General features: G+C 35.9%; 59 protein-coding genes, 4 pseudogenes and 1 riboswitch (1 of these 64 running past the window's edge). Of the genes and pseudogenes, 11 read left to right on the top strand and 52 right to left on the bottom strand.

What is annotated here, in order from left to right:
- Positions 1-212 carry the 5' portion of a DUF3980 domain-containing protein gene (locus BAU28_RS16345; protein WP_071719162.1) on the bottom strand. Its footprint begins 190 nt before the window's first position, so only the first 212 of its 402 coding nucleotides appear in the window; it begins with the start codon at positions 210-212; its stop codon lies beyond the left edge, outside the window.
- Between the two features lie 96 nt (positions 213-308).
- On the opposite strand from BAU28_RS16345, the gene BAU28_RS16340 reads away from it, so the two are divergent.
- Positions 309-758 carry an NUDIX hydrolase gene (locus tag BAU28_RS16340; protein WP_071719161.1) on the top strand — a complete coding sequence of 150 codons (450 nt, stop codon included), beginning with the start codon at positions 309-311 and terminating at the stop codon, positions 756-758.
- Positions 759-791: 33 nt separating this feature from the next.
- Here the strand turns inward: BAU28_RS16340 and BAU28_RS16335 are convergent, their stop codons facing one another.
- Positions 792-1,703 carry a DMT family transporter gene (locus tag BAU28_RS16335; protein WP_071719160.1) on the bottom strand — a complete coding sequence of 304 codons (912 nt, stop codon included), beginning with the start codon at positions 1,701-1,703 and terminating at the stop codon, positions 792-794.
- Between the two features lie 124 nt (positions 1,704-1,827).
- On the opposite strand from BAU28_RS16335, the gene pdxR reads away from it, so the two are divergent.
- The gene (gene pdxR / locus BAU28_RS16330; protein WP_071719159.1) at positions 1,828-3,270 is read left to right on the top strand and encodes a MocR-like pyridoxine biosynthesis transcription factor PdxR; all 1,443 of its coding nucleotides are present in this window, start codon (positions 1,828-1,830) and stop codon (positions 3,268-3,270) included.
- 101 nt (positions 3,271-3,371) lie between these two features.
- On the opposite strand, the gene BAU28_RS16325 is transcribed toward pdxR, so the two are convergent.
- A complete protein-coding gene (locus tag BAU28_RS16325) occupies positions 3,372-4,145 on the bottom strand; it encodes a GNAT family N-acetyltransferase (RefSeq protein WP_071719158.1) in 774 nt (257 codons plus the stop codon).
- 316 nt (positions 4,146-4,461) lie between these two features.
- On the opposite strand from BAU28_RS16325, the gene BAU28_RS16320 reads away from it, so the two are divergent.
- Positions 4,462-4,902 (top strand): YaiI/YqxD family protein, encoded by a 441-nt coding sequence (locus BAU28_RS16320; RefSeq protein WP_071719157.1) that lies wholly within the window; start codon positions 4,462-4,464, stop codon positions 4,900-4,902.
- 86 nt (positions 4,903-4,988) lie between these two features.
- On the opposite strand, the gene BAU28_RS16315 is transcribed toward BAU28_RS16320, so the two are convergent.
- The 7 genes and pseudogenes from BAU28_RS16315 to BAU28_RS16285 all read right to left on the bottom strand — a co-directional run bounded on the left by BAU28_RS16315 (position 4,989) and on the right by BAU28_RS16285 (position 9,641).
- Positions 4,989-5,303, bottom strand: a complete 315-nt coding sequence (locus BAU28_RS16315) for a DUF3892 domain-containing protein (protein WP_071719156.1) — start codon at positions 5,301-5,303, stop codon at positions 4,989-4,991.
- Positions 5,304-5,453: 150 nt separating this feature from the next.
- Positions 5,454-5,873 carry a GNAT family N-acetyltransferase gene (locus BAU28_RS16310; protein WP_071719155.1) on the bottom strand — a complete coding sequence of 140 codons (420 nt, stop codon included), beginning with the start codon at positions 5,871-5,873 and terminating at the stop codon, positions 5,454-5,456.
- A gap of 51 nt (positions 5,874-5,924) precedes the next feature.
- Positions 5,925-6,749 carry a DUF2785 domain-containing protein gene (locus tag BAU28_RS16305; protein WP_071719154.1) on the bottom strand — a complete coding sequence of 275 codons (825 nt, stop codon included), beginning with the start codon at positions 6,747-6,749 and terminating at the stop codon, positions 5,925-5,927.
- A 125-nt stretch (positions 6,750-6,874) separates the two neighbouring features.
- A complete protein-coding gene (locus tag BAU28_RS16300; RefSeq protein ID WP_071719153.1) occupies positions 6,875-7,546 on the bottom strand; it encodes a nucleoside/nucleotide kinase family protein in 672 nt (223 codons plus the stop codon).
- 121 nt (positions 7,547-7,667) lie between these two features.
- Positions 7,668-8,411 carry a metallophosphoesterase family protein gene (locus BAU28_RS16295; RefSeq protein ID WP_071719152.1) on the bottom strand — a complete coding sequence of 248 codons (744 nt, stop codon included), beginning with the start codon at positions 8,409-8,411 and terminating at the stop codon, positions 7,668-7,670.
- Positions 8,412-8,496: 85 nt separating this feature from the next.
- Positions 8,497-8,829 (bottom strand): annotated as a pseudogene (locus BAU28_RS16290) (phosphotransferase); the annotation flags it as partial.
- 14 nt (positions 8,830-8,843) lie between these two features.
- A complete protein-coding gene (locus BAU28_RS16285) occupies positions 8,844-9,641 on the bottom strand; it encodes a VOC family protein (RefSeq protein ID WP_071719151.1) in 798 nt (265 codons plus the stop codon).
- Positions 9,642-9,848: 207 nt separating this feature from the next.
- Here BAU28_RS16285 and BAU28_RS16280 point away from each other — a divergent pair, with 207 nt between their 5' ends.
- Positions 9,849-10,751 (top strand): sulfite exporter TauE/SafE family protein, encoded by a 903-nt coding sequence (locus tag BAU28_RS16280; protein WP_025147842.1) that lies wholly within the window; start codon positions 9,849-9,851, stop codon positions 10,749-10,751.
- Between the two features lie 40 nt (positions 10,752-10,791).
- On the opposite strand, the gene BAU28_RS16275 is transcribed toward BAU28_RS16280, so the two are convergent.
- On the bottom strand, positions 10,792-11,241 hold the full coding sequence (locus tag BAU28_RS16275; protein WP_071719150.1) for a GNAT family N-acetyltransferase: 450 nt from the start codon (positions 11,239-11,241) through the stop codon (positions 10,792-10,794).
- Positions 11,242-11,607: 366 nt separating this feature from the next.
- A riboswitch (Lysine riboswitch) is annotated at positions 11,608-11,800 on the top strand.
- 112 nt (positions 11,801-11,912) lie between these two features.
- Between BAU28_RS16275 and BAU28_RS16270 the strand changes: the two genes are divergently transcribed.
- Entirely contained in the window at positions 11,913-13,379 is a 1,467-nt protein-coding gene (locus tag BAU28_RS16270; RefSeq protein WP_025147840.1) for an amino acid permease, read from the top strand.
- A 113-nt stretch (positions 13,380-13,492) separates the two neighbouring features.
- Positions 13,493-13,798 (top strand): iron-sulfur cluster biosynthesis family protein, encoded by a 306-nt coding sequence (locus BAU28_RS16265; protein ID WP_071719149.1) that lies wholly within the window; start codon positions 13,493-13,495, stop codon positions 13,796-13,798.
- 62 nt (positions 13,799-13,860) lie between these two features.
- On the opposite strand, the gene BAU28_RS16260 is transcribed toward BAU28_RS16265, so the two are convergent.
- Complete coding sequence (locus BAU28_RS16260) at positions 13,861-14,352, bottom strand: DUF2716 domain-containing protein (protein ID WP_071719560.1); 492 nt, start codon at positions 14,350-14,352, stop codon at positions 13,861-13,863.
- A 198-nt stretch (positions 14,353-14,550) separates the two neighbouring features.
- Between BAU28_RS16260 and BAU28_RS16255 the strand changes: the two genes are divergently transcribed.
- Positions 14,551-15,315: a class I SAM-dependent methyltransferase gene (locus BAU28_RS16255; RefSeq protein WP_071719148.1), complete on the top strand. Its 765-nt coding sequence runs from the start codon at positions 14,551-14,553 to the stop codon at positions 15,313-15,315.
- 81 nt (positions 15,316-15,396) lie between these two features.
- On the opposite strand, the gene BAU28_RS16250 is transcribed toward BAU28_RS16255, so the two are convergent.
- The 16 genes from BAU28_RS16250 to dapA form a co-directional block, all read right to left on the bottom strand.
- A complete protein-coding gene (locus BAU28_RS16250; RefSeq protein WP_071719147.1) occupies positions 15,397-15,924 on the bottom strand; it encodes an NUDIX hydrolase in 528 nt (175 codons plus the stop codon).
- Between the two features lie 143 nt (positions 15,925-16,067).
- Positions 16,068-16,589 (bottom strand): signal peptidase I, encoded by a 522-nt coding sequence (lepB, locus tag BAU28_RS16245; RefSeq protein WP_071719146.1) that lies wholly within the window; start codon positions 16,587-16,589, stop codon positions 16,068-16,070.
- A gap of 102 nt (positions 16,590-16,691) precedes the next feature.
- Positions 16,692-18,866 carry a peptidoglycan D,D-transpeptidase FtsI family protein gene (locus tag BAU28_RS16240; RefSeq protein WP_208610973.1) on the bottom strand — a complete coding sequence of 725 codons (2,175 nt, stop codon included), beginning with the start codon at positions 18,864-18,866 and terminating at the stop codon, positions 16,692-16,694.
- 254 nt (positions 18,867-19,120) lie between these two features.
- Complete coding sequence (locus tag BAU28_RS16235; protein ID WP_082148017.1) at positions 19,121-19,861, bottom strand: NAD-dependent protein deacylase; 741 nt, start codon at positions 19,859-19,861, stop codon at positions 19,121-19,123.
- Between the two features lie 67 nt (positions 19,862-19,928).
- On the bottom strand, positions 19,929-20,576 hold the full coding sequence (gene pcp / locus BAU28_RS16230; RefSeq protein ID WP_071719144.1) for a pyroglutamyl-peptidase I: 648 nt from the start codon (positions 20,574-20,576) through the stop codon (positions 19,929-19,931).
- A gap of 16 nt (positions 20,577-20,592) precedes the next feature.
- Positions 20,593-21,555 (bottom strand): DUF979 domain-containing protein, encoded by a 963-nt coding sequence (locus BAU28_RS16225; protein WP_048375237.1) that lies wholly within the window; start codon positions 21,553-21,555, stop codon positions 20,593-20,595.
- A 1-nt stretch (position 21,556) separates the two neighbouring features.
- Complete coding sequence (locus BAU28_RS16220) at positions 21,557-22,252, bottom strand: DUF969 domain-containing protein (protein WP_048375235.1); 696 nt, start codon at positions 22,250-22,252, stop codon at positions 21,557-21,559.
- A 22-nt stretch (positions 22,253-22,274) separates the two neighbouring features.
- Positions 22,275-23,036, bottom strand: a complete 762-nt coding sequence (pxpA, locus tag BAU28_RS16215) for a 5-oxoprolinase subunit PxpA (protein WP_071719143.1) — start codon at positions 23,034-23,036, stop codon at positions 22,275-22,277.
- An 18-nt stretch (positions 23,037-23,054) separates the two neighbouring features.
- On the bottom strand, positions 23,055-24,044 hold the full coding sequence (locus BAU28_RS16210) for a 5-oxoprolinase subunit C family protein (protein WP_071719142.1): 990 nt from the start codon (positions 24,042-24,044) through the stop codon (positions 23,055-23,057).
- Complete coding sequence (gene pxpB, locus BAU28_RS16205) at positions 24,035-24,748, bottom strand: 5-oxoprolinase subunit PxpB (protein ID WP_071719141.1); 714 nt, start codon at positions 24,746-24,748, stop codon at positions 24,035-24,037. The genes BAU28_RS16210 and pxpB overlap by 10 nt, the downstream gene beginning before the upstream one ends.
- Positions 24,749-24,762: 14 nt before the next feature.
- The gene (locus BAU28_RS16200; protein WP_071719140.1) at positions 24,763-25,515 is read right to left on the bottom strand and encodes an IclR family transcriptional regulator; all 753 of its coding nucleotides are present in this window, start codon (positions 25,513-25,515) and stop codon (positions 24,763-24,765) included.
- Between the two features lie 157 nt (positions 25,516-25,672).
- Positions 25,673-26,224 carry a signal peptidase I gene (lepB, locus tag BAU28_RS16195; RefSeq protein WP_002172560.1) on the bottom strand — a complete coding sequence of 184 codons (552 nt, stop codon included), beginning with the start codon at positions 26,222-26,224 and terminating at the stop codon, positions 25,673-25,675.
- 27 nt (positions 26,225-26,251) lie between these two features.
- Positions 26,252-26,929, bottom strand: a complete 678-nt coding sequence (locus BAU28_RS16190) for a copper homeostasis protein CutC (RefSeq protein WP_071719139.1) — start codon at positions 26,927-26,929, stop codon at positions 26,252-26,254.
- Positions 26,930-27,171: 242 nt separating this feature from the next.
- Positions 27,172-28,479, bottom strand: a complete 1,308-nt coding sequence (gene abaF, locus BAU28_RS16185; RefSeq protein ID WP_029952877.1) for a fosfomycin efflux MFS transporter AbaF — start codon at positions 28,477-28,479, stop codon at positions 27,172-27,174.
- Positions 28,480-28,512: 33 nt separating this feature from the next.
- Positions 28,513-29,997: an aldehyde dehydrogenase gene (locus BAU28_RS16180; RefSeq protein ID WP_071719138.1), complete on the bottom strand. Its 1,485-nt coding sequence runs from the start codon at positions 29,995-29,997 to the stop codon at positions 28,513-28,515.
- A 16-nt stretch (positions 29,998-30,013) separates the two neighbouring features.
- On the bottom strand, positions 30,014-30,880 hold the full coding sequence (gene dapA, locus BAU28_RS16175) for a 4-hydroxy-tetrahydrodipicolinate synthase (RefSeq protein ID WP_071719137.1): 867 nt from the start codon (positions 30,878-30,880) through the stop codon (positions 30,014-30,016).
- Positions 30,881-31,180: 300 nt separating this feature from the next.
- Between dapA and BAU28_RS16170 the strand changes: the two genes are divergently transcribed.
- Complete coding sequence (locus tag BAU28_RS16170; protein ID WP_071719136.1) at positions 31,181-31,726, top strand: helix-turn-helix domain-containing protein; 546 nt, start codon at positions 31,181-31,183, stop codon at positions 31,724-31,726.
- Positions 31,727-31,983: 257 nt separating this feature from the next.
- Here BAU28_RS16170 and BAU28_RS16165 read toward each other — a convergent pair whose 3' ends face one another.
- The 8 genes from BAU28_RS16165 to BAU28_RS16130 all read right to left on the bottom strand — a co-directional run bounded on the left by BAU28_RS16165 (position 31,984) and on the right by BAU28_RS16130 (position 38,806).
- Complete coding sequence (locus BAU28_RS16165) at positions 31,984-33,132, bottom strand: acyl-CoA dehydrogenase family protein (protein ID WP_071719135.1); 1,149 nt, start codon at positions 33,130-33,132, stop codon at positions 31,984-31,986.
- Between the two features lie 154 nt (positions 33,133-33,286).
- Entirely contained in the window at positions 33,287-33,955 is a 669-nt protein-coding gene (locus BAU28_RS16160; protein ID WP_374202580.1) for a YdcF family protein, read from the bottom strand.
- 303 nt (positions 33,956-34,258) lie between these two features.
- Entirely contained in the window at positions 34,259-34,846 is a 588-nt protein-coding gene (locus BAU28_RS16155; protein WP_071719134.1) for a GNAT family N-acetyltransferase, read from the bottom strand.
- Between the two features lie 197 nt (positions 34,847-35,043).
- Positions 35,044-35,424: a VOC family protein gene (locus tag BAU28_RS16150; RefSeq protein WP_002172570.1), complete on the bottom strand. Its 381-nt coding sequence runs from the start codon at positions 35,422-35,424 to the stop codon at positions 35,044-35,046.
- A gap of 88 nt (positions 35,425-35,512) precedes the next feature.
- Positions 35,513-36,028, bottom strand: coding sequence for an SRPBCC domain-containing protein (locus BAU28_RS16145; RefSeq protein WP_071719133.1), 516 nt, complete (start codon positions 36,026-36,028; stop codon positions 35,513-35,515).
- Positions 36,029-36,057: 29 nt separating this feature from the next.
- Positions 36,058-36,402 (bottom strand): ArsR/SmtB family transcription factor, encoded by a 345-nt coding sequence (locus BAU28_RS16140; RefSeq protein ID WP_002137101.1) that lies wholly within the window; start codon positions 36,400-36,402, stop codon positions 36,058-36,060.
- A 405-nt stretch (positions 36,403-36,807) separates the two neighbouring features.
- Positions 36,808-36,981 (bottom strand): hypothetical protein, encoded by a 174-nt coding sequence (locus tag BAU28_RS30445; protein WP_165615169.1) that lies wholly within the window; start codon positions 36,979-36,981, stop codon positions 36,808-36,810.
- A 496-nt stretch (positions 36,982-37,477) separates the two neighbouring features.
- On the bottom strand, positions 37,478-38,806 hold the full coding sequence (locus tag BAU28_RS16130) for a YjiH family protein (RefSeq protein ID WP_071719131.1): 1,329 nt from the start codon (positions 38,804-38,806) through the stop codon (positions 37,478-37,480).
- Positions 38,807-39,047: 241 nt separating this feature from the next.
- Here BAU28_RS16130 and BAU28_RS16125 point away from each other — a divergent pair, with 241 nt between their 5' ends.
- Positions 39,048-40,862, top strand: a complete 1,815-nt coding sequence (locus tag BAU28_RS16125) for an S-layer homology domain-containing protein (protein ID WP_071719130.1) — start codon at positions 39,048-39,050, stop codon at positions 40,860-40,862.
- 50 nt (positions 40,863-40,912) lie between these two features.
- On the opposite strand, the gene BAU28_RS16120 is transcribed toward BAU28_RS16125, so the two are convergent.
- From BAU28_RS16120 to BAU28_RS16100, 5 genes are all read right to left on the bottom strand, one after another.
- Positions 40,913-41,791, bottom strand: a complete 879-nt coding sequence (locus tag BAU28_RS16120) for an aminoglycoside phosphotransferase family protein (protein WP_071719129.1) — start codon at positions 41,789-41,791, stop codon at positions 40,913-40,915.
- The gene (locus BAU28_RS16115) at positions 41,792-42,307 is read right to left on the bottom strand and encodes a GNAT family N-acetyltransferase (RefSeq protein WP_071719128.1); all 516 of its coding nucleotides are present in this window, start codon (positions 42,305-42,307) and stop codon (positions 41,792-41,794) included. It lies immediately after the preceding gene.
- A gap of 23 nt (positions 42,308-42,330) precedes the next feature.
- On the bottom strand, positions 42,331-42,795 hold the full coding sequence (locus BAU28_RS16110) for a DUF2691 family protein (RefSeq protein ID WP_071719127.1): 465 nt from the start codon (positions 42,793-42,795) through the stop codon (positions 42,331-42,333).
- A gap of 204 nt (positions 42,796-42,999) precedes the next feature.
- Complete coding sequence (locus BAU28_RS16105) at positions 43,000-43,434, bottom strand: ferritin-like domain-containing protein (protein ID WP_048375205.1); 435 nt, start codon at positions 43,432-43,434, stop codon at positions 43,000-43,002.
- 227 nt (positions 43,435-43,661) lie between these two features.
- A complete protein-coding gene (locus BAU28_RS16100) occupies positions 43,662-44,843 on the bottom strand; it encodes a YhgE/Pip domain-containing protein (protein ID WP_071719126.1) in 1,182 nt (393 codons plus the stop codon).
- A 172-nt stretch (positions 44,844-45,015) separates the two neighbouring features.
- On the opposite strand from BAU28_RS16100, the gene BAU28_RS16095 reads away from it, so the two are divergent.
- The gene (locus BAU28_RS16095; protein ID WP_071719125.1) at positions 45,016-45,633 is read left to right on the top strand and encodes a TetR/AcrR family transcriptional regulator; all 618 of its coding nucleotides are present in this window, start codon (positions 45,016-45,018) and stop codon (positions 45,631-45,633) included.
- A 21-nt stretch (positions 45,634-45,654) separates the two neighbouring features.
- Here BAU28_RS16095 and BAU28_RS30950 read toward each other — a convergent pair.
- The 5 genes and pseudogenes from BAU28_RS30950 to BAU28_RS16070 form a co-directional block, all read right to left on the bottom strand.
- Positions 45,655-45,778, bottom strand: a pseudogene (locus tag BAU28_RS30950) (YolD-like family protein); the annotation flags it as partial.
- Positions 45,779-45,917: 139 nt separating this feature from the next.
- On the bottom strand, positions 45,918-48,305 hold the full coding sequence (locus BAU28_RS16085) for an immune inhibitor A domain-containing protein (protein ID WP_071719124.1): 2,388 nt from the start codon (positions 48,303-48,305) through the stop codon (positions 45,918-45,920).
- A 335-nt stretch (positions 48,306-48,640) separates the two neighbouring features.
- Positions 48,641-51,247 carry a phosphoenolpyruvate synthase gene (ppsA, locus tag BAU28_RS16080; RefSeq protein WP_071719123.1) on the bottom strand — a complete coding sequence of 869 codons (2,607 nt, stop codon included), beginning with the start codon at positions 51,245-51,247 and terminating at the stop codon, positions 48,641-48,643.
- Positions 51,248-51,380: 133 nt separating this feature from the next.
- Positions 51,381-51,722 (bottom strand): YolD-like family protein, encoded by a 342-nt coding sequence (locus tag BAU28_RS16075; RefSeq protein WP_071719122.1) that lies wholly within the window; start codon positions 51,720-51,722, stop codon positions 51,381-51,383.
- The gene (locus BAU28_RS16070) at positions 51,719-52,984 is read right to left on the bottom strand and encodes a Y-family DNA polymerase (RefSeq protein WP_071719121.1); all 1,266 of its coding nucleotides are present in this window, start codon (positions 52,982-52,984) and stop codon (positions 51,719-51,721) included. Before BAU28_RS16070 ends, BAU28_RS16075 begins: the two co-directional genes overlap by 4 nt.
- Before the next feature lie 202 nt (positions 52,985-53,186).
- Between BAU28_RS16070 and BAU28_RS16065 the strand changes: the two genes are divergently transcribed.
- On the top strand, positions 53,187-53,537 hold the full coding sequence (locus BAU28_RS16065) for a YxeA family protein (RefSeq protein WP_071719120.1): 351 nt from the start codon (positions 53,187-53,189) through the stop codon (positions 53,535-53,537).
- A gap of 191 nt (positions 53,538-53,728) precedes the next feature.
- Here BAU28_RS16065 and BAU28_RS16060 read toward each other — a convergent pair.
- From BAU28_RS16060 to BAU28_RS16030, 6 genes and pseudogenes are all read right to left on the bottom strand, one after another.
- Positions 53,729-53,989 (bottom strand): annotated as a pseudogene (locus tag BAU28_RS16060) (polysaccharide deacetylase family protein); the annotation flags it as partial.
- 201 nt (positions 53,990-54,190) lie between these two features.
- Positions 54,191-54,997, bottom strand: a complete 807-nt coding sequence (locus BAU28_RS16055) for a Cof-type HAD-IIB family hydrolase (RefSeq protein WP_071719119.1) — start codon at positions 54,995-54,997, stop codon at positions 54,191-54,193.
- A gap of 72 nt (positions 54,998-55,069) precedes the next feature.
- Positions 55,070-55,267 (bottom strand): annotated as a pseudogene (locus tag BAU28_RS16050) (IS4 family transposase); the annotation flags it as partial.
- Positions 55,268-55,395: 128 nt separating this feature from the next.
- Positions 55,396-56,034: a class I SAM-dependent methyltransferase gene (locus BAU28_RS16045; protein WP_071719118.1), complete on the bottom strand. Its 639-nt coding sequence runs from the start codon at positions 56,032-56,034 to the stop codon at positions 55,396-55,398.
- Positions 56,035-56,545: 511 nt separating this feature from the next.
- Positions 56,546-56,710 (bottom strand): chorismate mutase, encoded by a 165-nt coding sequence (locus BAU28_RS31580; protein WP_420271377.1) that lies wholly within the window; start codon positions 56,708-56,710, stop codon positions 56,546-56,548.
- Positions 56,711-57,139: 429 nt separating this feature from the next.
- The coding region (locus tag BAU28_RS16030) for a pyridoxal-dependent decarboxylase (RefSeq protein ID WP_244158127.1) at positions 57,140-57,671 on the bottom strand (532 nt) is incomplete at its 5' end.

The raw sequence follows: 57,671 nt of genomic DNA, 5'->3' as shown, positions 1-57,671 counted from the left end.
ATAGACACTATTAAATAAATCACACTCATTATTTTTAATATTTTTATAGAAAGATACGAAGTTTGTTCTTTCTCCACTTGTGATAATTCGATTTCTCCACTCGCAATTCCTTTTTGCAAACAGTCCTCACATAAAAATTCTTCCTTAATTTTTTTACCACCATGCAATGTACCTGTTATTTCTTTACATCGTGAACACTTTCGATTTATCATTTTGGTATCACTCCAATCAACTATGATTATCCTAATACAATTCAACTTTTACCTTATTATTCCTTTTATGTATTTTATAGAGAAAGGTAGTGTTTTATTATTTCGAAACTCACATTTGGTTATAAAAAACCTACTGTTCAGTATGTATTAAGACCGAGCTGTTATGCGGTTATTTTTAAGGAAGTTTGTTCAAAAGTAGCTATTATCAAAAATAGAAACCGTTTCTTTTTACCAGGTGGTGGTATGGAAGGTACGGAAACGAAAGAAGCATGTTTACATCGTGAATTACTAGAGGAATTAGGCTGGGGAATTGAAATTGATCACTATATCGGTAATGCAGCACGATATTTTTATGCGGAAAAAGAAGATACATATTATTTAAATGATGGTTATTTTTACATCGGTCAAAAAATATATGAAGTTGAAACACATGAAGAGGACCATATTTTACAATGGATGTCTCCACTACTTGCTATAGAGCATTTAATTCATGATCATCAAAAATGGGCTGTTGAACAAGCACTTTTATTACGAAACAAAAAATGATCTCCTTCTATATGAAAGAGATCATTTTTACTGTTAACTTACTTTTTTCAAATTGAGAGCTGGCTTTTTGATTCCGCCTTTTTTCACAACATATAAACCGATGAAGATAATAAGACCGCCAACTAGTTGCATCATATTGATTTGCTCCCCGATTGTTATAGCCGCAAAGATAACTGCGAACAATGGTACAAGATACATATAAACCATTACTTTCGTTGAGCCGATTTTACTAATACCGACATACCACATTGCAAGTCCGAAGATTGTCGCAAAGACGATTGAATATGCTAGAGATCCCCAGCTTAGCATGTCTACTGGCCATGTTAATGTATTTACATTGAATAAACAATATACAACAAGAGGTACAATTCCAATTAATGTTGACCATGATGTGACTCTCATTGCGGAGTATTTTGTAATGAGAGGTTGTGCCAAAATTGGATACCATCCCCACGCAATTGCTGCGACTAATCCAATTAAATTTCCGAGCCACGCATACTCGTAAGTTGCTCCTCCTGTATGCCCTGTTAATAAAACGAGTGCTGCACCAATAAAGGATAATATAGAACCAATTTGTACTTTCATCGAAAAACGTTCTTGTTTGTGCAATACTGCTAATATCCCTGTAAAAATAGGTGACATCGCAATTAATAATGAAGCGTTCGTTGCTGAAGTATATTTTACAGATAACATAAACATCGTTTGATACATTGTCGTTCCAACGATACCGACTGCTAATAATCGTAACCAATCTTTTCTTTCAATACGAAGTGAGCGTTCCATAATAAATGTAATAAGTAATAATACCGGTGATGCTACTAAAAATCGTAAACTATTAAATTGAATGGATGACATAAATGCTACGCCATACTTTCCAATTGTATAATTTGCTCCCCATACTAAAGCGACTGCTACTAGGAGCCACTCCATTTGCCATCGTTTCATCCGAATCTCCCCTTCCATATTTAGCATAGTAAAATTGGCTGGATATAACACCGTCCAATTGGCTGTTTTTTTACCCAGCCAATTTGTTATACTTGATGTATATAAGAGATGCGGAGGCGTTTGTATGGAATGGAAGCTAGATAGTGACAGTAAAATCCCAATTTATCAGCAAGTTGTTGACTTTATTGAAAGACGTATTACGTACGGAGAGCTTCCCCCAGGTAGCTTCCTCCCTTCAGAACGGAAATTAGCTACACAGTTAAATGTAAATCGAAGTACGGTAACGACTGCTTATAATGAGCTTCGTGCTATGGGAATTGTAGAAAGCACGACCGGTAAAGGAACACGTGTGAGTACACATATGTGGGGCGTTTCTCCAACATTAACGCCGAACTGGAGAGGTTTCGTAGAGGGCGGTACTTTTTTACCAAACTTACCATTACTTCGTCACATTCGGGCGCAAATACAGCAAAATGAAAACATCATTGACTTCGCAAACGGAGAACTTGGTTGTAATCTCTATCCTCATGATCAGCTACAAACGATTTTACGAGAACAACCGTTAACACAGTCATTAAGTTACGATCACCCGCAAGGCTATCTCCCGCTAAGACAAGCGGTAGTAAAATATATGAAGGAATATTTAAAAGTTGAAGCGACCGAACAGTCGATTATGATTACATCTGGTGCACAGCAAGCACTTCACCTTATCGTACAATGTTTATTAAATCCAGGTGATGCCGTCGCTTTCGAAAGTCCTTCACACTGTTATTCATTACCGTTATTCCAATCAGCAGGTATTCGTATTTTCCCATTACCTGTCGATGAGCACGGTATTAATCCAGACGATGTGCAAGAGTTATATAGAAAACATCGTATTAAAATGATCTTTTTAAATCCAAATTTTCAAAACCCTACTGGAACGATGCTGCATCCAAATCGTAGAAAAAAACTGTTGTCACTTTGTGCGGACTTACGAATTGCGATCGTTGAAGATGATCCGTCAAGTTTGCTTACTTTAGAAAACAAACAACCTTGCCCTACTTTAAAATCAATTGATGAAAACGGAACAGTCATTTATGTACATTCCTTATCAAAAATGATTGCACCAGGTTTACGAGTTGGCTGGCTTGTCGCCCCGCAGTCAGTAGTAGAGCGATTATCAGATGCACGGCACCAAATGGAATTAGGAATGAGCATTTTCCCTCAGTGGCTTATGCAACAATTTTTCGAAACCGTTCCATTCCAGTCACATATAGCGCCCTTACGAAAGCAACTAGCAGAAAAAAGAGACATTATCGTCCGCGCTCTAAACGAGCAACTTCATGATAAAATCTCTTTCTCTAATCCAACCGGCGGTATATACATATGGGGAAAATTAAACGAACCAATAAACGAAAAACAACTCATTATGCAAAGCTTAAAACAAGAAATTGCCTTTATGCCGGGTAGCATTTTCGGCGCTAAAGATGGTTACATTCGTTTATCTTATGGGAAAGTAAATGTTTATCAAATTGAGGAAGGGATTTCTCGTTTACGTGAGGCTATTTTAGTTTGTGAAAAATGAGTAGCACCCTTAAATATTGTACTTTTCGTCAACATAATTTAATTAATTTTTAACTAAGTACATAAACTAAAAAACACTTTAGTTTATGTACTTGAACTTGTTCATTTTTTTATTTCAATAAAATATGTATCATAAGATTCCTTAAAAGTGTAACCCAGCTTTTTTGCTAGTTCAACAGATTCAGAATTTGCTCCATCCCAACTAGGGTATTTCCCTCTATCTAGACAATCTAACATTAGTGCAGATGCTACAAGCGTGGCTAAACCTTTTCTTCTATGTTCAGGGTGACTAGCAATTTCAATCTCGATTCCATCATCAAATATACTAAATGATGTTGCAGCAGAAACAACTTGCCCTTTATTTAAAATAGCATACCCTACGCCCCTATCAATAAAGTCATCAATTGAATCAAACTGACTAATAAAATCTTCTGATAGTGCATTGAATGAAGAAGACTTTGCTATATTTTTATCGATTCTTTTCATTTCGTATTCTTGAGGTAATGTAGTCAATAGGTCCCGAATGTATTCTCTATCTAAATCGCCGGGGTTCTTATTAAATCTAAACCTTTGAAACTTCTCAATTGATCCTTTATGAATAGCCTCTATCCGTTCTTTCCATTCAATCGAATCAACAATAGCGAGAGTAAAATCAGGAAGATTGTATAGTAATTCTTCCGCTTCTTCTACGTTCGGATTCCCAGCATAAAACACAAAAATCCCTACAGTTATTTGAGCAACAGTTGGATTTACAAGATCGTCTACCCATGCACTTCCCATATGCCCTTGGAGATATGAAAGTACAATCGTACTATCGAAATCATCAAACATCTCAACTAACTTTTCCCTTACATTATTATCTGCTTTATAAATCATTCAATTCCTTCTTTCTGAAAATTATTATTTTTCCACCAACTATATGTTAGCATATACTTTTAAAGATATACAAATTTTGTAAGTTTAAATACTAAATCCTCGTTTGACAAAACCTAAATCTACCATTATTATCAACACGAACCTATTTATCCCGCTATTTGCGGGCAATAAGACGCCTACCTCAAAATTCAGCTGGAACGAAGAAGTTTGGTAGGAGTCGGGCTGCCCGTTAATGCACGATTGGTTCGATTAATAATCAGTGTGGAATGAACTAAACCCCCACCGATTAAATTTTCACTTTATAGGAGTGATAAAAATGAAAATTTACGTTGATGCAGATGCTTGTCCTGTAAAAGATATTATTATCTTTGAAGCTACGAAGGCTGAAATTCCAGTTACCCTCGTTACTAGCTTTTCTCATTTTTCTAATGCGGAACAGCCAGCCGGTGTGGAAACAATTTATGTTGATTCTGGAGCAGATGCTGCAGATTATCGGATTATGCAGTTAGCAAAAAAAGAAGATTTAATCGTTACGCAAGATTACGGTCTTGCTTCGCTTGCTTTAGCAAAAGGCTGTGTCGTTCTTCATCATAAAGGGTATAAGTATACGAATGAAAACATTGACCAATTATTACAAACACGTTATTTAAGTGCAATGGTTCGAAAAAGTGGAAAACGTACAAAGGGGCCAAAACCATTTACAGCAGAAGATAAAGAGAAATTTAGAGAGCTCTTTAAAAGTGTAATTTCACTTTAGAAATAAACATTCTATTTGTAGGGAAAGCTTAGCAAAGAAAAGAAGAGAATATCCAAATGAATATTCTCTTCTTGGGGTTTACCCGTCTAAAAAGACGGTAAGTTATCTAAGTTATTTTCTTTCGTTCCATCCGGTTCACTACGTATAATATCCCTGCCATACTTATGAAATACGTCCACATGAGCTAACTTCCCTGATTTCGCTTCATCAAGAGCAGTAATATAATCTAATTCTCTTCCGCTACTTGTTTTAAAAGCAATTAGATCACCTTCATCATTTTTACGAACTGCAACAATTTGTTCTACGCCTGAATCGACTTCCCGAGCTACTTCCAGTTGAGCTTGCTCTTCTCCTTGATGTAAGTAATCATTATAAACTTTTTGAAAATCTTTTTTATCCATAAAACTCACCTCCAAAACATTTTATTAGTATGTTTGGAAGTTATTAGTTTTATGTACTATACCCATCAAATTAACAAAAATACACTCCCCCAATGAGATAACCCAAATCATAATTTTTTCAATTTATTAGGGAATTAAAACTGTTAATGTTTACTTTTTTGAAATTACAGTAAACATCCCTGTCATGTTTGGCGAGTAATCTTGAAAATCAAATTTTTCATAGAATGGTTCTTTACCTTGTGATGCAAACAAACCGACAAATGCCTTATCCGGGGCATTTCGATTTAAGTATTCAACCAACATGTTCATTATTTCTTTCCCAATACCATTCTTCTGATAATCTGGATGAACTACTATGTCTTGAATATAGAAATAGATAGCCCCATCACCAACAATTCTCCCCATGCCTACAATTTGTTCATTATCATTGACTGTAATGCAGTAAATTGAATTTTGAAGTGATGTTTCCACCACTTCAAAATTCATATAATCAGTCCATCCGACAGACTCACACAAATATTTATATTCTTCCAATGTTGGAATGTTATTTTTAAACTCATAGTTCTTCAAAATGTATCCTCCAAGTCCGCAATTTCAACACGTATATAAATTCGACATTTTTTAATATCTACGCAAATTCTTCAAAGTCTCCAATATATCATCTGTAAAAGCAGTAGATCCCTCTTTCTCCAAAGCTGTAAAATATAAACTTCTTAAGAACGCTCTAATATTTTGTACTAAAATAGTATTATGAGGATTTCGGATGTCTTCAACAATTGCTATACTATGTAGCCAGTTACTCCACTCTTCTTCAGTTAAAAGACTTTGGTCCCGTAACGACATAATTGGTTTTACTAATCTCTCATCCTCAAAGTTTATGTACACGTAGTCATTCATACGAACCTTCTGACGAACAGCAGCTAGTATTGCATATGAAAACTCGCGATTTTGTATCGTATGTGCTAAAGCATCTAGTGCATCCGCAGCGTGTGCCGTAGAGTGCGCCCATCCTTTGCCGTCTACGTAACCTCTTACATCTTCTTCTAAATATACATATTCCAGAACTTGTTCTGCCACACTGTACAGTTGTTCTTCCGTTAACAATGGTTCTCTTTCATGAACAGATAAAATAAGTGGTGGAATTAATACAGAGAACGCACGTTTAAAAACAGAGTCTGTTCCCTTTTCACCAATTTTATAAAATAAATAATCAGGACTAATTGCTTGTAACATTAATCCTCGTAATTCTTTTTGTCTAAATACATCATTTGTAATCCATGTGTGAAGCGTACTATAAATCAAATCATCACGTAGTTCAGCATCTGGTGATCCGATGTAATCTAGCATCCACTGTGCATATGGATATGCATCTACGTCTTCTGGTACAGCATAATTGTTATTTTTTATTTGTTGTAGTTCTTCTTTTAATTCTTGTACTTCCGTCATTATATGTCCTGTCCCCTTTTTACGTTTTTTAACTTATTTTCGCTTTATCCCCTGTAATTTTTTTCATAAAATTAATTTAATTATAACAATAAATAAAAGGTTATACATATATTTCTGACTGTGCATTACTTTCGTTCATGAAATATAACATCTGGATTTCCAAAATCACTATTCAGAAATATAGCATCCGCACACTCTGTCGGATTATGCTCGTTTATATACATTTTACATGCTGCATGATACCTGTTCAAAAACATCTTCTCTGCTTCTTCATAACTTCCAAAAGCTTCAGTCTCTCGCTCTGCACCACGTTTTCTCGCAATCTCAAAGTCTGTATCTACAAAAATTTTATAATCAAATAAATGCTCAATATCTTTTTTTAATAGGAATGTTCCATCTACTACTAACACCATATTAGGCGGAGCCACTAGAGGCGCGTTATGTACAGGGATGTCCGTTATTAAGTTATGAGAAATCGTTTCATAATGTAAATCTCCATTAGATCCTAAAGGCATTAATAGTCTTTCTTTAAAAGCTGTATAATCATGTGCATCTTCATAATACCCTCTCGCTGATTCTTTTCCTTGCACATATCGAATCGCTCTCGGGTTATGAAAATCGTCAATGCTGGCACGTGTTACTTGTACTCCCCGTTTTTTCATTTCCTCTGCCAGCTCATTTGCAAATGTTGTCTTTCCTGAGGCTGTAATGCCACTCACTCCAACTCTTATTGGATGAGTTAAGTTTAACCTTAAAATATGATCAGCAATTTCATTCATTCGTTTTTGGCGATGCATGATATTCCCTCCTCAATTTTGTTTACATAATAAAATTATGATAAATAAAATTGTCACTACTTGTCGGTAAGTCGATATATTTGAAAAATCGTTGATATATTTTTATTGATTTACATATTCCTCAATTCGCCTTAAACCCTCGATACAAAGCAGTACGTAACTCCTGCTTATATTCCTCAATTTCTGGCATATCGAGCTCTTCCGCTAATCGAATTGCTAATTCAATATCATACGGTACACGTACGAGTTGAACGGAAAAGCTCGCTGCTTCTTTTTCATTGTATGTTCCTTCAAAAATTAAATAGGAAGCTTGTGTAATTTCAAGTGGATTTCCTACGCTACCAGCATTACATAACGTTTTCCCCCTAAAATTTTGAACGTATGCTTGATGAACGTCACCGTAGCAAACAACATCTGGTTTTCTTTCCCCTTCTATATTCTCTGTCAACTCACTATTTTCGAACATACTAACACGCTCTTCTCTTGAAGCGTGTGGTTGAATTCTTTCATACAAACTTCTCGGTGAAGCGTGGAACATACGAATGAGTTTCCCACTCATATAAAACTCAATTGAAAATGGTAAACTTCTTAAATACTCATTTTCTTCTTCTGACAGTTGTTTTTGATGCCATTTTAATGCTTCAAATTCAGTCGGTTTTGTAATGAAATCATCCCAGTTTCCCATTACGACTCCTTCACATTCTTTACGAACGATTTCAATTACTTCGCTTGAATGAGGTCCTTTTCCTACTAAATCACCCAGACAAATAATGCGCTCTATTCCTCTTAATTTAATATCTTTCAGTACGGATTCTAATGCTGGAATATTACCATGAATATCTGAAATTACCGCAATTTTATCCAAATGAATCCCTCCATCATTTTTTGTTTACTCTATCCACATTAAATGATTGATACCATCTCGGAACATAAGAAGAAAAATCGTTATGCTCTTCTATAGATAAAGTTTTTAATATATCTTCACCATCTAATCCATCAATCCACTCAAAAACTTATACACATTTCTTTAATTCGGTAAGGCTTATAAAATGAATTAATTTTGGCATGGGAATATGTAATGACTCTAGCCGCTGCATATATTCATATTCTTCCTGCTTCCGTTCAAAATATGAAGAATCACATACTTTGATAAAATATGTTTCTCCACTCTCTAATTCAACTTTATATTTTTCATCAAATGAAAAACCTTTTGAAATAACAGTCGCTCTTACTATAAGAGGCCAGTCTAGTTTTCTTTCTATCGCTTTTAAAATTGTCTCCACAAAACTCACCTCTATTAATATATGTACATACTACCTAGTACTTGATGCTCCTGTTTTCCTTCCCCTTTAAACTCCACCGCAAACGGATATTCTCCGTACTGTACTAAACGTTCTTGTACGAACCCTTCCCCTACCGGTTCACAAAACTGCACACTAATACCACCAAATAATACACTTTGACACTCTGCATTCCACTCTTCATCTCTTATGATTGAACTTACTGTTAATCCCATTACTTCTTTCCATTTCTGCACTGTGTCTCGAACGTTTTTCACCGCATAATGAATTGTTTTTATTTCTTGCACTTTATTTTTATGTTCCGTAATCGTCCCTGTTTTACGTAGATCATTTCTTCTTTCTTCATCCGTTTCATTCCACTGTATAAAGAAAGGTAATTTCGGTCCATCTTCTTCCTGCTTTACAAATAACATTTTCCATTCTAATAGGCGACCATCTTCTCTCATACGTTTTCCTTCAAATGGTCCTATCGTTTGCAAACCATGTTTTTGTAAATTAACGGCTAATTCTTCAATTTCATCTGTTCGAATTGCGATTTGTAGCATACCTTCTCCATTTTGCAATTTAAAAACCGTTTCCTGCACTAATGGATTTTCTGCTTCTTTCGCTTTTTCTTCGTGCTGGACTGCTAAAAATTCTATATATGATAAATCAAAATAACATAAACTATTCCAAGTACCCCAGTTTGTATGCTGTCCACCTTGTACTGTATGAAAACCTAATGACTGCATTTGTTTTGCTGCTTCCTCAGGCGTACAATGAACTGCGTGAACGAGATGATCAAATGCTAACATATTCTTTCTCCCCTTTCTCTCCATCCTTTTATTGTATATTCTCTCTTTCTTTCATTCAATTCAAAAAACTTTAAAACCTAGTTGATTTATAAGATTAATATGCATTATAATGAAACAAATTAATATAATGCTGATTGGAAAAACCAAAGGCACTTTTCTCACACGGGAAAAGTGCCTTTTTTATTTATTATTTTAGGGGGATTATTTATGCAGAAATTAATTGTCTTTGCTATTATTGGTTTTTTCGCTCAATTGATTGATGGAGCGCTTGGAATGGCGTATGGGGTAACGTCTTCCTCTTTATTATTAATGTTTGGTATCGCACCAGCTGTTGCTTCTGCATCAGTTCATTTAGCTGAAGTAGTCACTACTGCCGCTTCCGGTGCATCTCATATACGATTCGGAAACGTTGATAAATATACAGTTTCTAGACTTACATTGCCAGGGGCGATCGGTGCTTTTGTCGGGGCATGTTTTTTAAGTAATTTACCTGGCGATGTAATTAAACCATACATTTCCTTATTTTTATTTACTTTAGGGGTTTATATTTTATTACGATTCATCATCCAAAAACAAATTGTTGCTTCAAATAAGCGTATGTCTGCGAAACAACTTGTGCCGCTTGGCTTATTTGCAGGATTTGTTGATTCAACTGGCGGTGGTGGCTGGGGGCCTATTACGACACCTGTTCTTCTTGCAAGAGGAAATGAAGCTAGAAAAGTTATTGGATCTGTAGATACGAGCGAATTTCCTGTTTCACTCGCTGCAACAATCGGCTTTTTCATCTCACTTGGCTGGGAACAAGTTAGCTGGGTTTGGGTATTTGCCTTAATGCTCGGCGGTGTTGTTGCCGCACCAATCGCAGCATGGTTAGTACGCATCGTTCCTCCACATTTACTCGGCGTACTCGTCGGTGGCCTTATTATCTTTACGAATATACGTACATTACTTACATCATTTAAAGTTGATCCAACTATTATTACACTTTCTTATGTTGCAGTTGGTCTAGTCGTTATTATTTCTATTTTCATTTCTGTCCGTAATCATTCAAATCATTCGAAACAAACGACGATAGGCTATCCGACAGATCAAAAACAAATGCTACCATAATTGCGCAAAATACCGCCCGATTTGCTTCGGGCGGTATTTTTTATTTTTCAATCTTCCAATTAATCATTGTTTCAGTACTATTTACTTTATTCATATGTAATTTCTCTAATACACGAATAGAGCTATAGTTATCAAGGAGTGTCTCTGCTATAACCGTTTCCACCTCTCCTGTTTGAAAAGCCCACTTCATTAATTCACGAACCGCTTCTGTTGCATACCCTTTATTCCAATATTTCTCAATAAATCCGTAACCCATTTCAACTGTATGATTCTCATTAGGTGCCCCTTTAAATCCTATATCACCTAAAACGATGTCATCTTCTTTTCGAATAACATACCAAGCGCCCCACGGTAATAAAGCCGCATCTTGTTTCACATTTTCTACATGCCCTAAAATATGCGGACCACTATTGTATCCTTGATTATTCGCAATTTGAACCCACTCTTCCGTACACGGGATAATATGTAATCTTTCCGTTTCTAATTTCATAACGATGTCCCCTTTTCCATTAAACAATACTTCAATTTTATCATATAATATAAAGAATATTCATTCTTTTCTCTTCAAAAAAATAAAGAACTAATCCCCTTTTAATGTTTATGTCGAATTTTATTTTCTGAATTTTCTTTTAATTTTAGAGGATTTTTCATTATTTTTTGCGAAACATTTGTATAACAATTTTTTCTTTGCTTATTGTTACATAATAGTAGGTTCGGGTGGAGTTTTGCAAGCGTTTCCTATACAATAACCGATAATTTTTGACTTTTCCCTACAAAATTCCTTGCAATATTTTCAGAAAGTCATTACAATTGCCATATATTAAAAATCATAGCAATAAATAAATCCTCATCAATCCGATGAGGTAGAGGTTGCAACTTTTAAGAGTATAACGGCCGAGACACAGAGAATGTCATCGACTCCGTTTGAAAGGAAAAGTTGCCGAAGTTTATATTTCTTCTCTGGAAATATGGGCTGGGGCTGTCTCCGAAAGGAACAGAACTGTCACGTTTACAAAATTACCGTGTAGACGTGGGGTGCTATCTTAACGGAAGGGTATGATGGGGTGGTTATTTGTGAAACGTTCCGCCTAATTCTTTTGGCGGTTTTTTGTATTTTTCTCCCCCGCTCCTTCCTATCTTACAAGAAAAGGAGTGTTGAACATGAATAGCGCAACGAATCAAGCTACCTCTAAAACGCAAACTACACAAGGACAAGGTGAATTAAAACGTGGATTAAAATCTCGTCACCTTACGATGATCTCTCTCGGTGGTACAATCGGTACCGGACTATTTCTTGCCAGCGGTAGTGTTATCCATACAGCTGGTCCCGGCGGTGCACTAGTTGCATACGCTGCAATTGGGATTATGGTTTATTTTTTAATGACAAGCTTAGCAGAACTCGCAGCTTACATGCCTGTTACTGGATCTTTTAGTACTTATGCAACAAAATTTGTTGATCCATCACTTGGTTTTGCACTTGGATGGAACTATTGGTATAACTGGGCGATTACGATCGCTGCTGAACTAGCGGCCGTAACATTAATTATGAAATTTTGGTTCCCAAATACACCTTCTCTTATTTGGAGTGGACTTTGTTTAGCTATTATTTTTCTCTTAAATTATTTATCTGTTAAAGGATTTGGTGAATCTGAATATTGGTTCGCACTTATTAAAGTAGTTACTATTATTATCTTTTTAATTGTCGGTTTTATGATGATTTTTGGAATTATGGGCGGCGAATTTATTGGATTTAAGAACTTCACTGTTGCAGATGCACCATTTAACGGCGGAATCATGGCAATTATCGGTGTATTTATGGCCGCTGGATTCTCATTCCAAGGAACTGAATTATTAGGAGTGGCTGCTGGTGAAACGTCTGATCCAGAACGTAATATTCCGAAAGCAATTCGTTCTATTTTTTGGCGTATTCTATTATTCTACATTTTAGCAATTCTCGTTATTGGTTTATTAATTCCTTATACGACTGATAGCCTTGCAGCAAGTGATGTTACAGTAAGTCCATTTACACTTGTATTTGAAAAAGCGGGCGTTGCCTTTGCTGCTTCTGTTATGAACGCTGTTATTTTAACTGCCGTTTTATCTGCTGGTAACTCTGGAATGTACGCATCAACTCGTATGCTTTGGGATTTAGCTCGCCAAGGAAAAGCACCAAAGTTTTTAGGTAAATTAGATAGCCGCGGTGTACCTGTTAACGCATTAATCGCAACATCAGTAGTTGGTAGCGTCGCTTTCATCGCTTCTTTATACGGTGACGGTGTTGTATACATTTGGTTATTAAATGCTTCTGGGATGTCAGGATTTATTGCTTGGGTAGGAATCGCTATTAGTCATTACCGTTTCCGAAAAGCATATATTGCCCAAGGAAAAGATTTAAAAGATTTACCATATAAAGCAAAATGGTTCCCGTTCGGTCCAATCTTTGCATTTACACTTTGTGTGATCGTTATTTTAGGTCAAAACTACGGAGCATTTATGGGAGCATCTATCGATTGGAACGGTGTACTTGTTTCTTACATCGGTTTACCGCTCTTCTTAATACTATGGTTAGGATATAAATTTACTAAGAAAACGAAAGTGATTCCACTTGATAAATGTGAACTGAAATAAAGTACAACGAGCAAACAATATTGTTTGCTCGTTTTTTATTGCAATGCTTCTTCCTTCCCTATTTCTTCTGTTTTTGCAATAATAGAAGAAACATAAATAAAGGTTGGGATCCAATGAACATTCGTATTACTGATGAAGCAAAAGCAGCTATACAGAGGCTAGAACGTGAAGACAAAAAGATCATTCGCATTAGAGGAACAATGACAAACTCTTGTAGTATTTTTGTTGATGTTGATCTAATTTGGGATACATATAATGCAAATGACGCTGTATATGAAGATGAACAGCTTATTGTACAAATGGACTCATTCACAAAAGATTATACTGGTGATACGTTAAAACTTGATTATAAGACGACTGGTTTTAGTATTACGACTCCGAGTGAGACATTGGTGTATGGATTGTCGATAAAAAAATAAAAAGATGCCAATATTTCGTATTGAAGTATTGGCATCTTTTATATTCAAATTAGAGATACACATTAGCCCTGCCTTAAAATCTTATAAAACATTTCCGGTTTATTTTGCTGAATGCTCTCTATTAGTTCTTTTCCAAATATCGTTATACTCTTTTCCCAAGGATGACCTAAATACCCCCACTTCAAGTCCTTCTGAATAAAGAAATAGTAGTCTCCATTTGGGATGATTGGAATTATCCACTCATCAAATTCATTTCTATCGAACTTTAAATATGGATTTACCCAGTAACATTCATGTTGCCAATCAAGTACCGTTATATATTCATCTAATTCTGTATTCTCTCTAAAAGCTTGTAACGCTTTTTCTTCAAGCTCGTCATATGCACTTAAATCCACCGACTCACCGAAATACTGAGAAATATCATATGTAACAAAAGGACTTGGCACTTTAAATGATGGAAATGTAACATCACTCGGTGAAAACTCAAGTTCACTGTATACCCTGTCCCAAATTTGATCGTACTCTTTGTCTGTAAACTCAATCCAATTTTTCATTAAACAACTGCCTTCCCTTATAATTTCAAAGGATTTCCACTCGACTATCCCGAATATATAAATAACTATTCTCGCGAGGAGCGAATGTAATATGAATCTATTCGAACACGAAACGTAAGACCGCTTCATTTTAATAAGAGGTCCTCCCTTTCTCATTTCTTACTATATCATTCATTAATGAAATAGGAGGACAATAATATGAAACGTGATCCATTATTTTCAGCACTATTAGAAAGTGCAAAGACAAATTTTAGCGGCTGGGACTTTTCTTTCATTTCAGAAACTGGTCGAATGAATAGCGAGCCTTTATCATGGTCGTACGGTAGCGCTGCTTTCCAGCTTATGCAACATGCAAAATCAATGTTAGATATGGGTACTGGCGGCGGAGAGTTTTTATCTATGTTACAACCGTTTCCGTCCAGTATGTATGCTACTGAAGGATTTACTCCAAACGTACCAATTGCTCGAAAAAAATTAGAGCCTTTAGGAGTTCAAGTTCTCGAAGTAACAGATGATTCTGCTTTACCGTTTCACGATAACCAATTTGATTTCATAATAAATAGACATGAATCATATAGCGCTTCTGAAGTAAAAAGGATCCTTTCGCCAAATGGTGTATTCCTTACTCAGCAAGTCGGTGGTCTTGATTGTTCCCACCTTAATGAGCTGTTTGGTGCACCGCTTAATTCAGAATTTGTAAGTTGGTCACTCGAAACAGCATGTAGTGAATTAAAGCAAAGTGGATTTACAATTATAGAAGCGAAGGAAGAGTTCCCTCTTCAGCGCTATTATGATATCGGCGCTGTCGTTTATTATTTAAAAGCAATTCCGTGGCAAATCCCTGATTTTACTATCGAAGGCTATAATGAGGAATTGTATCGCATACATGAAATGATCTTGCAAAAAGGATATTTCGATGTAAAGCAACACCGCTTTATCATTAAAGCAAATTATGTAGAGTAAAACTTGAATTAGCATTCCCTGCAAAAAAGCCAAATTCCAATAAAGGATTTGGCTTTTTTTAGTATTTTAACGGGGCTTCTCCTATTGAGAAACGAGATGTTTTACATGTCGTTTTTTCGTATCATCTTCTGTCAGAATAGAAGTTATGTAATCAATGATATTCCTGTTATCATAAATAAAGGTATGCTCTAATTTATTATCCTTTTTTAATAATATCGGTAAGTATCTTTGTAAATTGCTAACTACACCTCTGTTATCACCATCTAATATCCAATCGATTGACTTCCATTCTAATATTCCTTCAGCCGTGCTTAATGGTGTGTCCATATGTACTCCATCTGGTAAATCAGCAAGGAATACATACATTCCCTCACTATCCAGAGGCTCGTCTTTATCTTTAAAGATAATATTCCCCTTATACGTTACACTACTTTGAAGCTGAATTCCCGTTTCCTCAAACGTTTCTCTAATTACTCCTTCATATGGGGTTTCATTATCCTCAATTTTACCGCCAACACCATTCCACATTCCCATTGTCGGCTTTTTATTCCTATTCAAAAGGAGTATGTTATCCCCTTTTCTAATGAAGCATATTGTGTACTTATACATATTATCATACCCTTTCTATTTCCTAACCGTTAACTTAATATAAAAGCGTTACTTATCATCACCCTAACAGGAGCACTTGAGGATGAAAAAGTTCATCTAATTCATTCGTTGTTTTTTGAAGAAAATAAAATAACTAGACTAAACTAGTCTAGTATTTTCATTTTCGAAAAAGGATAATATATAAATTCCACCTTGCCAATAACGTTATCTTCTTCAATATATCCTAAGCCATTTCGACTATCCCTACTATACTCACGATTATCTCCCATTACAAATAACTTATTTGGTGGAATCTTTGTCTTTTGAAAGTTGTAAAACACTTGTGTATTGTTATATAGGTCTTTATTTATATACGGTTCATCTTGCTTTTTGTCATTAACATATACACTTCCATTCGTTATGTTAATGACATCACCAGGAAGTCCTATTACGCGTTTTACATAATATTTCGATCCATCTTCTTCTTTAATAATGACGATTTCTCCGTGCTGTAAGTTAGAAAAATGTACAGCGGCTTTATTTACAAATACGTAGTCTTCTTCATGTAGAGTCGGCTGCATCGATTTCCCTTCAACCTTACATAGAGTAAAAGACTGATACACTACTACCAAAACAAATATAAATAGTATGTACTTTCCCCAGCCGCCCTTGATCTCCTTTTTCATATGTATTCCCACCTTATCAAAACACTTTTCAGCTCAAAAATATATCACTGCACAATATGGTTTCATCTGTGCAGTGATATACTACAGTTTGAATTTCATTTTTTACTGTGCCTTATTCGGCTGTTGTGCGACCGGGACTGCACTTACACCTGATCTCTGTGCTTTCAAATCAAAATACGCATCCAAAATTTCTTTACCAATTGCAGAATTAATACCTGATTTATCATTATTCACCCACGGTACAACAACAGAAAAAGCTACTTCCGGATCAGCGTCATATGGTGCATAACCGGCGAGAGTTAAATTATAACATTTTTTTCGGTTATTGTTCTCATCTCTTCCAATATCACTTTCCCCACCATATACCGTCTCTGCTGTTCCTGTTTTTCCAGCCGGTTTATACGGTAGACCTTTAAAAGTTCCAGTACCTGTCCCATCAGCTTCCTGGAAAACTCTTCTAAACCCTTCTTTTACATGATTAATATATGTAAGATCCATATCCACTCGATTTAACACGACTGGTTCCATCGATTGAATGACTTTTCCTACTTCCTCTGGTCTATTTGGTTGCTCTCTAATTTCCTGCACAATTTGTGGTTTCATCCGGTAACCACCATTTGCAATTGTTGACATATATTGCACTAGTTGCAACGGCGTATATGTATCATATTGTCCAATCGCATAATCAAGTAAAAAACCTGGTATATTATCTGTTCTACCTATTTGACCTATCGATTCATTCGGTAAATCTATACCCGTTGGTACGCCTAAACCAAATTGTCTAAAATAATAACGCATTTTATTAAATGCATCTTGTTTAATATCTAACGGATTGTTTGCTACGTAATCAACCCCTGCAATTTTTAAGGCCGTATTAAACATGTAGACATTGGATGATACTTGCAATGCTCTTAAATCATCAATATCTCCAAAGTCTTTCCACGATTTCTTCGGCTTCGAACTTCCTTTAAAGAACATTGGGGCATCAAAGAAATGTGTATATGGCTTAATCGCTTCTGTTTGATATCCCGTTAATACCGTAGCTCCTTTCACCGTTGATCCTAACTCATACGAGCTTATCATCGTTCCTAAAGCGTAGTCTTCTATTTGCATTCCACCGTCTTTATTTACAATTTTCTTCCCTGCCAATGATAAGATTTGGCCATTTTTTGGATTCATCATAACGACGAACGCACGGTCCATCATCGGTTCTGAAGAATGAAATGCCCTTAAATTTTTTTCAAGACTTTCCTCCACTTTCTTCTGTAGATCCATATCAACTGTTAATATTAAATTGTTTCCACTTTTTCCTTTTGTCACTTTTTCAGTCCGAATAATATTTCCCGCTTTATCAGTAATATTTTTAGACTGTTCTTTCGTCCCATGCAGTGCATCTTCGTATTGTTTTTCGATGTAACTCTTACCGATACGATCATTTCGGTTATAATCTCGTACTAAATAATAGTCTAATTGCTCCCTCGGTAATCCTTCATTCTCACTAGAAACACTACCAAGTACAGAACGGAGTATTTTGTCATTTGGGTATTCACGCTCCCAATCTACAGTCGTATCTACGCCTGGCAAGCTCGACAACCTTTCACTAACTACTGCGTATTCATTTTGACTAACATCTTTTTTGACAATTTGGGGTGTCATTTTATATCCCGCATTCATTTTACTTTTAATTGCTAGTACTTCTATATCTTCTTTTGAAAGCTCATTTAATTCTTCTTGTGTAATTCTTTCCCTTCTCAATTCTTCCACTTTTTTATCTAAGTCTTTTCCTTCTATTTTCCGCTCTCTAAATGTATTCTCATCATCTTTTGTTACTTTTTTTGCTGCACGCTCTTCATTTAACTGCATCCAAAAGTCTTTTTTATCTGTCTCTGTTAACTTGTCCATATCTTCTTGTGGCATTTCGATTAACTGTGCCAATCCTCTTGCTACTTTTAAAACTTCCTTCGAGTCTACCCCTTTCATTTTCGTGTATGTAACTGTTCGTAACGGTTTATTATTAACAATAGGTTTTCCTTCTCGGTCAAACATTTTCCCTCTAGGTACAGGTGTACTCACCGTTACATCTTCCTTTTTATTCACTTCATTTCGATACGTTTCTCCATCAATGATTTGTACTTTACCTAGCTGAATAATAATAGCTGAAAATAAAAGAAATACGACAAAAAATAATACATTTAATCGAAATGGAATATGAGTCTTTTTCTTTTTCGACTGTTTCTGCTTCTCCTTTTTCTGTCTCATTTTGCTCCCTCGCTTCATTCTATTAACATTTCTCTGCATGAAAAAAATACGTTCCCTACATTGCACGCAAATACATCATTATGTGTCAAATTTATTTATATGATATATATAGAATTTTATATTAATTACAAAAGAAAGAAAAGATTTAATTTTCAGTTTTCTACGTTCATGCCCTATTTATTACCATTCCCCTTACTAAGCAATAACATGAATATATTTCATACAAAAAAACTGAGGTGGCCACCATTCACCTCAGTTTTTTAATCAAATCATTATTCTTTCATTGAAGATAGGCTTTCTACAAATTCACCAATCTTATTTTGGAAAACATAATCAAAATTATATTCTTGTCCTGTTAACTCTTCATTTACTAAAATTGTTGTTGCCCCTACTTCTCTCTTTGCCATTTCTGGGAATGAAGCGACAGGCTGTACTTTTAATGACGTTCCCATTACGAGAAGTACATCTGTTTCATATAAACGTTTTATCGCATTTTGATATTGTGGTAACGTATCTCCGTATAAAACAACATCTGGATTTAGAATGAAATTGCATTTCTCACAGCGCGGCACTTCATGATCAATCATATACTGTAAATCATATCCCGCTTTACACTTCGGACAATGCGCAGTTTGAAGTGTTCCATGTAAATCAATTACATGTTTACTTCCACCTAATTGATGCAAACCATCAATATTTTGCGTTAAAATCGTTATGTCTTTTCCTTGTTCCTCTAGCTCTGCTAAAAAGTGATGCCCACGATTCGCTTCATATTGATGAAACGTATTAATTTGAAAGATTTCTTTATAATGCTTCCAAAATTCTTTCGGATTTCTATTATAATAGCCTCTTGATAAATACATCTCTACATTCGCATCAGCATATAATCCATTTGCTGAACGAAAATCAGGGATTCCACTTTCCGTGCTTGCACCAGCACCTGTTAACACTGTAATTTTCTTTGCTTTTTCTAATATCGAACGTACTTCCTCATATTGCTGCACAAAAATCACCTCTATGTATATTCATACACTATATTATACCAGTTGTTTACAGAAGGTGTTGTACAATTCGCTTTATTTAATGCGTCGCGCCCCCGCATTCAACAATATCTATTTCCACTTCTGTTGTTACCTCAACTGCTAATTGTATCCCTTTACGAATCGTAGAAAGTGACATACTCGGGTGCCCTGGATAATTACTCGCTTGTTCTGGTAGGAACGGAATATGAACAAAACCACCTTTTATTTTCTTATCATGTTTCTCTAGTTCATGCATAAGACCATAGAATAAGTGATTACAAACGAATGTACCTGCAGTTTGTGAAACGGAAGTTGGTATACCTTCTTCGCGAAGTCTTTTTACGATTGCTTTCATCGGAAGTGTGGACCAATACGCAATAGGGCCTTCTTCTACAACCGGTATATCCACCGGCCTGTTCCCTTCATTATCAGCAATTCTTGCATCGTCAACGTTAATTGCTACACGCTCTATCGTAATATCTGCCCTGCCCCCAGCTTGTCCAATACATATAATAATTTCAGGAGTCAGCTCTTCTATATACGCTTTTAATACTTGTATTGATGTTTGAAATACGGTTGGAACTTGTTTACTAATAATCTTGTACTCTCCGATTGTTTGTTCATGCAAACTTTTTGCGACTTCCCAAGCTGGATTGATGCTTTCTCCGCCGAACGGATCAAATCCCGTTAGTAATACTGTTTTCATAGTTTCACTCTCCTAATTAGAAACGATATACAAGACCGTACATTATAAACATATTTATAATGAAAATCGAAATAGCAATTGGTACTTGCGCCTTAATGACAGCATTTTTATCTTTCAGTTCTAAAAGCATCGCCGGAACGATATTAAAGTTTGCCGCCATTGGAGTAATCAGCGTTCCGCAATATCCAGCAAACATGCCGAGTGCTGCCATAATCGCTGGATTCCCCCCATGCATTTGTACAATTAGAGGTAAACCGATTCCGCCAGTAATTACTGCAAATGCTGCGAATGCATTCCCCATTACAACTGTAAACAGCATCATCCCTAAACAATATGCCATAACAGCAACGAACGGATACTCTGTCGGTAATACTTGTCCGACTAAATCAGAAACAACTTGTCCAACGCCAGACTTCGCGAAAATACCGCCAAGCGCCGCTAACATTTGTGGTAAAATAACAGCCCAGCCAACAGCTTGTAATAATCTACTTCCTTCTTGAACAGGCGTTGTTATTTTCGCCTTTGTGATGCTCATCGCCGCTACGAAAGCGAGTAACGCTCCTAATGCTAGTGCAATTAATGTCACTTTATCAGGATCAACAAGTGCGACATTTCCCCATTTGATTTTTCCTAACGTTAGCGTTCCGATAATTGTAAAAATAGGTATTAAAAGTGCAGGCATGAAAATTTTATTTTTTAATTTCTCAGCATGTTTCACACGTTCTTGTACTGGTACTTCTTTCTCCTGAGATTTTGTTACTTTATTTAATGAAGCTAAAACGACCATGACAAGTACAATACAGCCAACATAAAACGAAGGGATTACATTTCCAAATATAAATGTAACTGCAAACAATGCCCAAAATAAACTAGAACCAAATCGGTTTGGATGCTCACGATCAAATGCAATCCGAACAGCGATAAATGCAACGATTATACCTAATATATAATAAATTGTATCCATTGTTATTACGTTCATCTTATATAACCTCCTTCTCTTGTTTTTCTTCTGCCTTCATTGTTTTCTCTATATACTTATCAAACCTTCTAAACCTAATCCAGCTCACAATAAGGGCAGATATCGCAGTCGGAATTCCCCAAAGCGCCATATCCCATACACCGACATGCATTCCTACTGAATCGAAGAACCCTTTCATTAATAAAATGGCACCAGTTGCGATAAAAATATCTTCTCCGAAAAACCAAGCTGTGTTTTCCGCAGCTGCTGCGTTTGCTTTAATCTTCTCTCTTAATTTTTCAGGAAGTTTACCATACCTACCTTGCGCAGCTCCCTCTGCCATTGGTGCAACAAGTGGTCTCACTGTTTGCGCATGACCACCAATATTAAGTCCAAGTGCCGCTGAAGATTCTCTTATCGTAAAATATGACATTAATACTCTTCCAGTTGTAGCTCCTTTTGACTTCGTTATAAGTGCCTCTGCTCTTTCCTTTAGCCCATAACGCTCTAATATCCCGATTACAGGTAAAGTTAACAATATTGGCATAGACATATATCTGTTTTCTACGAAAAATTTACCGAACATGCTGATCACATCATAAAAGCTTAAGCCTGAAACCATACCAGTAACAATACCTGCAACCATAACTACTAACAGTGTATTTAATCTAAATAAAAAACCAACCGCAACAAGTAAAATTCCAATTAATTTCACCATTTGTAACACTTCCCCTCATTTTTTATTTTGGTGCACTTATAGAAATACCGTTAAGTTCGAATGTTCTGTATATTCTCCCCGCAAATTGTACTGCTTTCTCTCCATCTCCATGTAAACATATCGTTTGCGCCTGAAGTGCTACTTTCCCTCCAGTAACTGCTTCTACATACCCTTCTTTCACCATTTGAAGTACTTGGTTTATTGCTTCGTCTTCATTTTTTATAAGAGCATTTTCTTCTGTACGGCTTGTTAAAGTTCCATCCTGCTTATACGTACGATCAGCAAAAGCTTCTTGTACGAAAGTTACTTTATACTTTTCGGCCGCTCGCGTAAATGCATCGCTATTCGCTAATCCGTAAAGTAATAGTTCAGGGTTTATATGAGAAATTGCCTTTGCGATTGCATCCGCAATTTCCGAATCAGTTGCCGCCATATTATATAGGGCACCGTGCGGCTTTACATGATGCATATTTCCTCCAGCAGCTTTAACAAACCCGTCCAATGCGCCAATTTGATATAAAACATAATCGTATACTTCACTTGGTGAAACGTGCATGTTCCTTCTCCCAAATCCAATTAAATCAGGAAATCCGGGATGCGCCCCGATTGCTACATTATGTTGTAATGCTTTTTCAACTGTTTGCCGCATAACGATCGGATCACCAGCATGAAAGCCACAAGCAATATTTATTGAGGAAACGAACGGAAGAATTTCATCATCATTCCCCATTTTATAAGCTCCAAAACTTTCTCCTAAATCACAGTTTAAATCAATTGTAGTCACGATGTTTTCCTCCTAATCTCAGCTTCGTAAAGCGATGAATTTCTTTACTAGACTCATATTTTCTTCCTGCTTTATATATAATTGTTCAGCTTCTTCCATAGAGATTTTTTCAAAAGTTACATAGTCTCCTGGTTTCAACTGCGCTAGAAGAGGTAAATCTACTGAAATGACATTTCCAATTCTCGGATAGCCGCCTGTCGTTTGTCTATCTGCCATTAATATAATAGGCTGTCCACCATTCGGTACTTGAATTGTTCCAAATGTAACTGGACTCGATAAAATTTCTATCTCTTCAACTCTATTTAAAACTTCTCCGTCAAGCCTATACCCCATACGATCAGCATAATTGGACACTTTATACTCTTTCGTAAAAAACGACTTTGTACTTTCTTCTGTAAATTGATCATATTCAAAGTCTGTTATAACGCGAAGAGTAGGATGCTTCTTACATTTTGGTAACGCCTTGTTACAAATTGCCCACTTCGTTTTTATACGCTTTTCTTCTTGTAAGTTTTGTATGAAACGACTCGCAACTTCTGGTCGTGTACCAATTTGAAAATAGTCTCCTTTTTTCAGCATTCTCCCTTCCATACCGCCAATAGCAGCACGTATGTAAGTACTTTTGCTTCCCATCGTACGATCAATATCGATACCGCCCGCAAAGGTCACATACGCCCTACACCCGCTTTTCGCTTTTCCGAAACAAAGCATGCTTCCCTCTTCAGCTAACACGGGACGCCATAACGGAATACGTTCTCCATTTAATAACGGTTCCATATTTGCCCCGCCAATCGCTAATAAAGTCGTTTTCTTTATTAACAATTTAGGCCCCATTATCGTAATTTCGAGTCCAGCTTCATTCTCTTCATTGCCAACTAACATATTAATCATCCTGAGTGCGCTCTTATCCATAGCGCCTCCAACAGGTACACCATATTGTTGATAATGGTAACGTCCTAAATCTTGGACTGTTGTAAACATCCCAGCATGCAAAACCTCTACATCCATTCTTTAGCCCCCTCTAACGATACGTACTCTTCCTTTGTTATCGGGATAAAACGTAAATACATACCGCTTTGAATATAGGTAGGTGTTTCTTCTTTCGGATTAAATAAAAGGATTGGTGTTCGGCCAATAATATTCCATCCGCCCGGCGTTTCAAGCGGATAAATACCTGTTTGATTTCCGCCAATACCTACTGAACCAGGTGCGATTTGTAACCGTGGTGTTTCTTTTCTAGGTGTTTCTAATTCTTTCGGTAATCCTCCTAAATAAGGGAACCCAGGTGTAAAACCTAACATATACACAAAATACGTCGTTTCACTATGTATTCGAATAACATCCTCTACTTGTAACCCATGATAATACGCGACCTCTTCTAAATCTGGCCCATATTCTCCCCCGTAGCAAACTGGTATAGAAATATGTTTCACATCCCTTTTCACTTCTTCCTTATAAGTATCATATAGCCCATTTATGTACTGGCATACGTAATCATATGGTCTTATATTTCTATCATTTTTCTTCCATACTTCGAACAAATTGTAGTACACCGCTAATGAAGTAAATGACGGAACACATTCTATCATCCCTGGAAATGGATGTTGCTGCAGTGCTTGAAATAATCGCTGTACTTTTTCATATATGTCCATCCTGATTTCTTCACCAAATGTAACAATAATTGCTTGATCTCCTAACGTAGAAAATTTCATCCCATTCCCTCTTTCTACTCCCAAAAGCCGAGTTCTTTCGAAATGCGGTACGCCGTTTCTTTCACTTTCGCAATAAAATATGGAATGTTACTTTCGCTATATTCAATTGCTAATCCTGAAATACTAATACCCGCTACAACAGTTCCATCATTTGCGAAAATTGGCGCTGCTATGGCCGCTGTATGATTTTCTAATTCAGAATAACTAATTGTATACCCTTCCGTTTTCGCCATATGTAATACTTCTAGCAAATGCTCTTTATTAACAATCGTTCCATCTGCAAATTGCATTAAATTTATTGCCTCTACATATTTCCTTTTCTCTTCCTCAGAAAAATACGATAGTAAAATTCTCGGACACGCGCCGGCATACAGTGGAGCTCTTCTTCCAACCGCCGTATAAACACGTACCGGCTGAGCTCCTTCCATCTTTTCAACATAAATTGCATCATTACCATCTTGAATAATTAAATTAACTGCCTGTCCTAAACTATCTCTAAGCTCTTTCATATATGGAAGAGCAATATTTCTTACCGATAACCTTTGTGAAACAAGTTGACCAAATCGTAAAAAAACGACTCCGAGACGATACTTACTCTTTTCTGTTTTTTGTAAAAACCCCATCTCTTCTAACGAACCAATTAAACGATAAACAGATGTTTTTGGCATATTCGTAAGCTGAACCATCTCTGTTAAACTTAGCTCCTCATGTTCATAAAACAACTCCAAAATATCCATTGTCTTAACTGCCGTTTTATTTATATTCATCCTATCTCCTTTATGTTCCGAATTTCGGAACTTGAATTCCGTTTTTCGAAACAAATATATAATTAAAAATTATAAAATATTCTTTAAATTCTATCAATATATTTTTGAACAAATAAAAAAGTATGGAAGAATACCTCTCCCATACTTTCTCTACACTTTATAACGCTCTTACTTGTTTCAATGGCCAGAAAACAGCTTGTCCTTTTCCGACAATTTCATCTTCTGAAATAAATCCAAACATACGACCGTCTTTAGAAACTTCACGATTATCTCCTAAAACAAATACTTGGCCTTCTGGCACTTTCGTTTTCCCTGTAATTTGTTCTAACGTAAAATCAGGAGTTAATACACGACCAGCTGCTTTTTCTTTATATTCTTTTAAATACGGTTCTTCCATCGCTTTTCCGTTTACATATAAAACATCATTTTTATACTCAACTGTATCACCTGGTAAACCAATTACTCGTTTTACTAAATCATACCCTTCTTTTCCGTGGAAGATAATAACGTCAAAGCGATCTAATCCATTAATACTATAACCAATCTTATTAACGAGAACTCGCTCATTATTTTCTAAAGTTGGCATCATCGACTCACCTTGTACTAGTGAAGGCGTAAATAATATCCCTCGAACGATAAAAGCAATCCCAAGTGTAATCCCTATCGTTTTAATCCATGAGATTACTTCTTTTTTCGTATTTTTCTCCATCTTTTCCCCTCTTTTCTAACATGACAACTATTTTATTAAAACTGCTAACTCTTGTACTAATCCTGGATCAATTTCAGAAAAACATGATTTACCTTCTCTCACAGCTGTACCTACATGTGCCTGCGCGATTCCAGTTTCATCTAGCAATTGTTTTACATTCTCTTTCGTTACTCCGCTTCCAACAACAAGCTGTATATTCCCTTCACTTTCCTTTTGCATCTCTCTAAGCACCGGAATATTAGCTACTACATTTCCTTGTCCGCCTGAAGTTAACACGTGAGTAACTTTATTGAATTTCTTCAAAACCTTCATCGCTTCTGCCGGATTTTCTGTATCATCTATCGCACGGTGATACGTTACATTTATTCCATCTACAACAGATAATAAATCTGCTAATTTCTGTGCATCAACTTCATTTTGTTCATTTAATACACCTAATACAACACCAGCAGCCCCAAGATTTTGAGCAACTTCAATATCTTCTTTCATCATTTCAATTTCTTCTTCCGTATATATAAAAGACTTCGCATGCGGACGAATCATGACATGAACCGGTATTTGTACTGCTTCTACTGCTTTTTTTATAAAGGCATAACTCGGTGTTAAACCACCTTCTGTATACGATGAAATGAGTTCAATTCGATTTCCACCAGCCTTTTCAATTCGCTTCACATCTTCTAAACAAGTTGCAATAACCTCTAGCATGAGATAACCTCTTTTCGTGCTTTTTTCTCATTATACAGTAGTAGAAATAAGAAACCTAGCTTTCTCCTATAAAACTATAAAAAGAAGAATGAAAAGAAAGATTTTTTCAAACGATACACCTCTTGAAATATCAGAAAAATAAAAAGACCTCTTAGAGACACGCTGCTCAAAGAGGCCATTCTTATCAATCTTTATTATAAAATAACAGTTATAAAGCGATTGTATGTGGCTTACGAAAATATTTACTTAGCTTTCTTAAACGTGAGTGATTTACCTTTTGTTTCTTTTACTAACATGATACATGAGATTGAAATAATACTTGAGATGACTAAATAAATTGAAATTGGGATAGAACTATTAAATTTATTTAGGAGACTTAATGAAATTAATGGTGCCAATGATCCTGCCAAAATTGGTGCTACTTGATAACATAAAGACAAAGCTGTATATCTGATGTGCGTTGGGAATAACTCTGTCATTAATGCGGAGTATGGTGAATACGTCATCGATTGTATGAATAGACCAATAGTAATGGCAGTAATAATTAACCAATCATTTCCTGTATCCATCATTGGAAACCCGATAAATCCCCAAAATGCAGTTAAAACAGCTCCTGTCATATAAATTGGCTTCCGTCCCCACACATCACTTAAGTGTCCCATTAATGGGATGAGGAAAAAGTGAATTGCATGAGCACCAAACATTAATAATAAAATTTGTGAAGTATCTTTATTAACCGCAAGTTTTAAATAACTAATAGAGAAAGTGACCACTATATAGTATAAGATATTTTCTGCAAAACGAGCTCCAATACCAGCAATAATCGCTTTTTTATGATCTCTAATCACTTCTATAATACCTAATTGCTGTTTTTCTAATTGAGCTTGTTTTTCTTGTGACTCTTTGAAAATAGGGGCATCGTCTACACTTTTACGAATCCAAAGACCAATTAGGACGACAACAGCAGAGAACCAAAATGCTACACGCCAACCCCAGTCCATAAATTGCTCGGGGCTTAAATTTTTAGATAAAAGTAATAGGATAATTGTTGCTATTAAATTCCCTAATGGTACGCCTGCCTGTGGCCAGCTTGCCCAATATCCACGTCTATCACTAGGGCTGTGCTCAGATACTAAAATAACAGCTCCACCCCATTCTCCACCAAAAGCAAATCCTTGAATTAAACGTAAAGTAACGAGTAAGATCGGAGCCCAATACCCAATACTGCTGAATGTCGGAATACATCCCATTAAGAAAGTCGTTATTCCAACGATAATTAAACTAAGCTGTAATAAATTTTTACGCCCAAATTTATCACCATAATGACCAAAAACAAGTCCGCCGATAGGTCTAGCTAAAAAGCCTACCGCATAGAGAGCAAATGCAGCCAGGATGCCATCAATAGCACTTCCCGTTTGTTGGAAAAATAATTCTCCAAAAACGAGAGCAGAAGCGGTTCCATATAAGAAAAACTCATACCATTCAGCCACAGATCCAATCATCGATGCAACAACAACTTTTTTTAGCTGCTTATTATCTGTTTTCCCCATGTTTAGTCCCCCAATAATAGCAGATTCAGATTATTATGAATGAACGTACCAAATTACTTTTGTCATCACATATTGTTCAAAAGCTTCTAATCCATTATCTTTGCCACCAAAGCCAGATTGTTTAAAGCCACCAAATGGGGTGGTGATATCCCCTTCACTAAAACCATTCACAGAAACGGTTCCAGCTTTAATGGCACGTGCCACACGCATCGTTCGCTGTACATTTTGGCTATAAAAAGAAGCAGCTAACCCGTAAGAGGTGTTATTGGCAAGGGCAATTGCTTCTTCTTCCTTTTCGAACGTACTAACCGCTAAAATCGGACCAAATACTTCATTTTGGAACAATGTCATGTTAGCGGTTACATTTTCGAAAATAGTTGGTTCTATGTACCAGCCGCTGCCCACATCACTGTGAACTTTCCCTCCAGCAACTAGGCTCCCCCCTTCTTGAAGCGTAATATCCAAGAACGACTTCACTTTATTAAAGTGTGCTTCTTCAATCATGGGGCCAATGGCAACTGACTCTTCCATCGGGTTACCTAATTTCCAGCTTGTTAAGCCAGACTTTAATTTTTCTAATAATTCCTCTTTGACAGATTCATGTACGATCAAACGGGAACCGCAGCTGCAGTTTTCACTCATATTCCAAAAGGCAGCTGATAAAATATGCGGAACAGCCGCATCCAAGTCAGCATCTTCAAACACGACCTGCGGGCTTTTGCCACCACACTCTAAGACAATTTCTTTAAGGTTACTTTCTGCTGAATATTTTAAGAAATACCTGCCGACTTCCGTTGATCCGGTAAATGATACAATGTCTACATCCATGTGACGCCCTAATGGTTCACCTACTTTTTCGCCTAAACCACACACTAAACTTAAAGCGCCTCTTGGAACACCTGCTTCATAAGCAAGTTCAATCATACGGTAAGCACTGAGTGAAGTTAATTCCGCCGGTTTCACAATAACGGAATTCCCTGCAGCTAATGCAGGTGCCACTTTCCAAGCAAACATTTGCGCGGGAAAGTTCCAAGGTAATACCGCACCAACAACGCCAATCGGTTCAGTGACAATCAAGCCCAAAGCATCTTTACCCGTAGGAGCGACTTTGCCAAAGAGTTTATCAATTGCTTCAGCGTACCAATAAAACGTATCAATCGTTGCTGGCATGTCAGTATTTAAACATTCAGTAATCGGTTTTCCAGCATCTATACAATCTAAGGCAGCCAGTTCTTCGCTATGTTCTTCGAGCAATTGTGCCCAGCGGATCATCACTTTCTTACGCTCATTAGGGGATAATTGACTCCAAATCCCTGCTTCAAATGTCTCCCTCGCTACTTTAACGGCCGCATCTACATCCCGCTCATCACCATCGGCAATATAGCCAATTAAGCTATTGTCGATGGGAGTGCGGTTTTCTAATTTGTCGGCAGTACTCGTAAAACCATCAATTAAGTTGCCTGCCCATAGCTTTCCTTCTTTAGCAAGGGCAAAAACTTGTTCTCTTGATACAGTCATTTGTCTCTCCTCCAGATTATTTATTAAAGAAAGCTAAGAATTCCACCTTTTCCTCTTCTGATAAATCAGATAATGGGAGACGTACCGAGCCAACGTTAATCTCACCTTTTAAGCAACCTAGTTTGGCTTTTTGGTTGTAGTTACCAGATTCCATTGAATGAATAGCTGGGTAGATTCCGCGCATAATTTGTCGAGCCTTGTCCCAATCACCAGCTTGCGCAGCATTAAACATAGCAACTTGCTCTTCTGGGAACACATTCCCTGCACCAGCAATCCAGCTTTTCGCACCCCAGAAGAAAAAGTCTATAGGTTGATCATCACAGCCACAAATTACTTCAAAGTTCTCAAATGGGGTTTGTAGCAAGCGTAAAGCACGACTAAAGTCACCACTGCTCTCTTTAATACCGACAATTTTCTGATTTTTAGACAGATGCACTACAGTTTCATACTCAATTTCAATGCCAATGCGCGCAGGGAAATTGTACATGATAATCGGTAAATCAGTTGCTAATGCCACAGTTTCATAATGGGCAATCACACCCGTTTGGTCAGGCAGGCTATAAGGAGTTGGTGACAACATTAAGCCTTCATAGCCCAATTCTTTCGCTTGCTTGGCACGGTTAACCGCCCCCTCGGTTGATAAATCATTAATACCTGCAATTAAAGTTACGCGACCTTTAGCCACTTCTGCCACAGTTTTTAATACAGTTTCACGTTCTACTTCGTTTAAGGCGTAATATTCGCCAGTCGTGCCACACACCACTAAACCAGTAACACCTTTATCAATAAATATGTTAGTCAATTGCTTTAAAGTATCTACATCTAAACTTTTATCATTTTTAAACGGGGTGATCAACGGAACTAAAATACCATGAAAATTCATCTTCATTCTCCTTAAGTGTTTATTTTTTAGTAATATATTACTTCAATTTTAAAATCAAATTTGAAGTAATACTTCAATTATTTATGATGATAACACACTGATTTTTTAATGTAAATGTAATTTTCTGAATATTTTTAAAGATATTTTTCTTTTTTTTTGAACTATTATCACTTACTATTTAAGTGGCACTTCATTTCAAAGTGAATTTCTTTTCATCTTGAGGTTACATACAGCACCCTACTAAATAAATTTTCCTAGAATAGTAATCATGATTAATATCAGTTACAGGAGTGGAGAAAAGTGAACGATTTAATTGGAGTAAAAATAAAGAGTTTGAGAAAAGAGCGTAAGTTAACATTAAAACAAATTGCTGATCAGACAAATCTTTCAATCAGCTTTTTATCGCAAGTCGAACGATCAAAATCATCTATAACGCTCGAATCATTGAAAAAAATTTCTGAAGCACTCGGTGTCAATCCGAGCTACTTTTTTTCAGAGTCTGGAAAGCAGGCAACACCAACAGTTATGAGAAACATCATTAGTAAGACGAACACTCTACATAACCAATTTTTTTATAGGGATTTAGCGGGCAACATTGAAAATCCACTATTTAATCCTATTTTAGTATTGCTTAACCCAGGTGCTAAAAAAGAGGATTCTTATTCACATTCGGGGCAAGAATTTCTATACGTTCTAGAAGGACAACTGACGCTCCTCATTGACAATGAGGAGCATGTTTTGAATCCTTATGATTGTATTTTCCTAGATTCAACAACACCTCACAATTGGGTGAATAAAACAGATTCGATTGTAAAATTCCTTTGCGTTTCAAGTATTCCAGTATAAGTTTCAACGGGTTCATTAGACATGTTCTATGATTGAGGTAGCTGCGAGTCATTCGTCTGAATCACTTGCAGCCCTTTCGAAACCCCGTTAATCATCTATAAAGAAACAAGATTTTTTCTTCGTAACACCTCCTCTCTCCTTTATAATTATTCTGTGAATTTAAATAATCAACCACACCTCTTATTTATAAAAAAACGACGAAAAGACTATTCCAAAAGATCGATTGAACGTTCTTCTGAAACAGCCTCTAATTTAAACTACGACCGAAACGCCGCATCCGCCAGTATGGAAAGTGTTGCATCATCCATCGGCGGATTGTGTAAACCGGCTCTGACGTTTAAATAATAACGATGAAGCGGATTTTTTTCTGATAAACTTTTCGCTCCGACGATACGCATTGCTTTATCTACAATAGATATAGCCGCGTTTGTTACAACATATTTCACTGCCGCTAGTTCTGCTTGCAATGAAAGTTTATCTTCTGCCTCATCGTATTTTTTCGCAATTTGATATAAAAAGACACGAGCTTGCATAAGCTCAAGTTCTAATTCTCCAACTAATCTTCTAACATTCGGTAATAAACTAATAGCATGATTTAAACTATTTGGCTTGTATGATTCCGCAAACTGAACTGCATAATTTCTTGCCGATTGTGCAATTCCTAAATAACATGCTGGTATATGAAGTAACCAACCAATTCCCTTCGTTTTAACCTTTGAACCCTTTATTTCAGTGAAAAAACGATCCGGTATCTCTACATTTTGTAATACAAGATCATGGCTAGCAGTCCCTCGCATTGAAACGCTATCCCAAGTTTCTTCAATTGATACACCTAACGTATTCTTTGGAATGACAAACTCCCCGATTTCTTCCCGGCCTTCAATACTTGCTGAAATAATAAAATAATCTAGCACTGGTGCCATCGTCGTAAAAGTTTTTCTTCCATTTATAATCCACTTATCACCTTTTTGAGTTGCTACTGTTTCTGGTTTCCCGCCGCGCGTAGGACTACCTGTCTTCGGTTCTGTTGAAGCTCTATTAAAAAGTGCACCATTACGCACTTCCTTACAAAACCAAATGAACATCTCCTCGTTCCAAGAACGGTTCTCCGCTAATTCCTTTACAATACCGAGATGCCATCCAATTGACAATGCGGTAGCACCACAGCCTTCTGCTATTTTCTCTTGAAATAAAACAAAATCGTATAAGGAAATCGCATTGCCTCCCAATTCTTTTGGCAACGTTAATTTTGTATATCCGATATCTTTCAAATTATTAATATTTTCATACGGAAATGACCCTAATTCACTTAGTTGATGCTCCCTTTCCATGAACTTCGGAATCAATTTATTTATTTGTTCAATAATTAAAGATTGTTCTTCTGTTTCAACAAATGAGAGTGCCATACTATAATCTCCTTTATGTTCGATTCATAAACCGTTCATTTTGTCATTATGATTATATGAAGCTACCTCTCTATTGTTTCACTATTCCGATAAAAATACAATGTTTTTGAACAATAAGAAAAGTTCCTATATAAAGATAGATTCTTTTCTTATATTAATCCCCTTTCAATGCCTTTAATGGCAAAGAGGTTACATATCCAATATACGAGAATAATTCTTTAAAAAAGAATGGGATTTCTGTATCTAACGTTTTATATGCTGACGTTGGAGTCGGTGATGCATATGCTTCAATATTAATATGTTTTGCGATTCTCATTGCACGTTTCATATGAAGTGGATCACTCACGATCGTATATGTGCGTATTCCATTCTCTATTCCAACTTGCTTTGCATTTTTTAAATTCTCTTCAGTGAAAAGGGATTTTGTTTCAATTAAAATATCCTCCTCTTTTACACCTTGTTTCAATGCATATACTCTAGCAGTACGCGCTTCCTCAAGCTCTGCTTCAAACTTTGTACCACCTGTAAAAATAATCTTTTTAATATTTCCGTTCTTATATAAAGAAATCGCATGATTGATTCTTTCTTTAAATACAGGAGATGGTTTTCCGTTCCATGAAGCTGCTCCTAGTACGATTCCAGCATCCGTCTTCACATCATCTTCTGTTTTAAAGCGGTAACTCCAAATATCGTAAGCGGCATAGCTTACATATAAAATAATAGAACAAATCATAAGCAAGAACACTTGCAAGATTCTTCTTTTCTTACTTTTCTTACTCTTCTTATTTTCTTTCATTAATAATTGCCTCCGTACATCATCCATACTTCTATATAAAAACGTATATATCAAATCATTTTGTTTGAATTTGTTTAAAAGAAGGAATTTTTCTTGTTATATATGTATTAAAGGGTTTTCATTTAAAATTGAGGATTATCAATTCATTTTTCGTTTGCGGTTTTCATTACATTTGTGTAATTTATAAGTTTATTACCATACAACTACATTGTAACGAATTTTTTCTCATAATGGAATGATGAAACAAAAGTAACTAAAAGAAGTAACAGTTTTGTAAGAAAAAAGGCATATTTTTCATCTACACGATCCATATACCTTTCCTATTATGAATTATAATTTTTCTTTATACGACTCTAACTTTTCTAATAACCGTTCTTTCACAACTGGCCATTCACTTGCAATAACACTATACACAACAGCATCTCTCACATGTCCGTTTGGCAATCTTCTTTCATTTCTAAGTACGCCTTCTTTTACTGCACCTAGCCTTTCAATTGCTCTTTGTGCTTTCTCATTTCTTACATCAGTCTTAATTTGAACCCTCAGCATATGTAACTTTTCAAAAGCATACTCAAGTAACATATACTTACACTCTGTATTTATACTCGTACGTTGTACACTCGGGTCATACCACGTTTGTCCTAACTCAACTGTCTTATCTTCAACTGAAATGTTATATAAGCGTGTACATCCTACAATTTCATTTGTCTTTTGATCAACAACTACAAATGGTAAATCCTTACCTGCCCCATAAGCTTTTATCGCCTTTTGAACATATTGCTGCATATCTTGAACAGTATTCATTTTAGAGATTAAATACGCCCAAATATCTCGATTTCCTTCCACGATTGAAAACATTTTTTCGACATCATTGCTATCCATTAACCGTAACTTTGCTCTTTCGTAAATAATTTCCATTTTTACCCCCCCTTTGTTGTAACTATATCATACTATTTTATATTAATTTATTATTATACATTAACACAAAGTGCTTATATTACAGAAATATAATATAAATTTAAAATAAAGGTTTACCCCAAATACCTCATAAATTGCATTTTATGATAAATAAAAATGCGATGCCTTTATTCCAGCATCGCACTCATAATTTGAATTTACTTCTTTTCCATTACTGCAAAATAATTATTTTCGCTATCTGCAAAATTAAATATTCTACCTGAAGGCATATTTACAATTTCTCCGACTGTAACGTTTTTATTTACTAAATCACTATATAAACTATCGAATTCTTTTGAGAAGAACATTAAAGAAGGTGTGCCAAGATTTAACTCCGGCTGCATTTTAGCAATTAGCTCCTTATTATGAAGAATAATACTTGTTTCAGCTTCTTTAGTTGGAGCAATTTCAATCCATCGCATTCCTTGACCGTTATCTTCCTCTGAAATGACACTAAACCCTACTTTCTCTGTCCAAAACTCCTTCACTTCATCTTGATTATTCACATACAACATAATTTGACCAACATTATTAATCACTTATTTTAGCTCTCCCTTACAAAAATTTTTATTAAACTCAATGCTTTAAACTTTATTATCACCGAAAATAAAATTACGGTACAAAAATCTATTTCAGCGACTCCAATCGCTCGTTCAAACGATCCCATGTTTCAGTGATACCTTGTAACATACCCATGTCCATAACGCTCTTAAGTGCCTCTTTTGAAACATATTCAGCACGGTTTATTAGCTTTGTCTTTTCACCTAAATCGATGAATTCCAATGTAATCTCGGTTGACGGCATAGAATCATTTACATTACCTTCAGCATCTGAAAAGTAATCGGTATAGACGATTTTTTCTGGCTCAATAATCTCTTTATAGACTCCTTTGCCCCATGATTCCATACCAAAGAATTGCCCCAGGTTCTGATCGACACACTTCATACAATAGTGCCAAACGCCTCCCGGACGGAAGTCGACAGTGCATGCTGGAATTTCCCAGCCCCTTGGTCCCCACCATTGTTTCAAATGCTCTGGTTCTTTAAACATACTGAATACTAAATCGCGCGGCGCATCAAAAACGCGCTCCAGTACTAATACCCGATCGTTCTCTACTCTCGATACCATTGTATTGTTTGACATTTTAATTCCTCCTTAAATATGAACTGATTTTATGACTTTTCCTTGTTTTGCAATTCCTTCAAATACTCATCTAAATTATCGAATCTCTCTTCCATCACACGCTTAAATGACTGCACCCAACAATCCAGTGCTTGGAAAGGCTCAGGTCGGAGCTTGTAAATCCGGCGATTAGCTTCAGCCTGCACTTCCACAATCCCTGTATCGCTTAACACTTTTAGGTGTTTCGAAGTTTGTGGTTGCCTTAGTCCTAGATGATCGGCAATTTCCCCAACGGTTAAGGGGCCGTCACGCAAGAGTTCAACGATGTTCATACGATTCGGTTCAGATAAAGCGCTCAACGTCGTCATATTCACGCCCGGAATTTTTCCCGACATATCACTCACCTCGTAAAGTGATGGTCTCCGGTTATAACACATCAATATCATCACTAATATTTTCGTCCTGTTGAATCGATTATAACCACTCAGGAATATTCCTGTCAAGGAATATTCAAAATCTAAATTGATACAAAACTTAGTCGCTACTTAAAAATAAAAATGGATTAAAAACATTTCACAAACCTATGTTTTACGATAAAGTGAAACTTTAATCAGTGGGGATTTTGTCCATCTCTCATTGATTATTAGCTCACGCCAATCGGACTTTTACGATAAATAAAAAGAAGTCATTTGAAAAAAAATAATCAAATGACTTCTGCTCTTCTTGAGTGGATATTCACTTTTATAAAAATGGATCATATTTTTTAACGCTCTATTACTTTATCCTATTTTTAACTTCGCTTAACCTAATTCAATTTTACTCAACATCTCTTCCTTAGGACCAAACATACGAATTCCTTGTCGAATATAATCATCCCATATAGGGTGTGAAGGCTCATCAATAATCGTTAATATTGTACCGATTACATATGAGAAATAGGAAGAAAATACAACATTTGGTTTTAGAGGAATCAATTCTCCTGCCTTCTGACCATCGATTATTACAGAAGAAACGATTTTTCTTGATTCCTCCCAAAATATGAGTATTGTACTCATTATTTGTGGAAATTGATCACGATGAGCAATTTACTTTTATAGTTAATTATTTGGTTTTTTATTGGTGTATTTATCGCTGCTATCTCTGTATGCTATGGTTACTTACTTCAAACTCAAACACCTTCAAGATTAATAGGAAGAGTATCTAGTACCGCAAATGCAATGGTACACGGTGCTATGGTCATTTCACCTACATTGGGTTCAATTTTAGCCCTATGGATAAAAGTAAGCGGCGTTTTTCTACTCGCAGGAGTATTAATCACAAGTATTGGTATGATTATATACTTAGCTAATTCGTTATTTATGAAAAAATCATCTAGAGTTACTTTAGAACATAATTAACATTATGCCATTTTCTAAATTAAAAAATCAGAAAATTGCATATATTCAGAAACGAAAACCTAATATTAACTATTTATAGCAACATATACGCAATCGGCGTAATAATAAGCAATGTTAAAATCGTTCTTTGCACATATAAAACAATAAGTTCAGATACTTTTAACGGAATATCTGTCGATAATATACAAGGAATTGATGCGGAGAAAAATAAAATAGATGATACCGAAACAACCGCAATTACAAACTTTGTCACGAGCGGTGCACTTACAACTAAAAGTGAAGGTAAAAACATTTCTGCAATACCAACTGATGCTGCTTTAGCAGCTAGTTCCGCTTCTGGAAGTTGTAGTAACCAAGTGAATGGGTAAAAAATATAACTAATCCAATCAAATATTGGCGTAAACTTTGCTAAGACGATACCAATTAACCCTACTGACATAATCGATGGTAAAATTCCCATCGTCATAATAAATCCATCTTTTAAATTCACTGCGATATTTTTCATAATACTCGGTGCAGTTTTTGATACTTCTAATGCATCTTCCCAAGCTCTCTCTAACATTTTCTCTTTATAAACGGGCTCTGGGAACCCTTCTTTCGTAATATATGTATCTGGCTTTTTGCTAAGTGGCGGGATTCTTACGGTGATAGCAGTCACAATGAATGTTACAACAAGCGTAGTCCAAAAGTACATATTCCATAGATGCATAATATCTAATGTTTTTGCGATGATGATCATAAATGTTGCGGACACTGTTGAGAAACCTGTGGCGATGATTGCTGCTTCTTTTGTCGTATACTTCCCTTCTTTATACACGCGGTTAGTAATAAGAAGCGCAAGTGAATAGCTTCCAACGAAGGAAGCAACCGCATCAATTGCTGATCGTCCTGGTGTATTCCATAACGGTCTCATAATCGGACGGCAAAACGTACCGATAAACTCAAGCAATCCGTATCCGACTAATAACGCTAAAAATGCCGAACCAATTGGAACGAGTAAACTCACTGATATAACTAACTTCTCGTACAAAAATGGCCCAACATCTGGCGCAAAGAACCAAGCCGGTCCCACTTTTAAACAATATAGTACACCAAAAACAACACCGACTACTTTTAAAATAGAAAAACAAATGTCTACAATAGATGCATTCCATTTCTTCGTATAAAATGGATAAATCGCACCGATTACCATAACAAGCAGTGCATAATAAGGTACTACAGAAGGAACAGTAGCTCTTATCCACGATACGATATGATCAATCATAATAGACGATGCACCGTTAATCGTAACTGGTACGAAAAACATAAACACACCAACTAGACTAGCGAGTACAAACCGAAGAATAATCCCCCTCTCTCGCCCTGTCTTAATTACATTACTTTTTAATTCAATTTCACTCAAAATTCGACACCTCCTATTTTCTAAATATTCTGTATAATAATATCAAATTCCTTCTTTGTTAAATGAAAATTAAACGAGTAATAATCTTACTTTTTCATTGTCAGTCTCCGAAAATTAGCATATAATGTTCTTCAGGAATGTTACATATACATATTAAAAACATATAATTAGTAACAAATCATTTCCTTTCGTTAATTTATTCATTAACTTAGCATACATAAAATAAAAGGAGAATGTACAATTGAAAACACTAAAAATAACTATTACAAGTGCACTGCTTCTTGGCGCTTTCATCGCTCCATCTAGTTCTTTAGCTGTGAGTGAAACTGTAACACAAAAAAGTAATGCACAGCCTGCAATTCACGAAGACGAAGACGATTACTACTATCAGTTTCCGGATGTTATTGGATGGGCAAAGCCGTCCGTTGATTATTTAGTAAAGAAAAAAGTTTTATCTGGCCTGCCAGACGGTACATTTGGACCTAACCTTGAAATCGATAGAGCTTCTGCCGCAATTATTATGGCAAAAATATTAAACTTACAAATAGACACTTCAGCTAAACCATCATTTAAGGACTCTCAAGACCATTGGGCTACTCCTTATATTGCTGCAGTTGAAAAAGCTGGGATTATTAAAGGCGTAGGTAATGGGAATTTCAATCCTTCTGGAAAACTAACAAGAGCTGCTATGGCTTCTATGCTTGTTCATTCATATAACTTAGACAAAAAAACTACTGATCTATTACCTACTGTATTTCAAGATTTAAAAGGACATTGGAGTGAAAAGTCGGCAAATCTTCTTGTTGCTCTTCGTATTTCAGCTGGTTATGGTGGTAGTCATTGGTATCCAGATAACACTATTACCCGTGCAGAAGCTGCAAGTTTAGTTGCTCGCACAGATCAATCAAAAGATAAAGAAATTAAATTAAAGCAAGTTACTATGAAACAAAGCTATTTTATATACCCTGAATCCTCTCTTCATTCAGGTATAATTGCTGAATATGCACCACAAACCGTTACTGTATTCGATGAATCTGAAAATGGATGGATTAAAATCGCTACGGATCATGGGTTAAAGTGGACACCATTACAAGAAAAACAAGTTTATATTGATAAAAATTTTGTTACCTTTGATAGACCGTCAAGAACAGGATATGTGGTTGGTAAATATCCTCCTCAAACTGTAACAGTCGTTGAAGAGAATAGCATTTGGTTAAAAATTCGCACTAGCGAAGGTCTTCAATGGATGAATCCATACTTAGAAGAGGGTGAAGGAAAAGAACTTACATACATACCGAGAGAATTTTTCGCCTACGATAGCCCTAATTTTTCTTCTAGAGTATCTGGAAAATACGCTCCACAAGGTGGCGTAGAAGAATTAGCTAAGGGAGATGACGGATGGGTACAAATTCGTACAGACAAAGGACCAAAATGGGTAAATATGTCTTATCTCTTACGTCCAAAACTTCTCTTAAATGTTCCTGCCATTAATCAATTACCGGAACTACAAAAAGGAAGTACAGTTGTTTCACTGCAAATGCTTTTAGAATACTACACAGGACGTTCATTAAATAAAGTAGAATTCGCTAATCAAATGCCATTTGATACAACGCGACGCAAGACTGATGGAAACGGAAAAGTTACAATTTGGGGTGATCCAGACATCGGATTCGTTGGTGACGTAAGTGGAAAGAGCTATGGTTACTCTATTAATCCAGCACCATTGAAACAATTACTTGATAAACATGCAAGAGGTACAGATTTAACAGGACAGGATTTCTCTGTATTAGAAAGTTATGTACGTAATGGTAAACCAGTTGTAGCGTGGGTAGGGAACAAAATAACTTCTCCGCAACTAGAACATACTTGGCAAACACCTCAAGGAAAGACCGTAAATGGATACAGAAATGCACATACTATTATCATAACTGGTGTAGATGATCGTAACATTTACTATAATGACCCATTAGAAGGTAAAAAAGACCAACCAATGGTAAAATCCCGATTTGAGCACAGTTATAATCAAATGGGTAAAAAAGCTTTAAGTATCGATTAATAATGTAAAAAGCCTATTTTGATCATATGATTCAAAATAGGCTTTTTCTATTACCTCTCATAATCATCCACAATCACTTGAATCACACGACAAGATTCTTCTGCCATTCTTTTATTACTATTTCTATTCGCATCATATGTAATTAACGCCTTCCAAAGCGCCCATCCTCTCGCTCTATTCCAAGTTTCTTCATCCATACACAATACTTCTTTAAATACGTTTCTACTATTTTTATCAAAAAACGTCCATGCCATCGCTGCATCACAGGCAGGATCTCCTACTCCTAAAATACCAAAATCAATTACGGCACAAAGCTTTCCATCTTTAATGAGTAAGTTCCCCGGCGCTATATCTCCATGAACCCAAACTGGTGTGCGTTCCCATGTTGACCGAAGTGCTAAATCCCAAAGGTGCTTTAATAATGTTTCATCAAAAACGTCCTTATTATTTTCAATAGCTACTCTCGCTTCTTCATCGTATACAGATATAAGCCCGCCTCGGTAAAAATTATGTGCTCCAGCTTTTGGGCCGTTACTCGCATCAATTGATTGTAATTCTATTAAAAATGCTCCTAAGTCCACTGCAAATTCATCTAAGTCACGAACATTTTCTTTCGTAACCGTCTCTCCTTCTATCCATTTATTAATAGACCAAGGCCACGGATACTCTTCAGACGGATTCCCTTTCGCAATTGGTGCAGAAATTGGTAAAGAAAGTTCCTTACTTAATATAGGAAGCCACCTGTTTTCTTTCTCTACTTGCGGTGCATACGCTGCATCACTTGGTAATCTTACACTCATCTGTTTCCCTAAATGAAACGTTCTATTATCATGCCCGCTACATTTTACCGGCTTAATTTCTAAATGTGCCCATTCAGGAAACTGTTCTTGTACTAACCTTTTAGCTAACTCTGTGTTAATTGGATTCATTCACTTTCCTCTTTTCTTTTGAAACTTACTAAGTCCATCCGTACTACCGATATATTCAAAACTACATCGTTTATAAAAATCATTCAACGTACGATTATGCCCAACACAATCTAACTTTAAATAATTTTTATCACATTGTACATTCTCGTCTATCCACTGTAAAATCCATTCTCCTATTTCATTCCCCTTATACTCCCGTTTCACCGCAAATCTATGAATATATAATGAATCCGAAACTTCCTCTTTACCATAAATACGTTCATCCCATTCATTTTGTTTAGGAGATGCTGTAACCGTACCGACAATTTCATCTTCTTTTAAAACAACATACGTATATTTCTCTCTTATACCTTCTAGTATTTCAGCTGTAGCTTCTTCTCCTAAAAGATACTGCCATTGATACACTTCTTTATCTTGTAACCACTGTGCTACTTCTTTTAATAGAGTAATAATGCTTTCACTTTCATCTTCCGTAGCAATTCGAACTTTATATTCTTGAACTGTATTTCTCTCCATATTTCTGTTCCCCTTTCATATTACTACCATACTGACAAACGCGTTCTACCGTCGTTTTCATCTGTAATGTATTCTACATATAACCCTTGATTAAGTGCGTTTTCATACATCATTTCAATCACTTCTTGGTCTTTCGCATAAATTTGTATGTAATCACCATCCGCCACTAGAACGACTACTTCACACATACTCTCTTTAAATTCTTCATATGTTTCAATTTCCCCTAGTACTTCTCCTTTTGGATATGCTTTTAAATCTACAAATATAAGATAATATATGTTGTCCTTTAATAGTTTTTTTAATTCTGAGCCTTTCATGACCTCGTTATCTTCTGAAAATAATTCTGGACCTAATCCATTCCCCACTATTAAATAAGACTCCTCATTTCCCACTTTCCAATCAAACGCAGTAATATCAATTGGCTTTAACACTTTCCAAAGTAGATTATCGTATCCACCTGGAATATCTACTGTAATTCCTCTTTTCATTTGTTTGCACCTTCTTTATGGACCATGAATAATCATCTCTTTTTCTCAAATAAAAACAGTAATTATTACCTAATCAAGCATATTATTCGTTGAAAAGCAAGTAATTCCCAATGGTTCGCTCCAGTTTTAAATTAAATATATAAAAGCACCTCAGCGGTTAAACATAACTGAGGTGCTTTTTCTTTTATTTATTTTTTTAGTAATTCACTTCGTTTTCACAAAATAATATAAAAACCATACCGCATGATTTTGTTCATCGGCAGCTATTCTACGCAACAACTCTTTCAGATGCGCATCCGATGTTTCGTCTGAAATTTCTAAATAAAAATCCACTGTCTTTTGTTCATCTTGTATAGCGAATTCTAATCCTTGTAAGTACGTATTAGGGCAATCTTCTGTAATCTGTGGTTTCGGCTGTCTGCCAGTTAAATTCGTATAGATTTGTACAAAATGATGAAAATGTCTTATTTCATCATTACGGATTTCAAGAATTTGTTTTCGTTCCACCTCATTTGGAGCCATGTTAGCTAATTTAGCATAGCAATTTATAGCGCTATACTCTCCATTAATTGCTTTTTCAATATCACTAATCAGCTTATCATTCTGTCTATACCAGTCATGATAATTCGAATTATACATCGTATCCCCTCCATTATTTCGCATAACATTTTATGCAATTTGAAATAGTAGGAGCATGTATATATACAGGGACAGAATGGACCCATTCTTATAATCCTTTACTCCAATCCCCCTTTAAAAATATTGAAAAAGCCTAGTTATCACTGTTTTCGTTTCCTATCGATTAAACATTCTATAATGATTTCACACAAAAAACGCTTCACTACTAGTGAAACGTTCTTTATCTTTTAAGCGTTTAATTCAGTTTTATGCTCCTTTATTGCACTACGTTTGAAAGCAGTTGCTAAAATGATAACCATACTCACCACACCAATCCAAACGAGCACAATAACAGGTGTATTCCAGCTTAACCCTTTTCCAAAGAAGAATATTTCCCTGAGTCCTTCGATCATAAACCGCATTGGCAACCATGAGTGCACCCAATCTTGATAAAATGACGACAACATTTCAGGTGCTAACGATAATAACGGTGCTCCAAAGAATAGTAATAGAGCGAATAACCCGATTCCCTTTAGTCCGACTAATGAAAGTACCGCAGAAATCATTAAGAGGAAGCTAAAAGAAGTAATGGATAAAAATAAAGCCGTATCCGAGAAATTCGGGATATTTAATCCTACCATTCCATCCGCTATCCATGTAAGACCAAATCCAATTACAAGCGCTGCAACTGCTCCTGATACTATTTGTTTTACTTTTAATACAAAGTTTTCTTTTCTTGTACCTACCGGCATTTTACTAATGGCAATAAAGATGATTGCTGCGCTCGCTAAACTTGCAATCCATAACGGTTGGAATAAAGAAATTGGCGAGTTACCGTTCGCACTATTTTTTCCGATTTCATTTACATTTGTCACTTTCTTCGTAATTGGTGTTACTACATTTGAAACTTGATCTGCTGTTAATGTAGTTCCTTTTGCTTTAAATCCTTCTAATAGTTGTGTACGAACATTATTGTTCATATTATCAACCACGCCATTTAACATTTGCCCTGCCATAGTTGAAGCAGCCATATTCATTCCTTGATTAATATATATTTCTACCTCTGGCGAAGATGGCTGTGGTGTTCGTAACGATGCTTGTTTTACGCTAAAGTCTTTCGGAATGACTAATGCTGCGTAATACTCTTGATTATTTAAACCTTTTTGAACTAATTCCTTATTTTTTACTTCCACCCATTTCACCGCAGGTTCTTCATCCGTTTTTGATGTTTTTTTGATCATATCAACAATCGTTTGCCCCATATTCATTTTCGCTTGATTCGGAATTTCCACTCCTTGATCCTCATTCACAATTGCTATTGGCAAGTTTTTCGGCTTAGGTTGAACTGTTGGAAATAACGTTAATGAAAAAATAAAAACAACAAGTAGTGCAATGACTGGTGACAAATATAAAAGCTTATTTTTAAACATTTTCTGTTCTCCTCCTTTAATTTTAGTTACAATAAATGAACAGCGTGTTGTTTATTTATATTTTGAATTATATGTTTGAGCTAAATCTTATTCAATAATCAAAAATCGTGAATGTGTCGGTTATAAGACACATTTTTGAAATGTGTTGACTAAAATTAAGGAGGGACACGCTTTGCGCGATAGTAATTTAGATTTGCGTGTTATTCGCACAAAAACTGCCATACGAAATGCATTAGTGGAGTTAATTGAGGAAAAAGGTTTTGAAGCAATTACAGTGAAAGATATTACAACGAAAGCGAACATAAATCGAGGTACTTTTTATACACATTATCAAGATAAATTCGATTTAATGACGAAATGCCAAGAAGAAATTATGCATGAGTTTTCTAGCATTGCAAAACGGAAATTTCCAGAAGTTATTGCTGATCTTGGATTAAATCCTTCCCCAACGACGCCGTTTGTACTTATCGCTTCTATTCTTGAATTTCTAAATGAAAATAGTGATTTTATGAAAGCTGTATTAAGTCCAAAAGGAGATTTATCTTTCCAAACAAAACTGAAAGATTTTATGTGGAAAACACTATTTGAAGATACAAACGGTGCTCTCATTAATAAGGAGAATTTACTTGTTCCAAGCCAATACTTAGCTTCTTATATGGCATCTGCTCATATAGGTGTCATTCAACAATGGTTAAATAATGGACAAAAAGAAACACCTGAGGAAATTGCTCATATTTTATCAACAATCGCAATTCATGGTCCTTTCTATGCAGCTGGCTTAAAGAAGTGAGCTGTTGCATAGAAACATGTTTTAATCAATCTCAATTACATCAATAAACTTAAAAATTCTTTTATTACGAAAAGCATTCCGTACAAGTAATCGTCTCATTTAATGGATTTATATCAACTACTGTTATGTAATTTTCATATAAGTGTAAGCGTATTTTCATTGGAATAATACCCTTTACCAAACTTCTAGGCTGAGTAGTTACTATTATTTTATTAATAACTTGAAAGTTATGTTTCTATGAAAAAAGCTGTTGAAAAGAATCCCCTTCAACAGCTTCTCCATTATTAACGATATAAACGAACTGCACCTGCAGAATTATCATCTGCTTGTCCAACTACTTCAAATTTCAATCCAAGTTTCGGTACATTACGTCCTGCATCTGGGATTAAGTTGTTCATATAAGATTTCGAATCATCAAACTTCGTTACACCTGGTAATCCTTTAGACTCAAATGTTCCGCGTGATGGAGATACAACTTTCCACGCTGGTGTTTGGTTAAAGGAGAACGCAGCATCTGCAATTTGATATCGTGTACTATTTTTAACAGTTGGTTTACCGTTTAACGTTCCAACAATTGCCTCTGGGTGAGAGTCAACAACTCCTAAGAAACCTTCGCCTGGATGAATACCAACCCAGTTATCTGTAAAGCTAGAGTCTGCATACCATACAACAAGACCTGTATTGTACGGTACACCGCTGCTATATTTTAACGCTTCATCAGCACCAGCATAGTTTCTCCACTCTAAATAGTAGTTATGTTTCTTCTTATAAAAGCCGTCTGATACAACGAAACCGTTTAATTTAAATTGTGGTTCACCTTCTGCATCATCAGAAAACACAACTTTTCCATCGACAGTTAATGTTGCATTATCAAGAGTAAAACCACTTGGTGCCGTAGCACCATCTGTAATGTATTCGAATACTAATTTTACTTTTTGACCTTTAAATTTGCTTAAGTCATATGATTTATCTATCCATTTTCCTTCTGTTGTGTCTAGACCATTTTTAACATTCTTTTCACCAATTCGATCCACTAACGTTTTCGTACCATCTTCTGTCACGGCATGTACTTCAAGGAAGTCCCAACCAGTTTCAATTTCATACAATGATTTGTAATCAAACTTCGTATTTGTTGCATTTGTTAAATCAAACACTGGCGTTTCTAGTGTCGTATGAAGATCATCGCCTTTTGTACTAAAGTAATATTTCTTACCAAATGCAGGCTCAATACCTTTTACATCTTTATCTGGTAAGTTAACACGAACCAGACCAGGACGAGCTGATTTCGTTACACTTTGATCTAAGTATGTCGCAAAACCGATACCGCGATTTAATTTATCATAGTCAGCCTCTACAATATTCGCCCAGTTTCCGCCAATGTTCTTTTGAAAGAACTCTTTGTTTTGCGGAGAGAAACTTGGTGGCGTTGAACCTGCAATTTTACCTGCCCAGCTGCCACCGCTCATAACAGACCAAGAGTTAATCGGCTCACCTGATCCAGAGTATTGCGTATCATACTCATCTGGAAGACCTAAATCATGACCAAACTCATGTGCGAATACACCAACTGCTCCGTCTTCTGGCTCAATTGTATAATCGTATGCAGCCATTTTACCGCCATAGTTATCAACTTTTGATTTTGTTCCATCAATTGGATATGGGTTTCCAAGGTTCCAGCGATGTGACCAAATTGCGTCGTCACCTAATCTACCACCGCCTCCATCTTGACCAACTCCAGCGTGAATGACCATTAAGTGATCAATAAGACCATCTGGTTCGTTTTTATTTCCGTCTCCATTACTGTCATATTGATCATATTGGTCAAATTCTGATAAATCCATACCGCTTGCTACAGCTGCATCTAATGCCTCTTTTACAAAATCACGAGGTCCTTTTGGTCCTTTATTATCATGACCGCCATCGCCAGCATCTGCACCATAATCCGCTGCTTTACCAGGAACTGTTAACCACTTTGTTACTGTTCCATCGACGGTATAACTGCCGCCTGATTGCTGTTCATAATATTGTTTAAATGTTGGGATTTTTGAACCATCAAAGAGTGTAAATGGCTCATCACCAAATAACATTTTTTGATAATGTTCTGGATTAAAATCATTTGAATACATATAACCTGGTACTTGATCAATATTGTTATGCTTAAAGTCAGCAAACTCTACTAGCAATACAAGTACTTTATCTTTACGAACAGGCCCATTATATTCTTTTTGCTTCGCTGAACTAGTTGGTACTTTTCCGTTTAATCCACCTTTAACCTGCTCTTGCCCAGCTACCGGACCACCAGCAGGTTGTTCAGCTTTTTCTTTCATATCTGCTTTTGCATCTTTCACTTTTTTCAAAAAGTCAGAAGCTTCTCTCGAGACACTGTCCCCCGCTGCTGGTTCTTTTCCAGCATTCTTGCCTTTTTTCTTCTCTACGTATTTTTCAACAGCTTTTAATGTGTCTTCTTTCGACACAGATTCACTAATTACACCACGCTGCTTCAACGCGTCTGCTAAACGATCCTCTTGAATTAAATTTTCATCAATTGGACTTAAAGATCCCACATTAGACGGCGTTGCCGCATAAACAGATTGACTACCAACCCCAAATGTGCAACTAAGCACAGCTGCCGCCGCAAGCGTAGATAGCGCTTTAAAAGGCTTTTTCTTCATCCCTATTCCTCCCCAATATTAAATACGTTCCAACGTTTATATAATAAAGAATATTCAAATAATTCTCAATATATTGTCTTAATTTGTAATATTTTTGAAAATATTCTTTGTTTTAGATTGATATACATTCTGATTCATCGATGTCTATGGTTGCTTCTTGCATGTGAATTAGAATCGCGGCATGTATGTTTCCTTCTACGACAGAGACATTCAAAGAAATCCAATTCACATGCTCATTTTTATTTTCAGTTTCAGGTGATAGCAGCTGGCTTAAAAAAATAAAGAGATCATCCACTATATTTAGTGGATGATCTCTTTATTTATCTAAGGCACAACTACAGTATCTCAATATACCCTTCTGTTCCATGTACCCGAATTCGTTGCCCATCTTTTATTAGTTTCGTAGCATGCTCTACCCCGACTACTGCGGGTAATCCGTATTCACGTGCAATAACTGCTCCATGTGTCATGAGTCCACCAACTTCGGTGACTAACCCTTTTATAGACACAAACAATGGTGTCCAGCCAGGATCAGTAAAGGAAGTAACTAAAATATCTCCATCTTCTAAATTCGCATCTTCCATGTTTAAAATAACGCGCGCTCTCCCCTCAATCACTCCAGAAGAAACAGGCAAACCTACAATTGCTTCGGCCGGGAGATTTTCTCGTTTATACTTACCTGTAATGATTTCTCCATCAGACGTGATAACTCGCGGGGGCGTTAGTTTTTCATATAATTTGTACTCATTTTTCCGTTTATTAATAACCTCGTAATCCAGTTTATTCGTGCGAACGACTTCGTGAAGTTCTTCAAAAGTCAGATAGTATATATCTTCTATTTCATGAATAACGCTATTTTGCATGAGTTGCTCGGCTTCTTTCAGTAATGCCTGCTTATAAATGAAATAACGATTAATCATTCCGTATTTTGGATATTCACGATAACCAGTGAAATTCCGGATTAAACTGATCATTCGCTTCGTCTCTTCTACTTTTTGTACGCCATCTGGTACATGCGGCAATCGATTTAATAACTCTTCTTCTTTTTTCAAAGCTTCCTGCAGCCCTTCTTCAAACTTCCGCTTACTAGCACCCGCTTCAAAGTCTCTCATATTATTTAAAATCATCGGGATAATTGTAGTTGGCTTTTCACTCCAGCGCGTTTTCGTAATATCGATTTCTCCGCTACATCTCATTCCGTATTTATTCAGAAAAGCATAGATTGCATCTCGGGCTTTCTCCCCACCTTTAAACTTAACTAGTTCATCTAAAAAGCTTTCATCTTTTATATGCTGTAAATACTCAATGACTTCTGGATACAGTCGAATCACATCTGCAACATCCAATAATGCTAGCCCCATTTCTGACGTAATATTGTTTTGTACAGATTGTGAAAGTATGTCTGCTACGTTTTTTTCACCTAACCATTGCTCCATCTTTTCATTGATCCATGATGAGGCATCCATACCTGCCATAATTACAGCTATACTTTGCGGGCTAAATAATACTTTCCGTAATTGCTGGATGTCTTCCAAAATAAAATCGAGTACATCCACCCCTGATTTCGCTTGAATGTTTTGTTTTAACTCTTCAATCGAGGCTTGACTATTCTTTATTAAATCCGTAACGATTGCTGGATCATTTTCGATTTGTGGTTGCGAACTTGCAGGTGGCATACTTTTACCAACATTCTTTTCTTTTTCATCATCCGGTAACAATTTGATAAAATCATCTCGCTCTATTACAGTCGTTAATGCATCTCTTATGAGCGGATCCGATTTTCCTAAAGTATTGATTAAGAACTCTCTGCTAGCAGGTGAAGCTAATCTTTGTGTAGCATCAACAAACAGCCTTCCCCCCGCTTTACGCATAGGAGCACGAGTCGTTAACAGGAAAAAAGACAACCCTAGTGGTTTCATTGCATCGGTCATCATTTGTTGGTGACCAACCGATATATATACATGATTTTCTTGATCATTTGCTTCTGGAATTGGATATAAAGTCGTGATTGGTCGACTTTGGACAATATAAAATATATCATCAACTAAACACCATTCAATATCTTGCGGACAATCAAAATAAGCTTCAATCTGTCTGCCGATCTGTGCTAGTTGTAATATTTGCTGTTCCGTAAGTGTTTGAATCTTTTGCTGAGTGGGATCGATCTGTTTTGTCTCTGTTCCGCCCTCTTTTAAGGCATAGATAGCCAATTTTTTAGTTGCGATCATCTTATCGACGATTTCCCCTTCTTTTACTTTATAATTATCAGCAGAGACCAGTCCTGATACTAATGCCTCACCAAGTCCAAAACTTGCATCAATTGATAGCACCTTTCGGTTAGAAGTAATCGGGTCAGCAGTAAATAAAATTCCCGAGGCCTGCGGGAAAACCATCCTTTGAACGACAACACATATAGAAACTTGACTATGTTCAAAACCATTTTGCATTCGGTAAATGACCGCTCGATCTGTAAATAAAGAAGCCCAACACTTTCTTACATGCTGCAAGATTGCTTCTTTTCCGATGATATTTAAATACGTATCTTGTTGACCAGCAAACGAGGCATATGGTAAATCTTCAGCAGTAGCACTAGAACGTACTGCATAAGCATGTTCATTTCCAAAACGAGAGAGATAACGAGCTACCACTTCCGCTACATCAGAAGGAATTTCTACTTCCATAATGGTTTCTCTAATCTTCTTACTGATTTCACCAATTTGATCTCGGTCCTCAATTTTTAGCCTTGTTAATTGATTCAACAAAGCTTGAAACGCTTCATTTTGCTCGATTGCTTTTTCATATCCTACCGTTGTAACACAAAATCCTTCTGGCACTTGTATACCTTGAATGTTTGATAATTCCCCTAAATTCAATCCTTTTCCGCCAACGAGCGAAAGCTGCGTTTTTTCTATTTCCTGAAAATCGAGAACGAAAGAACTCATTCAGCACCTCTCCTTACTGTTCATGTGCTATTGATTGTAGCAAGAGTAAATGAGAATAAACAGTCTATTTTGACCGTTAATTACATGATATAATTAAGTTAGGAAGAGATAATTATTTTTATTTCCCCTCCCTCTAATTCACTTCAATTACATCAACAAACTTAAAAATTCTTTTATTACGAAAAGCATCCGTACAAGTAATCATCTCATTTAATGGATTTATATCAGCTACTGTTATGTAATTTTTATATAGATAGCCATCTTTATAATATGTAAGTAAAACCTCTTCCTCACCTAAAAATGAACATAATAGCTTATTTTCAATCATTTCTTTTGCATCTTGCGTTAAGATTGGACGCGGGACTTTCGTTTGCTTATGTATCATTTCTTTAATAGTTGCGAACTGCTCTGGCATACTAGCGAATGGTTGCCACTTTACCATACCTCTTCCTTTTGGCATATTAGCATTTTTCACGATTTATGACCCCCTAATAATGTGTTTCTATATCTTGCTGTTGCGACGCTCGTGTAGGAAATCCCCCGTAAAATACTGTTCTTACCAAATCGTGTTCGAATCTCGTCCATGACTTTCGTTAATCGCATTTCTTTTTCTCTTTGTATAATGTTATCGAAAAGTGAAATTTGCTCTTCTCCTTCATTTATTAAATTTGTTAACGAAATACTTATCGATCGAATCGGCTCCCCTGTATGACGCTCGTATAAAAAATATGTACAAACATTATAAATATCCAGCGTTAAATTTGTTGCCCGGTTTAACGTATGTGCCTTTCTTATTCCCCCGCCATATTCCTTGCTATATCCAACTGAAAAATGGATTGTTTGAGCGCATTTCTTTTCTCTTCTCAACCTATAACAAACTTCTTCTACATGCTCTAATAAAATAACGACGAACTCTTCTATCGAGTAATCACGAAATAATATTTGGCTCTTCGCTATAGATGTTGTCGCTGGAACATATTTCTCTGCGATTCTGCTAAAATCAATCCCGTTACTATGTAGATGTAATTCTTCTCCTATTACACCGAAAGATTGCTTTAAATATTTCAAAGGATACTGCGCTAATTCTCCAATTGTATGTATACCTTTTCGATTCAATTTCATTTCTGTTTTATACGATATACCCCAAAATTTACTGAGCGGTCTAATGCTCCATAACTTCTCGGGTATATCGTCATATGTCCAATGCGCTATTCCATCTTTATTCTTTTTCGCTTCCATATCCATCGCTACTTTACTCAATAATAAATTCGGCCCGATACCAATCGTACTTTCAATCCTTGTACGTTCATATATTTCTCGCTTGAACTTTAATGCGAACTCGCACGGGTTACTCGCAAATAAATGAATACTTGCAGTCATATCCATGAAAAACTCGTCGATACTATATTGATGAAAATCTTCCGGTGCAACATATTGCAAAGCTAAACCTGTTATGTAAGTTGAACACTTCATATACGTATGCATAATTGGATTCACAATAATAATATCTGGCCGCTTTGGTATTTCGTACAAACGTGCCATCTTCTTTACTCCTAATGCTTTTAATGGTGGTGTTGCTGCTAATACGATCGATCCACTCCGATTTACATCTCCTACGACAGCCAATTTTGTATAACGTGGATCAAGTCCTCTTTTAATACATGAAACGCTCGCATAAAAGCTACGAAGATCTACACAAAGAATAATTCGATTTGGCAATAGAGAATAATCATACAAGGGAATCACTCCTAACAAAAGAACGTTTGTTCTTATTATATACGAACTTACGTTCTTTTAAAAGGTGTTTCCATGAAAATTTTGGTTAAAATAACCGTACTTTAAAAACCTGTTTTAAGAAAAACTTAAGGAATTTCCCTCTATATTCATAAGAAGTTTTTTCTATACTGAAAAATGTAAATACGCAAAAGGAGAAACAATAATGAAGAAATTTGCACTTTGCATAATAGGAATAAGCCTTCCTATATACTTACTACCTTTCATGTTACGCGGGGATTTGGACAGATTTAATCCGATTGCTGAAGAAAAAAATGTATACGCCATTGCGAAGGGATATGGCGTTCCGGATTATAATCATAATGGAAGAGCTATGTACTCATTAAAATGTGTTGATGAATCAAGGAATGAGAAAGAATATACAGTAGGAACTAACACTCCTAATGACTTTATAAGAAAAACCTACTTAAAAATTCATGTGAAAGGTAGGTATGTTTATTCTTATGAGGTCATTTCTGAAAAGGATATTCCGGAGAAAATAAAGGGACAATTGTAATATAGTATATAAACAAAAAAGCCGATTTCTTTATCGTATAGGAAATCGACTTTTGGCTTAGTTATTGATTTAGTAATAAAAAATCACCAGTGCTTTTATTAGTAAAATTAGATAACATTTTGACTGATAAAAACCACTTTTTAAAGATAACCATGTAAATACTATAGACGTTGATCTTTCTGGAAATTTAGTCAGAAATGATCCGCATCATTGTAAACACCAAATTCATATCCTTTTTCTTTATAAAATTTAATAATTTCAGGAAGAGCTTGTAATGTTTGCGCCTTTTCATGCATTAAAACAACTTCTACATCTTCTGCTGTCTGTTTTTTTACATCTTCTATAATCTGATTTGGATTATCTTTTAATTTCCAATTATTTGAGTCTATTGTCCAATCCCAAACTTTTATTCCTGCTTCTACAATTTGATTACGAATTTCCTGAGCAAATAATTATAATTCATCAGATACAGAAATAAACATACAAAAACGCCATCCTTTCCTATGATTCTACAGAAAGAATAACGTCTTTTTTGCTTAATGTATAGTGTGAAACCTTAGCTTTATGGCAATGTAACGGTACAATCATACAGTCGTTTGATAACATTACAAATTCACATAATTTTCGATATAGGAAGTAACCATTCTATCCTTTTAACTGTTGTTAACAGTACAAATTAACTTTTCTAATACTTGAGCTACACCATCTTTATCATTGGTATCGGTAATAAAATATGCAGCATCCTTCAATTTAGGTATTGCATTTCCCATAGCAATTGGAAAACCACACGTATAGAATAGCTCTAAATCATTCCAATCGTCTCCAAAGACCATTATGCTACCCATAGATATATTATTTTGAGTACAGATATCCCTTACAGCTCGTTCTTTAGAAACACCTTTTGCCATGATTTGAGTTAAAGTTCCTGCATCGGTACATAGCGTACTTACTTTATGCGCAAACTGTTTTTGTAGTTTTTCATAGTGAGGATATTGTGAGATTAATAATTTCGAAGCACTAACTTTTTTTAATTCATTTAATGGAACTACAATTGGGTTTACAACTGCATTCATGGTTTTGTTGTAATCCAATGTTTTATTACTGTACCATGTATCTTCCGATTCAACTGAAAGGCATGCATTAGCCTGGTGAGTAATAACAAATTCTATAATTTCATTTGTGATAGCTAATTCAATCGGGTAATATTGTCTGTAACCTAATGCTTTATCTACTACCAAAGCTCCATTGTAGTAAATCATAGTTGCAATGTCTTGAAGTTCGTGAGGAAGAAAAACTTTAACTGATCGTGGCGCCCTTGCTGTAGCAAAAATAACCTTTATTCCTTTTTTCAGACACTCCAGTATAGCCTTTCTATTTCTTTCTGACACTTTCTTTTGTGAATTTAATAAAGTACCATCCAAATCTAAAACGATTGCGTTAACCTCCGATTCTAATTCCATATGTATGTCCCCTTATTTACAGTATAAACTCCTCCTATTTATGTTCTATATCAAGTTGTAAATCCCTGTATATTCCATGCATGTGAAAGAGGTTTTAGCGACATTTTGACTCATCCAAACACATAAAGCAACTAAGTCTTTTGCTTGGTACCTACCGATTCGTTGTACAAAACAAACATCTCTAGCAATATCTCGTAAGGTATTTAGAGATAAGAATTTTTAAAATTCTTGAGCAAATAGTTGTAATTCATCAGATACAGAAATAGACATAGAAACGCCATACTTTCCTATGATTCCACAGAAAGAATAACGTATTTTATATTTTTTGGACATTTTAGATTACATGTAAATAAACTTTATTGTAATTTTGTTTCGCTATTAGTATATTACAAGTTATTCTACTTTTTCACCCTACCTATATATACTAATCCATTAGAACGGTTACCATTCATTGTTACGTACTCTACTTTTTCATACTCTAATTTCTCAAAAGTATTTGTCCATTCCTTTACACGCTTTTCACTATGATGGCGCAAAATAGCTCCGTCAGATAATTCAAACACGCCATAAGTGCCATACTTATCAACATACTGTTCATAGCGTGTTTTATTTCTTTCATCCTCATTTAGTAAAAAATCATTAATATAAATAATACCTTCTGGTTTTAATACCCGTTTAATTTCATTTAAAATAGAATCCTGTTCTTGATTTTGGTATACACAGGTTAGAACTGCAAATAATAAAACGGAATCAAAAAAATTATCCGGGAAGGGAAGTTTCCCGCTTTTAACAATATTAAAATCAATAGCCATATCATTTGATTTAGCCCGTTTAATCATTTCTTCTGAAAAATCCACACCATATAAATTCGTAAATTGTTGTTCTTTTAGTTCAAGTAATGTTCTTCCGTACCCGCATCCATAGTCCAATAAGATTGAATCCTTATTTACATACTTTGAGAATAAGTCAAGTTGAAAAGGTGTCGTGAATTCTTTTTCATTTGCTACTCCATTCCAATATTCTTTTTGTTTATTCATATGTGACAACGTTCCTTTCCCATAAATTCCCTTGATTATATTCCTAACAAAAAGAAAAAAACAGTCTTTACATTCATTTGTGTATTTGATACAAATCTGAAATAACTATAAAAAACACTATCCTTTCCTATGATTTTACAGAAAGAACAGTGTGTTTTTCATTTTATGGGGTATTTTGTTTTATTAGCTTGATAGCGATGGGGTAGCGTCAGGAAAATGCGAATTTACAACGTTAAGGAAATTTCAATATTAAAAAGCCTAATTTCTCAATTTAATGTGAAGAAATTAGGCTTTTTTCATTGCTCCATTAAAGAGCCCGATTGCTGAATATATAGGATATAATACGTTTCCGACCAATTATTGTATTGCATCTTGTAATTTACCCTTGTTTATTATCTATTTTTGAATGATGGATTAATTCGTGATTTATAAAGTAAGAAATCATTGTTCTATATACTTGTTCAATAATATCAGGATTTATATTATTTTCATCAGCAATTGTTCTAACTTTTTAAATTACAGCTTCAACTCTTTTTGGTGCTTTAACATCTTCAGTATCCTTTTTGAATTTTGCAGCTTGTTCAACGTATCTACTTCTTTCACTAATTAACATAACTATTTGATTATCAAGATAATCAATAATTATGTCGTAATTAAAGGTGTTCAGAGGGCTCAATCTGAATAGAATTCAGATGTTTCATTCGGTTTATGACAGATAATACTTCATTAATTCTAGGTAATTCAATCCATCTTTCGAAACCAGGAAAAAAGGAAGAAAATACAATATCCACTCCTTCTCTCTCCATATCTTTGAGAGCTTTTTTGATCTTTTCATGAGGAAAGATGAGGCGACCCTGATTATTTATAGCTATTTTTCGAGTCAATATGCGGAATCTCTCTGTCTATTTATCAGATCGGGTGCTTAACCTGTTCCCCCAACCGATAAGAGATATAAACTTTTCTTCTGTATAAAGCATATCCTTATTGGTCGACTTAATCTCCATAAAAAGTCCCTCCAATAAATTTCTTAATGGAGGGATTCATCTAAGATAGTTAATTTCACCGGTGGTTAGCTCAACTTAATGACTACGGGATCTGTCCCCACTTAGTGATGAAACCCATTATCACATTTCGTATCATGTGGCATAGGCCCGTCCAGGGAATCCAGAAAGGCAACGGCCTGTTTGAGGTTCCTCAAAAATAAATGCGCGAGATCCATGGAAAATCCATTTCGAACCACAACGCGCATAATCGTCACCGCTTCCATATCTGGAGGCAATGGATAGGCGGGTACTTGCCAGCCGAACACACGCAATTGTCGAGATAAATCATAAAGATTCCAGTTTAATGTGTAACCATCTTTCAGTCGCCAAGCGAAAACCGGAATATCCGAACCATCGGACAAAAGTTCGAACGGCTCCATCTTCTGAATCGCCTTGCTAAGAAAAAGAGCGACTTTCTGAGAAGCCCTTTGGACATCATAGTACCCACTTTTCCCCAAACGCAGGTAATTGTAATATTGTAGGAGCACTTGTGCGCCAGGACGAGAGAAATTCAGGGCAAAAGTCGGCATGTTCCCGCCCAAATAGGAGACGCGGAAGATTAGATCCTCAGGGAGATCTTCAGCTTCCCGCCAA

Origin of the sequence: Bacillus paramycoides (assembly GCF_001884235.1) — a bacterium.
GTDB classification, from domain to species: domain Bacteria; phylum Bacillota; class Bacilli; order Bacillales; family Bacillaceae_G; genus Bacillus_A; species Bacillus_A paramycoides.
This window is presented reverse-complemented; position numbering and strand designations above follow the sequence as displayed.

Excerpts from the sequence above, each read along its gene's own strand:
- abaF (WP_029952877.1), bottom strand. The coding sequence starts at position 28,479 with ATGGGGAAAACAGATAATAAGCAGCTAAAAAAAGTTGTTGTTGCATCG.
- BAU28_RS16165 (WP_071719135.1), bottom strand. The coding sequence starts at position 33,132 with ATGGCACTCTCATTTGTTGAAACAGAAGAACAATCTTTAATTATTGAA.
- BAU28_RS16115 (WP_071719128.1), bottom strand. The coding sequence starts at position 42,307 with ATGGAGAGAAATACAGTTCAAGAATATAAAGTTCGAATTGCTACGGAA.
- BAU28_RS16305 (WP_071719154.1), bottom strand. The coding sequence starts at position 6,749 with ATGACGGAAGTACAAGAATTAAAAGAAGAACTACAACAAATAAAAAAT.
- dapA (WP_071719137.1), bottom strand. The coding sequence starts at position 30,880 with ATGAATTTTCATGGTATTTTAGTTCCGTTGATCACCCCGTTTAAAAAT.
- BAU28_RS16260 (WP_071719560.1), bottom strand. The coding sequence starts at position 14,352 with ATGAAAAATTGGATTGAGTTTACAGACAAAGAGTACGATCAAATTTGG.
- BAU28_RS16155 (WP_071719134.1), bottom strand. The coding sequence starts at position 34,846 with ATGGAAATTATTTACGAAAGAGCAAAGTTACGGTTAATGGATAGCAAT.
- BAU28_RS16180 (WP_071719138.1), bottom strand. The coding sequence starts at position 29,997 with ATGACTGTATCAAGAGAACAAGTTTTTGCCCTTGCTAAAGAAGGAAAG.
- BAU28_RS16250 (WP_071719147.1), bottom strand. The coding sequence starts at position 15,924 with ATGTATAAGTACACAATATGCTTCATTAGAAAAGGGGATAACATACTC.
- BAU28_RS16300 (WP_071719153.1), bottom strand. The coding sequence starts at position 7,546 with ATGCATCGCCAAAAACGAATGAATGAAATTGCTGATCATATTTTAAGG.
- BAU28_RS16085 (WP_071719124.1), bottom strand. The coding sequence starts at position 48,305 with ATGAAGAAAAAGCCTTTTAAAGCGCTATCTACGCTTGCGGCGGCAGCT.
- BAU28_RS16270 (WP_025147840.1), top strand. The coding sequence starts at position 11,913 with ATGAATAGCGCAACGAATCAAGCTACCTCTAAAACGCAAACTACACAA.
- BAU28_RS16315 (WP_071719156.1), bottom strand. The coding sequence starts at position 5,303 with ATGGATAAAAAAGATTTTCAAAAAGTTTATAATGATTACTTACATCAA.
- BAU28_RS16285 (WP_071719151.1), bottom strand. The coding sequence starts at position 9,641 with ATGTTAGCATTTGATCATCTCGTTCACGCAGTTCATTGTACGCCTGAG.
- pcp (WP_071719144.1), bottom strand. The coding sequence starts at position 20,576 with ATGAAAACAGTATTACTAACGGGATTTGATCCGTTCGGCGGAGAAAGC.
- BAU28_RS16255 (WP_071719148.1), top strand. The coding sequence starts at position 14,551 with ATGAAACGTGATCCATTATTTTCAGCACTATTAGAAAGTGCAAAGACA.
- BAU28_RS16335 (WP_071719160.1), bottom strand. The coding sequence starts at position 1,703 with ATGAAACGATGGCAAATGGAGTGGCTCCTAGTAGCAGTCGCTTTAGTA.
- BAU28_RS16160 (WP_374202580.1), bottom strand. The coding sequence starts at position 33,955 with ATGGATGATGTACGGAGGCAATTATTAATGAAAGAAAATAAGAAGAGT.
- BAU28_RS16190 (WP_071719139.1), bottom strand. The coding sequence starts at position 26,929 with ATGCTAGAGGTTATTGCAACTTGTTTAGAAGATGTGAAGCGAATTGAA.
- BAU28_RS16240 (WP_208610973.1), bottom strand. The coding sequence starts at position 18,866 with ATGAAGCGAGGGAGCAAAATGAGACAGAAAAAGGAGAAGCAGAAACAG.
- lepB (WP_002172560.1), bottom strand. The coding sequence starts at position 26,224 with ATGGAGAAAAATACGAAAAAAGAAGTAATCTCATGGATTAAAACGATA.
- ppsA (WP_071719123.1), bottom strand. The coding sequence starts at position 51,247 with ATGAGTTCTTTCGTTCTCGATTTTCAGGAAATAGAAAAAACGCAGCTT.
- BAU28_RS16200 (WP_071719140.1), bottom strand. The coding sequence starts at position 25,515 with ATGAATATAAATAAAACGGCAGTTAAGACAATGGATATTTTGGAGTTG.
- BAU28_RS16210 (WP_071719142.1), bottom strand. The coding sequence starts at position 24,044 with ATGGATGTAGAGGTTTTGCATGCTGGGATGTTTACAACAGTCCAAGAT.
- BAU28_RS16325 (WP_071719158.1), bottom strand. The coding sequence starts at position 4,145 with ATGATTTATAAAGCAGATAATAATGTAAGGGAAAAGTTAGTTGAGATG.
- BAU28_RS16100 (WP_071719126.1), bottom strand. The coding sequence starts at position 44,843 with ATGTTTAAAAATAAGCTTTTATATTTGTCACCAGTCATTGCACTACTT.
- BAU28_RS16275 (WP_071719150.1), bottom strand. The coding sequence starts at position 11,241 with ATGAAATTAGAAACGGAAAGATTACATATTATCCCGTGTACGGAAGAG.
- BAU28_RS16280 (WP_025147842.1), top strand. The coding sequence starts at position 9,849 with ATGCAGAAATTAATTGTCTTTGCTATTATTGGTTTTTTCGCTCAATTG.
- pxpB (WP_071719141.1), bottom strand. The coding sequence starts at position 24,748 with ATGAAATTTTCTACGTTAGGAGATCAAGCAATTATTGTTACATTTGGT.
- BAU28_RS16145 (WP_071719133.1), bottom strand. The coding sequence starts at position 36,028 with ATGTCAAACAATACAATGGTATCGAGAGTAGAGAACGATCGGGTATTA.
- BAU28_RS16120 (WP_071719129.1), bottom strand. The coding sequence starts at position 41,791 with ATGAATCCAATTAACACAGAGTTAGCTAAAAGGTTAGTACAAGAACAG.
- BAU28_RS16265 (WP_071719149.1), top strand. The coding sequence starts at position 13,493 with ATGAACATTCGTATTACTGATGAAGCAAAAGCAGCTATACAGAGGCTA.
- BAU28_RS16140 (WP_002137101.1), bottom strand. The coding sequence starts at position 36,402 with ATGTCGGGAAAAATTCCGGGCGTGAATATGACGACGTTGAGCGCTTTA.
- BAU28_RS16055 (WP_071719119.1), bottom strand. The coding sequence starts at position 54,997 with ATGGAATTAGAATCGGAGGTTAACGCAATCGTTTTAGATTTGGATGGT.
- BAU28_RS16110 (WP_071719127.1), bottom strand. The coding sequence starts at position 42,795 with ATGAAAAGAGGAATTACAGTAGATATTCCAGGTGGATACGATAATCTA.
- BAU28_RS16220 (WP_048375235.1), bottom strand. The coding sequence starts at position 22,252 with ATGGTGAAATTAATTGGAATTTTACTTGTTGCGGTTGGTTTTTTATTT.
- BAU28_RS16225 (WP_048375237.1), bottom strand. The coding sequence starts at position 21,555 with ATGAACGTAATAACAATGGATACAATTTATTATATATTAGGTATAATC.
- BAU28_RS16065 (WP_071719120.1), top strand. The coding sequence starts at position 53,187 with ATGAAGAAATTTGCACTTTGCATAATAGGAATAAGCCTTCCTATATAC.
- BAU28_RS16320 (WP_071719157.1), top strand. The coding sequence starts at position 4,462 with ATGAAAATTTACGTTGATGCAGATGCTTGTCCTGTAAAAGATATTATT.
- BAU28_RS16105 (WP_048375205.1), bottom strand. The coding sequence starts at position 43,434 with ATGTATAATTCGAATTATCATGACTGGTATAGACAGAATGATAAGCTG.
- BAU28_RS16045 (WP_071719118.1), bottom strand. The coding sequence starts at position 56,034 with ATGAATAAACAAAAAGAATATTGGAATGGAGTAGCAAATGAAAAAGAA.
- pdxR (WP_071719159.1), top strand. The coding sequence starts at position 1,828 with ATGGAATGGAAGCTAGATAGTGACAGTAAAATCCCAATTTATCAGCAA.
- lepB (WP_071719146.1), bottom strand. The coding sequence starts at position 16,589 with ATGAAAAAGGAGATCAAGGGCGGCTGGGGAAAGTACATACTATTTATA.